Source organism: Rhizobium leguminosarum bv. trifolii WSM2297 (assembly GCF_000271845.1).
Map to the genome: position 1 here is coordinate 4,618,098 of NZ_JH719395.1, position 54,833 is coordinate 4,672,930.

Sequence of the window (54,833 nt, forward strand, 5' to 3'; positions counted from 1 at the left end):
CATTGTCGCGCACATTGCGCAGCACCGGCAGCAGATGGTCGAAGGAATGCCCGTCGATCGGCCCGATATGATAGAAGCCCATTTCCTCGAACATGGTCCCGCCGGTGACGTAGCCGCGTGCATGTTCGACGGCGCGGGTGATCGCCCGGTCGATATTCTTGCCGAGATAGGCCGTCAGTTTCTTGCCGAAGTCACGGAAGCCCATATAGGTGCGACCTGAAGCGAGGCGGGCGAGATAGGCGCTCATTGCGCCTGTCGGCGGGGCGATCGACATGTCGTTGTCGTTGAGGATGACGATGAGGCGCGCATCGAGCGCACCCGCATTGTTCAGCGCCTCATAGGCCATGCCGGCCGACATCGCCCCGTCGCCGATCACGGCGATGACGCGCCGGTCGTTCTTGTCGAGATCGGCGGCAATCGCCATGCCGAGGCCGGCCGAGATCGAGGTCGAGGAATGCGCCGCGCCGAAGGGATCGTATTCGCTTTCGGCCCGGCGGGTGAAGCCGGAAAGCCCGTCTTCCTGGCGCAGCGTCCGGATGCGATCACGCCGGCCGGTGAGGATCTTGTGCGGATAACATTGATGGCCGACATCGAAGATCAGCCGATCATCGGGCGTGTCGAAGACGCTGTGGATGGCGATCGTCAGCTCGACGACGCCGAGACCGGCGCCGAGATGACCGCCGGTGCGCGACACCGCATCGATCATTTCGTCCCGAACCTCGCGGGCCAGCTGCGGCAGGTCGCGATCCTCGAGCTTGCGCAGGTCGGCGGGGTAAATGACCTGGTCGAGCAGGGGGGTCTTCGGCAGTTGTGTCACGGGCGGGCGCTCTTTCTTGCTTTTCCTTGTTTCGCTTTATTCGATTAGATCGGGGCAAAACAAGTGCATTTCAGGAACCGAAGGTTTTCACCTTAGAGCATGGCGGAAAAAAGTGTGAGCGCTTTCGGACGATATCACTTTCTATTTCTGTGAGTTGCACTCGCCCGGTTTGCCCGGGAACTCATACGGGCGAGAGCCAGCGAGCAGCTTGAATATGACACGGAATGGTAGCAATGTTGCCGCGCTGGCTGGGGGATCAGGTCATGGGAACGATTGTTGCTGCGCATGCTTATGTCAACAACGAGGTCGCCTATGTGGCCTGGGACATCGACGACAAGATCGATGGATGCCTTGGCTTCGAAGTCGTCCGCGTCTATCTCGACGACCAGGGAAACGTGTCGAAAAGACCCGATGGCAGCGAGGACCGTGTCACTTGCGCCGCCTGGGTCGCCTTCAAGGGACAACGCAATCCGCATTGGCTGCCGCAAACGACGTCGCTCTGGCCGGTGCAGAAGCTTTCCTGGCGCGATCTGACGCTGCGCAAGCGGCGCAACGAAATGAAACGGCGGCCGGACGAGGTCCGGGTGCGTTACGAGATCCGTCCGCTCGGCGATCTGAAGCCGGGCATGCCGGCCGCCCCCGATCCGACGCCTCAGCTCGTCGAGATCAACAAGCGCGACGAACACGGCAAGCCGATCAAGAAGCTTGACGGCGCCTACGAGAAGATCGCGGTCAAGGCCTATGAGGGTCCGCCGCGGCCGCTCGGATATCTCGGGCCGGCGGTCGCCTCCAATCCGGTGCATGTGACGCGCAAGCGTGGCCAGTTCGAGTCCACCTTCACCAATGGGATTCTCGCCGCGCAGTGGTTGCGAAACGTCCTGCTGGAAGACGGTGTGAAGCAGCCGAACGAGCTGATCGACATGATTTCCAATCCGGAAAACGGCATCCGTAAATATCTTGCCGGCGATGTCATTCCGATGCTGAAGGAATTCATGAATGCGCCCGGCCGCTTCCTCGTCGCGCTTTACGAGCTGGAGGATAAGGAACTGCTCGACCTGCTGCTTGCCAACAAGGACAAGTTGCGCGTCATCCTCGCCAATACGGGAAAGGTCGGAGACGCCTGGGATGTGCGCAATCATGACGCTCGCCAGGCGCTGATCGATGCCGGCGTCGAGATTCATCACCGGATGTTCAACAATTCGAGCCAGATCGGCCACAACAAATTCGTCGTGCATCTACCGTCCGACGGCGCCGACCGCAGCGTGTTCACCGGCAGCACCAACTGGACGGCGACGGGGCTCGCCGGCCAATCCAACAACGCGTTGATCGTTCGCAACGATGAGATTGCCTCGGTCTATGTCGCCTATTGGGAGCGGATGCTGGAAGACAATGCGACGCTGGAAGCGCCCGTCGAATTCGATGACGGCATGCCCGACAACCAGCAGAGCAAGGCGTTCCGCCATTCAAACGAGACGCCGTCCATAGTGCCCACCGACAATGGCGCTTCAATCGAAGCATGGTTCTCACCCAACATGCAGAGCCGCAAAAAGGGCAAGGCGACGCCGCCCGACCTGCGTGAAGTCTACCGGCTGATGCGCCGTGCCGAGCACGCCGTGCTGTTCCTCGCCTTCTATCCCGGCCAGTCGGGTAGGGATTGCATCGTCGGCCAGGCGATCGATATTGGCCTCAAGGATCAGAAGCTGATCGTGACCGGCGCCGTTTCAAGCGCCCAGGCCATGCCCAATTATGTCGCCGGCAAGAAGAACGATCTCGACGACGAGGACGATGACACCGAGGCTGTCTCGCCCCATACTTTCGAGGAGGCCAACGTCTCGATCGTCCGCGCCTCGCGCATCGACGACCGCCAACTGCTGGCGGATTTCGGCGCCGAGGAACTGACGGCCAAGAAGGTCGGCGCCATCATTCACGACAAGGTGCTGGTGATCGATCCCCTGTCGGACGATTGCGTCGTCGTTCTCGGCAGCCACAATCTCGGCTTCAAGGCCTCTTACGGCAATGACGAAAATATGCTGATCGTCAAAGGCGACCGCGCGCTCGCCGAGGCCTATGCCGTCCACATCCTCGATGTCTATGATCACTACCGCTTCCGCGCCGTCGAGGCGGAGCTGAAGCGGCAGGGCAAAAAGGGCTGGTCGGGCTTTCTCAACGTCGACGACAGCTGGCAGGACGGCTATGTGAACCGCACCAAGGGTGCGCTGACGCGGTATTTCGCGGCAGGCTGAATTCCGGGAGAGGCTGCCGGCGGCGCACCGCTGCCGTCAGCCTTCCGGCAAAGGCACGAACTCCTCTTCGTCGCCGGGAACGATATCGAAGCGGCCGGTGCGCCATTCCTCCTTGGCCTGTTCGATCCGCTCCTTCGAGGAGGAAACGAAATTCCACCAGATATAACGTTTCGAATTCAGCGCCGCGCCGCCGAACAGCATCAGGTGACAGCCATCGCTGCCGGCTTCGAGCGTGATCGGATCGCCCGGCCGGAAGACCAGCAGCTGGTCGGCGGCGAAGCGGTCGCCTGAGATGACGACCTCGCCCGAAAGCACATAGACGGCGCGTTCTTCATGTGCCGCGCCGAAGGGAAATTTGGCGCCCGGCTGCAAGCTGAGATCAACATAGAGCGTGTCGGAGAAAACCCCGACGGGCGACGTCATGCCTTCGAACGAGCCGATAACCACACGCCCGCGCACGCCTGGCGTTTCGATCAGCGGCATCTCGGTCTTTTCCGTATGGGTAAAGCAGGGATCGATCTCCTCCTTGTCGTCGGGCAGTGCCAGCCAGGTCTGCAGCCCCGACATCAGCAGCGGATGGCCGCGTAAATTCTCAGGCGTGCGCTCGGAATGCACGATGCCGCGGCCTGCCGTCATCAGATTGATATCGCCGGGACGAATGACCTTTTCGGTGCCGAGGCTGTCGCGATGGCGGATCTCGCCGTCGAAGAGATAGGTGACCGTCGACAGGCCGATATGCGGATGCGGCTTGACGTCCAGCGCCTCGTTGGGCTTCAGGATCGCCGGCCCCATGCGGTCGAAGAAGATGAACGGCCCGACGAGCCGCCGCTGCCTTGTCGGCAGCGCACGCCGCACCTGGAAACCGCCGATATCGCTGGTGCGCGGAATGATCAGGTTTTCGATCGCATCACAGGCGAAGGCATCGCCGGGCAGGGGATCTTTACCGGGAAAGAAGGACATGGGGATCTCCGATCGCTGTAGTGCAGCGCCTCATTCCAGACGCGCATAGGAGGCTGCAGCACTTTGAATTGCGACATCATGCAGCAGGATATTGACCACAAATAGTGCCTGCAGCGCCACGCGTCCAATTGGACAGGCTACGCATCCCCAATCTCAGATGGCCGTGAAGCCGTTATCGACGAAAAGGTGGGCGCCGTTGACGAAGTTCGATTCGTCGCTGGCGAGGTAAAGGGCGGCCCGGGCAACGTCTTCGGGCTCGCCGATCCGCCCCTGCTGGGCAGCGATGGCGGCATCGGAGACGTCGACGCCGAGCGCCTGCAGGTCGGCCACCTCGCGCAGGCCATGCGGCGTGCGAATGAAGCCGGGGCAGACGGCGTTGCAGCGGATATTGCGATCGCGGAATTCGACCGCGATGGCACGGGCAAACATATGCACGGCACCCTTGGTTGTGTCGTAGAGCACTTCCATCGGCGTGGCGGCGACCGCCGAGATCGACGAGGTGCAGACGATCGATCCGCCGCCCGCCGCAATCATCTTCGGCAGCACAGCCTTGGTCATCAGGAACATCGAACGCACATTGACGGCGTGCAGCCAGTCCCATTCCTGAAGCGTCGTTTCCAGGAAGGGTTTGATGACGATGGTGCCGGCATGGTTGAAGAGCACGGTGACGGCGCCGTAACGTTCCTCGACGCCGGCGACGGCGGCATTGACGGCTGTTTCATCGGAGACATCGGCCACCCAGCACTCGGCCTCGCCACCGGCGTCGCGGATCTGCTTGACGGTTTCGGCGGCTGCCTGACCATTGCGGTCGATGATCGCCACCCGCGCGCCTTCCGCCGCAAACAGCTTCGAGGCGGCGCCGCCCATGCCGGTCGCACCGCCCGAGATAATGGCGATCTTGCCCTTCAATCTGTCCGTCATTGCTTGTCCCCTCAAGATTCTGGAAGGGGATCATAGATCGGCCACAAGCGGATCGCCAAGTATCTTCAAGGGGGAGTTTCGTCTGGGCTTCAGGCCCCGTCGAGCGGCTCGACGCCCTGCGGCTTGCCGGCGCGGTCGAGCCGGATCTTCTCGATGCGGTTTTCGGCGGCCGAAAGCAGCGTCTCGCAATGTTTCTTCAGCGTTTCGCCGCGTTCATAGATCTCGATGGATTCATCCAGCGCCACGTCGCCGCGTTCCAGCCGGGCGACGATGCTTTCGAGTTCGGCGACCGCCTTTTCGAAGGAAAGGCCCGACACCTCGGGCTTAGCGCTGTCAGTCATTCTCAACCCTTCATCATTCGCAGAATATGCATGCCCGCCGATTCGGCGAGGCCTTCCAGATCATAACCGCCTTCGAGCAGGCTGACGACCCGGTTCTTGGCGTGCCGGTCGGCCAGTTCGAGCACGCGTCCGGTCGCCCAGTCGAAATCTTCGCCGGTCAGGTTGATCTGCGCCAGCGGGTCGCGGTGATGGGCGTCGAAACCGGCCGAGATGATGATGAGATCCGGCCGGAAATCGGCAACGGCGGGCAGTACCCGCGATTTGAACGCCTCGCGAAAATGGTCGCTGCCGACATTCGGCGAAAGCGGCGCATTGACGATGGTGTTGTGTTTGCCCTTCTCGTCCTTGGCGCCGCTGCCGGGATAGAGCGGCATCTGATGCGTCGAGCAGAACAGCACCGAGGGATCGTCCCAGAAGATATCCTGGGTGCCGTTGCCGTGGTGCACGTCCCAATCGATAATGGCGACGCGCTCGGCGCCATGTCTCTTTTGCGCATGGCGGGCGGCGATCGCCGCATTGTTGAAGAAGCAGAAGCCCATCGCCGTCATCTTTTCGGCATGATGCCCCGGCGGCCGCGCGGCGACAAAGACGTTGTCGGCGGCGCCGGAAAAGACGTCATCCACCGCCGCCATCGCCCCGCCGATGCCGGTCAGTGCCGCCTGCAGGCTTTTGACGCTGGCATAGGTATCGGCTTCCAGCTGGTTGATGCGATCCTCTTCCTCGGGAATCTCCCGCATGACGGCGGTAAGATGTTCCTCCGGATGCGCCAGCAGCACGGCATCCTCGCTCGCTTGCGGCGCCTGCCGGCGGTCCAGCCGCTCGAAATTCGGATGTTCCAGCGCGACGTTGATGGCGCGGATCCTGTCCGATCGCTCCGGGTGGCCGGCGGGCGTCACATGTTCCAGGAAGATCGGATGTTCATAAAGACGGGTGCTCATGGAGACACTCTATCGGTCGCTTATGTCATGTTCCACAGCAGATGGGGCATCGCCGGATGATTTCAACAAGCGCGGTCGCCGCACCGTCCGACCGTCCGCCGCATTGCAATTCCTGTCATTTGCGGCGTTTACTTCGGCGAACGCCGTCGCTACTGTCGATGACGGGGAATTTTGTAGGCAGAGTTGTTGATGAACCAGTCGAAACGCCCTGGGGTGGCGGAAATACACGTGCCGTTTCGCGATGTCGATATGACCGGCCAGATGTTTCTGGGCTCCTATATTTCCTACGCCGAGTCCGTCATTGCGAGCTTCTGGTCATCGCGGCCCGAAGTGGAGGACGAGCCGAAATACAGCGCCACCAAGATTTCCTGCATCCTCCATCGCCCGCTGCATTACGACGAGCCGGCCATCTTTACCGCCGCCGTCGACAAGATCGGCGTCCGCTCGATCGGCTTCATCGTCTCGATCGACACCGGCGAGGAGCGCGCCGCCGAGGTGGAGATCATCTGGCAGGCCCGCGCGGGGGAAGATCAGCAGCCGGTGTCTTTGCCGGAGGAGACGCGGGACTGGCTCTACGGTTTTCTGGATTACAGCCCGTGATCACGATTGGCCGCAGAGCAGCGGTTCGCTGAGTATATTGATCTCGACGTTTGGATAGGCCCGCTCTTCCAGCAGGGTGAGGGATCCAGCCCGCACTCCGATGGGTAAACAACCCACGTCGAAGCTTACCGCTGGCACCGGCTCTTCAGCGAAAAACCTGAACAGTGTCATATGCGCTATGCGGGGCGGGGTTGGACGCCACTGTTCGAAGCAGATGGCCTGTGAAATGGCGAAGCGAAGCCTGCGCAATTCCGCCGGCTCCTCGGCTTTTACGAAGATAGCAGCTTCCGAAGCCGCCACCTCGTGAAAATGGAGGTCAAATGGCGGGGTCTCGTCGATCAGTCTTTCGACGATCTCCTTCCATCTTTCGCCGTTCCGCTTCCAGACCTCTTCTTTCGGAATGCTGAATTGGGCCGCGGCGTTGACCAGGGTGACGACCGTCATATGCAGGCTGGTGGCCGGTACGCGTGAGAGGGATGCGGCGCTGTCTCGCTCGACACTGGCTTGCAAGGCGGAGAGCTTTGACAGCGCCTCGCGATCGGGAAGAAATTGCAGGTGAAAGGCGCAACAGCGCTTGAACCACAGCGTGTCGATCTTCGTGCGGATCACGGCAGCAGGCCCTTCCACCAAACCTGGGCACGCCGCACAGAGAGCGTGCAATTCCGATACTTGCTATCACATCGCCAAACCGTTCGCCAAGGATGGCAGGAACCGGTCGGAGATCGGTCGCCCGGCTCAGTATTCGGAACCGCTTCTGTTGTTCAGATCGTGACGTTCGGTCCCCTTCAGGGGTGGATTGAAGACGCTGACCAGAATGAGGTCCTTGTCCTTGCCGCCCCGCAAATAGTGGCGGTCATGTTTATCGAGCACGTAGATGTCGCCGACGCGGATGGGAAAGACATTGCCGTCCATATCCTCGACCTCGCCTTCTCCTTCGATGCAGTAGCAGGCCTCCAGGTGGTTGCGGTACTGCAGCAGCGCTTGCGTGTTGGCGCGAACGACAGTGTGGCAGACCGTAAATCCCATCCCGTCATCGTTCGTCAGCAGGCGATGGCTCGTGCCATTGCCCCAATCGACGAAGCGCTCGGTCTCTTCCACTTCTTTTAGACTTCTCACAAACATGTGTTTTCTCCGGAATGACGGAGATTTTTTTGATCTCCATGATCCATTAGGCACTGAAATCCACCCCTGCTTCAAATGATCAATATTGAGAAATCTGTTAGGATAAGTTACATATATAAATCGACGCGAGACGAGTTTGGGGAAAGAACAGCGGATAATGAGGCCTGTCGATCATGTGAGGAATTCCAACATATGCAACTGCCGCCACTGAACGCCTTGAGAGCTTTCGAAGCGACTGCCCGGCTGATGAGCCTGTCGAAGGCCGGAGACGAACTGCATGTGACGCACGCGGCGATCAGTCATCAGCTCAAACATCTGGAGGCGTGGCTGGGCCGCAAGCTGCTGCAAAAATCCGGGCGCGGCGTTGCGCTGACCCCGGCGGGCAGCGAATATTACCTGGCCGTCACGGGCTCGTTGGCAGCCATCGCCCACGCAACGGGCAATATGCGCCGAGACCACAATATGCGTTCGATCACCGTCGGATGCATTCCTTCGATCGCCTCGCGCTGGCTGGTTCCCGCGCTCCCGTCTTTCCGCGAGAGCGATCCCGACCTCGACGTCAGGATCGTCTATGCAAAAGCGGAAGAGCGCTTCGATGACGAAAGCCTGGATGTTCTGATTACCATGGGCGAAGACCTGTCTGGGGGACGGGAGAGCCGCCTGCTTTTCTCCCGCCGCAACCAGCCGGTGGCCAGCGTTCATTATCTGGCCAAGCGGAATTGGACTGTCGACAGCGTTGCCTTTGCAGCGGCCGACCTGCTGCACGACGAATCCGCGGACGGCTGGAAAGAATGGTTCCGAAGGACTGATATAAAGGCGCCCGAGCCGGTTCGCGGGCCGATATTTCAGGATTTCAACATGCTTGCCACGGCGGTGATAGCCGGGCATGGCGTCGCATTATGCCCCGTCGAAGTGTTTCGGCGAGAGATCGAGCGCGGCGACCTCGTCGTGCTTTCGGACATCTCGACGGCAGAGACCCAGGGATATTACCTGATTACCAGCTCCTGGGCGAAAAGGCCGGTGCGTCGTTTTACCGAATGGTTCATTAGGGAATGCCGATCCGGTGCCGCCGATCATTGAAGCGCGCTTGTTCAAAACCGCCCTTCATGCTAGAAAATGGCATGGACAACACCCTGATCAGCACTTTCGTGATGATGATGCCGCGCTCATAGCGTGGCGGGTTTCGTGCGTCCACATGCACCAGCGACCGCCCTCGAGGCGGTCTTTTCATGGGCGATCCGTCTCGCGGGCAACAACAGCCTTCGAAAGGAAACGCCGATGAACAAGATCTACCTCACCACCTCGATCCCCTATGTCAATGCCGCGCCGCATGTGGGCTTCGCCCTCGAACTCGTCCAGGCCGATGCTTACGCCCGCCATTTCAGGCTTCTCGGCCATGACCTCAGGTTCCAGTGTGGAACCGACGACAACAGCCTGAAGAATGTCAGGGCTGCCGAAGCCGCGGGATTGCAGGTGAGGGACTTCGTCAATGCCAATGCCGACAGGTTCGAGCGCCTTGGCCGCCGGCTCGATATCTCCAACGAGGAATTCGTCCACACCTCCCGCGATCCAAGGCATGTCGCCTGCGTCCACGCCTTATGGCGGGCCTGCGCTGAAAACGGCGATCTCTATCGCAAGGCCTATGAGGGCCTCTATTGCGTCGGCTGCGAACAGTTCTACGAGCCGTCGGAACTCGATGACGGGCGCTGCCCGGAACATGGGATTGCTCTTGAGATCGTCCGCGAGGAGAACTGGTTCTTCCGTCTCTCCCGATATGGCGGCAGGCTGCTCGAACTGATCGAGACCGGTGAATTTCGCATCGTCCCCGCCCATCGGCGCAATGAAGTCCTTGCCCTGCTGCGGCGCGGGCTGACCGACATCAGCGTCTCGCGCAGTGCCGAACGGGCGCGAGGCTGGGGCGTTGCCGTTCCCGATAGCGATGGCGCCGATGGAGGCGAAGTCGTCTACGTCTGGTTCGATGCCCTGGCGAACTATCTCACAGGCCTTGGCCACGGGGCCGATGAAGCGCTCGTGCAGCCTTATTGGCACGGTGGAGAACGCATCCACGTCGTCGGCAAGGGCATCTCCAAGTTCCACGCCATCTATTGGCCGGCCATCCTGCTGTCCGCCGGCCTGCCGCCGCCATCGTCGCTGCTCGTGCACGGTTACGTCACGGTCGACGGCAGGAAGATCGGCAAGTCGGCCGGCAACGGCATCGACCCGGAAGGCATCATCGACACCTACGGAACGCCGGACGCGCTGCGTTATTACCTGCTCCGGCACATACGGTCGGGCGACGATGGCGACTTCTCGGCCGAGCGTCTCGAAGCCGCATGGTCGGACGAACTCGCAGGCCAGCTCGGAAATCTCGCCAACCGGGTGCTTGCCCTTTTAGATCGGTCGTTCGGCGGCATCGTACCGGCCGTGCCGGACACCGAATTCGTGCAGCAGGCTCTCCGGCTTCCTGGGAAGGTGGCGGAGGCTTTCGACGCCTACGAACTCCATGTCGGCCTTACCGATATTTTCGAGTTTATCGGCGAGGCGAACCGGCGGTTTACAAAACGCGCACCATGGGCGGATGCGAAAGCGCTGCTTGGCGATGCCGCTCCGGAGGATCGCAAAGCGACCGCCGAACGTCTTGGCGCTTGCCTGGCCGAGCAGGTCTTCGGCCTTGCGATCGTTGCCCGCTGCCTCCTGCCGTTCCTGCCGGGCTCGGCTGCAAAGCTGCATTCCAGGCTGGGAATAGCGTCTCCTCGCCTCTATCGGGATCCCATGATCGTGAGTGGGGTTAAAAGCCGCTGCACAAGCCGTGCTCTTTCCGCAAAGAGCGGTTGCCTGTGCGTAAGCGGCCCGAGAGAAAATATTCTGCGCTGTAAGTCAGCAGCGCAGGAGAGTGTCATGAAACTTTCATATTGGGGCCATTGCCGGTCTCGCAATAATAATCTACTATTTTAATCAGGAAACAAGATTTCCTGAAACAAAACGAAAGGATACTGATTGGATACATTTTTCTCGGATGGTGTGCTCTTCGCATGCTTCATCCTGTTTTGTGCCCTGATGATCATGAGCAGCAAGCACAAGTCGGGCAGCTCTGGCGACGGCGGTGGAGTTGGGTTCGACACCTCCCATGGCGGCTGTGACGGCGGGGGTGGAGACGGAGGTGGTGGAGATTAGATAAGCTGAAATCGATAGAATGCCCGACCGCCTTGAGGCGGTTTTTTGTTGCCCGGTTTCCAGGCCATGCTGAGACGACAGAGACGGGAGCTTGGAGGGGAAGGGCTGCAGGTGAGGGGTCGACTTTATCGATATGCCGCCGCCGCCTAGGTCCAATTTCAGAGAATCGGCAGCAGACCTAGGAATTGAGGCTCGCGACCTGCAACGACGGAGGTTGAGAGACGATCGCCATCGACGGCGCCGCCAACGCACAATGGCCGCCCTCGACGAAGGCGGCCATTGATGGGATTTGCGATAGAGTACCGACTCTTATGCGCGCGCCGGCAACAGGGGATAGCCGACCATGACGGCGCGGCCGACGAGGGCGGCGACGAAAGCCTTGATCACGTCCCCCGGAATGAAGGCCATCGAGCCGACAAAGGCCTTCGTGAAGCCGAGACCGGCGACGGTCGCGAGATAGGTGATGCCGAAAGCATAGAGCACGACGATGCCGCCGGCCATGGCGGTGAGGAAGAAGCTCACCGTCTGCACGAGGCCGGATTGCTGCTCGTTGACCAGTCGCTCGCTGAGAAAGCCGGTGACGAAGGCGGCAAAGATCCAGCCGACCAGGAAGCCGGCTGTTGGCGAGGCGAAGATGGCAAGCCCGCCGCGGCCGCCCGAGAGCACCGGCAGGCCGATGGCGACCAGCAACAGCACGATCAGCACGGCGATGGCGCCGCGGCGCGCGCCAAGCACGACGCCGGCCATCATGACGCCGAGCGACTGCGCGGTGATCGGCACCGGAATGAAGCCGAGCGAGATTGGCGGCAGCAGGCCGAGCGCCACGATGATCGCGGCAAAGAGGGCGGTAAGAACGAGGTCGCGGGTGCTCATCATGACTTCCGTGTTTATCAATCGTTAACTTCCATGCCGCCGAATGCCGCGCGCGTCAATTGCCGCGGCGATATTATCCGCATCCTTGAGCGTCAGGATGATCAGCGGCGCAAGCAGTGTCGTCGGCCGAACCTTCAGCCCGCGGGCCCTGTGCGCCTCGCGGATCGCCTGATAACGCGTGACGATTTCCGGGACGAAGCGCAGCACCAGCCCAAGCGCCAGGCCGATGTCGTCGGCCCGCACCCAGCCGGTGCGTTCGAGCGGCCGGGAAAGCGCCGTCACCTCGTCGATGAAGGCGGTGATCGAAGTCGTCGCCGTCACGGCGGCGGCAAAAAGCATCAGCGCCGTCAGCCGCAGCAGCGGTACGAGCGCCTCCTGCCAGGGATGGAAAATCAGGTTGAAGAGCGCCACGACCGCGATCGTCAGGAAGATCGGCCGCAACCGGCTGAGCCCATCGCGAAGCGGCAGGCCGACCATGCGGTAGACGGCCGCCGCCAGCAGCATGGCGATCGAAAGCAGGAGGAGATTGCCGGTGATGAACAGCGCGATGCTGAAGGCTGCAAGCGACAACAGCTTTAGCCGCGGCGAAAGCCGGTGCATCACGCTGTTGCCTTCGACATAGAGCGACTGCATCAGGCAGCGATCTCCCTGTAGTGGGCGATCGCTTCGGCCGCCGGCGCATCCGCGGCAACCCGGCCTTCATGAAACAGCAATACCCGTTCGTAACCGGAGATCAGCTCCAGATCGTGGGTGATGACGATGGCGCTTTCCGGCAGCCCGGCGATAATCCCTTCGACCAGCGCCCGGTTCTTCAGGTCGAGCTGGTTGGTCGGCTCGTCGAGGATGAGAATACCGGGCCCCGTCGCCAGCACCGAGCAGAGGGCGGCCACCTGCAACTCGCCGCCGGAAAGCTCGTGCGCTCGACGATCGGCGAGCGCCTCGGCGCCGAAGCGGGCAAGCACGTCCTCGACCTTCGCCTCGATCTCCGCCTTGGTGAAGCCGCGCCGCTTCAGCCCGAAGGCGATGTCGTCCCGGACGATCGGCAGGATGATCTGGTTTTGCGGCGACTGGAAGATGAAGCCGACATCGGCCACCGCCGTCTTGTCGTCGGCCGTGTCGCGGCCGTTGACGGTGACCCGTCCGATCGTCGGCTTGGACAATCCGTTGATCAGCCGCGCGAAGGTGGTCTTGCCCGAACCGTTCAGCCCGATGACGCCGATGCGCTTGCCACTGATGCCGAGCGTCAGCGGCTGCAGCGCCACCCGCGTTCCGAAACTGACCCCGGCGCCTTCGAATTGTATGTCCAAATCCACCCCTCGCATTTTTACCGGAAGAGATTACCGGCGCCGGCGCCTCATCCGGCTGCCGCCACCTTCGCCCCGCGCGCGGGGAGAAGGGGATATGCCGCAACCTCTCCGTCCCCATCGACGCCTCGCAAGGCACGTCCCCTCTCCCCGCGAGCGGGGAGAGGGTTAGGGTGAGGGGCAGCCATTGGCGCCAACCTGACAGCAGTGCTTCTACAAAGAGCAAATCTCGCTGTCGATATCTGATAGCGATATCGGGTGGCTAGGAAGATTTTCCGCGGTATGATGCATCCATGACGAATCTGCTTTCCAATTCCGACGCCCGCCGGGTCTTCCTCGCCAAGCAAGGCCTCAGCGCCCCGCCGAACCGCGCCTTGACCAAGGAGGGCCTGCTGCAGCTGATCCGCGAGCTGGGCTTCGTCCAGGTGGACAGCATCCAGACGGTGGAGCGGGCGCATCACCAGATCCTGTTTTCCCGCAACCAGACTTACCGGCGCGAGCACCTGACGGCGCTGCTCGAAAAGGACGGCGCGCTGTTCGAGCATTGGACGCACGACGCCTCCATCCTGCCGAGCGCCTTCTTCGTCTACTGGAAGCACAAGTTCCGTCATCAGGAGAAGGTCATTATCGAACGCTGGCGCAAATGGCGCGGCGAGGGTTTCGAGACGGCTTTCGAGGAAACCTATGAGCGCGTCCATCGCGACGGCGCAATCCTCGCCCGCGACATCAAGGCCGACGGCCATGTCTCCGGCGGCTGGTGGAACTGGCATCCGAACAAGACGGCGCTTGAATATTTCTGGCACACCGGCAAGTTCGCCATCGCCGGCCGCTCGAACTTCCAGAAGATCTATGATCTCACCGAGCGCGTCATCCCGGCCGAGTTTCGCGAGCCGGAGGTGAGCCGCGAGGAATTCGTCGACTGGGCCTGCCGCAGTGCGCTGACCCGCCTCGGCTTTGCCACCCATGGCGAGATATCGGCCTTCTGGAGCCTCGTCTCGCCCGATGAGGCCAAGGGCTGGGTATCCGCCCATCGCGACGAGCTGATCGAAGTGCTGATCGAACCGGCGCTCGGGGCCAAGCCGCGCCCATCCTGGGCTTTTGCCGATTTCCTCTCGACGCTCGACAGCTACCCCGGCGCTCCGCCCCGCATCCGCGTGCTCAGTCCCTTCGACCCGATGATCCGCGACCGCAACCGCACCGAACGCCTGTTCGGCTTTTTCTATCGCATCGAGATCTTCGTGCCGGAGCCGAAACGCGAATATGGCTACTACGTCTTCCCACTGCTCGAAGGCGACAAGCTGATCGGCCGCATCGACATGAAGGCGGACCGGAAGAAGTCGACACTCGACGTCAAGCGGCTGTGGCTGGAGCCGGGTGTGAAGGCTTCGGCCGGGCGGCTGGAGCGGCTGGAGGCGGAGCTGGACCGGGTGGCGCGTTTTGCCGGCGTCGAGAAAGTCGTGCTTCTCGATGGGTGGCGAGAATGATTTTCGCCCGCTCCTAGGCGTCTTTCGTCAGCCTCATCCTTCAGTCGCAGTGGCAGGCGGGTAGCGGTCCATCCTCGCCGGGTTTCCGATTGTCGATGCTGTGCCGATTGACGTCTGCCGGCAGGTTCATCGCGATATTCTCCTTGAAGAAGCCATTCGGCTTCAAGGTGAACCCGGCATACTCGACCGGCATGATGGGAAAGTCTTCCGGCTTGCAGACATGGGTATGGCCGAAAGAGTGCCAAAGCACGACATCCGCATTTTCGATCGGCCGATTCTGTTTCACGTATTTCGGCAGCCCGTCGCCGCCGGCATGGACGTTCGGGTAATCGCCGCTGGCATATTTCTCCTTGGCGTCGAAAGCCGTGACCCAGATGTGCTTGGTGGCAAAGCCGCCGCGTTCGCGAACGGTTGACCCTTCCTGAGCGAGCATCACTGGGCTCGGCATGACGGCGACCTTGTAGCCGGGTGCACGGCCGACGCTGTTCTTCTCATTGGTGTTGCTCACCTTCCAGTATTTGCCGGTGACGCCGTCGGCGACAGCGGGCGAGTCCAGTTCGCGCGCCAGCAATTTCGTCGTCGTGTCGAAGACATTGCCGTAAGGATTGTCCTTGCCCCAGGGGCGCGGGACGAACTCGTGTTCGGTCACCGTGTTGCCGCCGCCGTCGACATCCATATGCAGACGGGCATTGAAGAAATGCTGATGGGTCGGGCCGCCGAGATTTTCGTCGACCATACCGCCCCACTGATAGGTCTCGCCGGGAGCGACCGCTGCCGTCTGGATGATGCCGGTCAGCTTGGCCTCCAGCTGGATCGTGCCGTCCTGGTAGAGATACCAGTAAAAGCCGTAATCGTAGTTGCCGACCGTGGCGAAGAAGCTGATGGCCAGTCGGCGCGAGCGGCGCACTTCGAAGATGCCGTTGCGGAATTCGTAGTGCTTCCACAGGATGCCGTAATCCTCTTCATGCATGCACACGGCATTTTTCATGACGAAGGGCTGGCCAAGGTCGTCGGCGGCCGGAATATCGAAATAGTGGATCTGGCCAAGGCAATCGCAGCCGAGTTCCAGCGAATTCGCAAGCCGGCCAAGGCCATACTCGCCGGCGTCGAATGCGCTCTTCCAATAGTGGTTTGCGGTCGGATCTGCATAGGGCACCACCATTTCGGTGACGCTGGCGCGGAAGATGATCGGCCGGAACCTCCCGTCATCCTTGATTGACAGTTCGTGCAGCACCAGACCCTCGCGCGGGGTGAAGCCGACGCGAAAGCTCCAGTTCTGCCATTCGACCTTCCAGCCATCGACGCTGAAGCTCGGACCATTCGGCTGGACGATGTTGAGCGGCTTCACATCCTTGCGCGTGTCCGGAAAGGCCTCGCGGCCATAGTTGCGTTTCTTCTTCGGAACCGGTGGAGCCTTCTCGTCGTCGACGAGATCGACGACTTTGTTGCTGATCAGGTCGACGACCGCAACGACGCCTTCGATCGGATGCGCGTAACCATTGTCGCGGACGTCTTCGCGCCAATAGCTGACGGCGCGCACGATGCGCTTGCCATTCTCGAAATCGCGGCCGAAATAGCCGGAGGAGAAAGGGTCTATCTGGATGAGCGCAATGTCCTCATCGGTGATCCCCCGGCGCTTGACGGCTGCAATCCAGCGAGGATCAGACTTGACCGTCGCTTCGACGGTTTCGAACTCGCACAACATGACCGGCGGCTGGCCGTAGGGTGCCTCGCCGAGCGGCAGGCGATCGAAGCTATGCACCTGCTTGCGGCTGAGATCGACGATAATTTCGGCCACCTCGCCAGATAAGCTGTCGAGCACCAATATGAAGGCAAGGCGCGGCAAGTTCGAGCCAGCCTTCCAACCGGCAATATCGGCCTTGGAAGGCTCTTCCAGCCGCACGATCGGGAAGCGGCATTGCGGCCCGAGCTTGCGGCTCTCCTTGGCGACCAGCATCGCCTCGTCGATCTCGGCGAGGCTTAGCGGGTCGAGCGGATGGGTGGCGGAAACCTGAATATCCATGAGAGTATCCTTCCTGAATGGAAAAATCGTGGCTGATACGGCCGCCTGGTTCGCCGCGCTGCCCTGGAGCAGCATGATTTCGGGCCGGATCGGCCTCGTACTCTAGTCCCGGGCAGCGCTGTGGCAGATGTCTGCCGTCATCAGCGCATCTCTGCCGTGGAAGCAATGGATGCTGCAAAGCAGGTGAAAGTGGATGGAGGCAGCAAACAGTATCGCAACACCGGTGGTGGCGATGACTGCGGAGAAACCGCGATCATCGAAGGAGGGGTGCAGAGCCTGCATCATTCGAAGACCTTTCCGAGTGAAGCATAGAGGACCGGCCGGTTCGACTTCAGCCAGACGGCAAAGGCAGCACCGAGCAGGCCGACGAGGGCGATGAGGTAGGGGAAGGATGAGACGATCAGGCTTTCCGAGCCCGACAGCAGCGACAGGTTGGCGCTGACAAGTCCCAGTGCGCCAAGGAGGCCGACCAACGAAAGCAGAGGCGCAATCAAGGTTTTCCAGCCGCTGAGGCCATTATCGGTCTTGCGGAAGAACACGATGATCGCCGCGCAGACCAGCACTTGGACGGCAAGGATGCCGATCGTCCCCAGCGCCGCCATCCAGGAGAACACCACGGCATAAGGGTCCTGGTTGCCGATCACGAAGCCGGCGAGGATGGCGGCGGCGATGGCGCTTTGAAACAGGCCGGCGACATAGGGCGAGCCGTGCTTGGCGTGCACTGTGCCAAGGACGCTGGCGACAATCCCTTCACGGCCGAGCGCGAAGAAGTAGCGATTGATCGTATTGTGGAAGGAGAGCACGCAGGCAAAGAGGCTGGTGATCAACAGGACGTTCATCACCTGCACCGACCATTGGCCGAGCACTGCTCCGGATGCGTTGAAGAAGAAGGTGTCCAGGCCGGCCTGCGCCGTTTCGGAAACCTTGGAGGGACCGTAATACTGGACGATCGCCCAGGTGGAGAAAGCGTAGAAGACCGTGATCAGCAGAACGGCGACATAGGTCGCGCGCGGGATTGTCTTTTCGGGCGTTTCTGCCTCCTCGGCAAAAATCGCCGTCGCTTCGAAGCCGATGAACGAGCCGATGACAAAGACGAGGGCCGCGCCGAGGCCGGGACCGAAAACCATCGATGGGGCAAAGGAAGTGAGGCTCATGCCTTCCGGGCCGCCGCCGCCAAGCACGATGCCGATATCGAGGAGAAGCAGGATGGCGATCTCGGCGACCATGCAAATTCCGAGAATATGGCCGCTGAAGGCAAGGTTGCGCTGGCCGCAAAGCATGACCACAATGATCGCCGCGAACGAGTAGACCCACCAGGGCAGGGCGATCCCGAGGGGTGTGAACGCTCCGCTCACGAAGACGCCGAACAGCGCATAGATTGCGATCTGCACCGAGCTATAGGTGACGATTGCCATCATTGCGCCGCCGACGCCTGCCGGTTTGCCCAGTCCCTGCGTGATGTAGGTGTAGAAGGCGCCGGCGCCGCCGACATAGCGGCTCATCGCCGTGAAGCCGACACTGAACAGCAGATAGAGAACGCCCGACAGCACGAAGGCGCCCGGCACGCCCGCTCCGTTGCCAAAGGCAAACGCGGCCGGCGACGCACCGACCACCGCCGTTAGCGGAGCAGCGGCAGCAACAACGAAAAAGACAATGTGAAGAAGGCCGATCGAGTTCTTTTGAAGACGACCTGACGTTTGGCTGGGCATACTCGTTTCGACAGACATGATAACCCCTCTTTTTAGCTTTTATCAGGTCAGGCTAGGGATTTCGGTCTGGTCCAAGAATTGCAAGTTACGCCATATATTCGATAAACCGCGCCATCGGGCGGCACGAAGGTGAACGGAATGGCAGCTGCATTTAATTTCAGCAGGCATCCTCCGGCAATTGCCGCTATTCGCGCCTCGGTTCTGGTGCCGCTGGTGCAGGAACTTGACAAAAACCACGGTAAAACCGACGTTTTGCTCGCCTGCCACGGGGTTTTGCGCTCGCAGCTTGAGGATCCCTATGCTTTCGTGCCGATGGCGCGCTACATCGCGATCTTTCAGGAGGCTGCCGAAATCCTGCATCAGCCGGCCCTTGGCGCGCGCTTGGGAATGTCTTTCAAGCCTGCCGATATCGGGCCGCTCGGCATCCTTTTCTCGGCATCTTCCACGATGCGCCTGGCATTTCAGCGACTATCCAGGCACGTCGTTGCGCTGCAGGGTGCGACCAGCGCCGGCTTGCTGGAAGAGGGCGATAATCTGATCTGGAGCTATAAGCTCGAGGATCCGCGCATGTGGCCGCGCCACCAGGACGCGGAGTATTCGATCGCCGCGTCCTGCCAGCTTGTTCGCAGCTCTTTCAGTGCCTCGTGGAGACCGGTCGAGGTTCACTTCGAGCATTCCGCCCCGCGTCACAAGGCAGACTTACAGAAGATATTCAGGGCACCGATCGTCTTTTCTCAGTCCGGCAACCGCATCGTCATGACGAAAGCAGACGCAGACAGGCTTTACCGCAACGAGCACCGAGACCTTACGGCCATTCTCGAACGGCACATCGGCGACCTCGTGACCGACAAGGTCGATCGCGACAGCCTCCGGGAACAGGTCCTGTCGATCATCTCGATCTATCTCGGCCATAAGCCGATCACCGTCGTGGCGATTGCCTCGGAGCTCAACCTATCGGTAAGGACGCTGCAGCGACGCCTGAGCGATGAGGGAACCTCGATCCGCGATCTGATCCGCGACTATAGAAGCGAGATCGCGCTTTTACATCTGCGGGCCGGCGCCACCGGATATGCGCGGCTGGCGGATACGCTCGGTTATGCCGACAGCACCGTGTTCTGGCGGGCTTTCAAACGCTGGACGGGCGCGGCCCCGTCACAGCTTGATTTGGCAGACAACGCCGAGCGGTTGAGCTGAATGACCGGCCGCGGCTTTCCACGACCCAATCAGCAAATCTCCGTCTTGCTGATCTTGATCCCAAAACCTTCCAGGCCGACATAGTGGCGCTCGCGGCTGGTCAGCAGCTTGATCGAGCTGACGCCGAGATCCTTGAGAATTTGGGCGCCGAGGCCGATTTCCAGCCATTCGCTGTCGCGCGTCTGCGCTTCGGCATGGGCTTCGCGGCCCTGGTTGCGGGCCTTGCGGCCATTGTCGGTGTGACCGACCCCGACCGAGCCCTCGCGCAGATAGACGATGACGCCGCGGCCTTCCTCGGCGATCTTCTGCATGTAGAAATCGACCGGGCTGTTCTTGCCGAACAGATCCTCGGCGACATTTTCCGGATGCAGGCGCACCGGGATGTCGACGCCATCGCGAATGTCGCCGAAGACGACGGCGAGATGCTGCATCGGGTCCCAGGGCAGGGAATAGGTGTGGGCTTTCGCCTTGCCGAACGGCGTGTCGACGTCGAAACTCGTGCCGAGTTCGATCAGCGTTTCCTTGCGCTGGCGGTAGGCGATGAGATCGGCGACGGAGACGAGCTTCAGCCCGTGCTGCTCGGCGAAATCGACCACCTGCGGGCCGCGCGTGACGGTGCCGTCGTCATTGACCAGTTCGGAGATGACGCCGATCGGCGGCAGGCCGGCGAGCTTGCAGAGGTCGACGGCGGCTTCCGTATGGCCGGAGCGCATCAGCACCCCGCCCTCGCGGGAAACCAGCGGGAAGATGTGGCCGGGACGGACGAAATCGGCGGCGCCGACATTCGGATTGGCGAGGTTGCGCACCGTCAGCGTCCGGTCGTCGGCGGAGATGCCGGTCGTCGTGCCGTGCTTGAAATCGACCGAGACGGTGAAGGCCGTGGTGTGGGCGGAATCGTTTTCCGCCACCATGGCGTTGAGGTTGAGGCGCTTGGCCTCTTCCTTCGGCATCGGCGCGCAGACGATGCCTGAGGTGTGGCGGACGATGAAGGCCATCTTTTCCGGCGTGGTATGGACGGCGGCGACGATCAGGTCGCCCTCGTTCTCGCGGTCATTGTCGTCCATGACGACGACGATCTCGCCGGCCTCGAAGGCCCGGATGGCGTCGACGACGCGCTTCTGGTCGTAAGACATGGGACGCTCCTATTTCAGACGGCCGGTCTGGCCGCGGTCGCGAAGATAATGATCGGCGATGGCGCAGGCGACCATTGCCTCACCGATCGGCACGGCGCGGATACCGACGCAGGGGTCGTGCCGGCCCTTGGTGCGGATGTCGACATTCTTGCCGTCGGCATCGATCGACTGGCGCTCGGTCAGGATCGAGGAGGTCGGCTTGACGGCGAAACGCGCCACCACCGGTTGGCCGGTGGAAATGCCGCCCAGAATACCGCCGGCATTGTTGGAAAGGAATATCGGCGTGCCGTCATTGCCCATGCGCATCTCGTCGGCATTGTCCTCGCCAGACGTTTCGGCCGCGGCAAAACCATTGCCGATCTCCACACCCTTGACGGCGTTGATCGACATCAGCAGCGAGGCGATATCCTGGTCGAGCTTGGCATAGATCGGCGCACCGAGGCCGGCCGGCACGCCTTCGGCGATCACTTCGACAACAGCTCCGATCGACGAGCCGTTCTTGCGGATGCCGTCGAGATATTCCTCCCAGACCGGCACGATCGCCGCATCGGGCGAGAAGAACGGGTTCTGCCCGACCTGATCCCAATCCCAGTTGCGCCGGTCGATCTTATGCTTGCCGATCTGCACCAGCGCGCCGCGTACGGTGACACCCGGGACGACGAGCCGGGCGATGCCGCCGGCCGCGACTCTGGCGGCGGTCTCGCGCGCCGAGGAACGGCCGCCGCCGCGATAATCGCGAATGCCGTATTTGAGGTCATAGCTATAATCGGCATGGCCGGGGCGGTATTGCCTGGCGATCTCGCCATAATCCTTGGAGCGCTGGTCGGTATTCTCGATCAGCATCGAGATCGGCGTGCCGGTCGTCGTCATCGTCTCGCCGTCGGCATCGAGCATGACGCCGGACAGGACCTTCACCAGATCGTCCTCGCGCCGCTGCGTGACGAAGCGGGATTGGCCGGGCTTGCGCTTGTCGAGCCAGACCTGCAGCTCCTCGAGCTTGAAGCGCAGCCCCGGAGGGCAGCCGTCGACGACGCAGCCGAGCGCCGGACCATGGCTTTCGCCCCAGGTGGTTACGCGGAAGAGGTGACCGAATGTATTGTGCGACATGTGTTCCCACGGTGGCGCGCCAAAGCCGGTCGCGCCATTGCTTGAAAAGGCGCGACACTCATAGGCCAAAAAACCGTCGAGGCAAAAGCCTTTCTTTGCGCCAAACCGGCAGCTGCGGAAATGCTGTTTCCGTGCCTATCAACGGAAGGCGGTCAGGATGCCAGCCGCCATCCCGCTCCGGTGGCTTCGGTGGTGAAATCGTCGAAGGATAGCGGTCGCGCGAAGGCATAGCCCTGCAGGATGTCGCAGCCGAGATCGCGCAGCAGTTCGGCATGGGCCGCCGTTTCCACCCCTTCGGCCACCGTTTCGACGCCGAGCGAGCGGGCGATCTCGATGATCGAGCGGACCAGCGCCCGCTCCTGCGAGGCATTGACGATCGGCTGCACCAGCTGGCGGTCGATCTTCAGCCGCTTGGGCTTCAGCTTCAGCAGGCTGACGATCGAGGTATGGCCGGTGCCGAAATCATCGATCTCGATATCGATGCCGAGCGCCTTGATGCGCTCGAGATTGTGCGAGACCACGTCTTCACTCTCGTCGAGAAAGATCGATTCCACCAGTTCGAAGGAGAGTTCGCCGGGGCGGATATGCAGATCGGCAAGCGATTCCAGCAGGCTGCCGTCATGCAGCCGCCGCGCCGAAACATTGACCGAGACCTTGGGAACGGCAATGCCCAGCGCCGTCCAGCGCATCTTGTCGCGCAGCGCCGTTTCCAGCACGATCCGGTCGAGCATCTGCACCACATTGATCTCGTCGGCGATGCGCAGGAACTTGTCGGGCGCGAGCCACCCCTTGGACGGGTGCTTCCAGCGCACCAGCGCCTCCACCCCGGTCAGCTCCATCGTCCCGGCTGAGAATTGCGGCTGATACCAGGCGGTGAATTCGCCATTGTCGATGCCGGCGAGGATCTCGTCGGCCGTGCGCTTGGTGTTGATGATATCGGCCTGGAGATTGTGGTTGAAGAATTCGAAGCGGTTGCGGCCCAGGCTCTTGGCGCGGTAGAGCGCGATATCGGCATTGATCAGCACCTTGCGCGCATCGACATGAATGCCGTTGGCAAGCGCGATACCGATCGACACGCCGCAGCGGCAGGAGAAACCCTGAAAATCGATCGGCTGGCGCATCTCCTCGATGATCCGCGTCGAAAGCTGCGCCATCTCCGTGTCGCCGACATCGAGGGCGAGGATGACGAATTCGTCGCCGCCGATGCGCGCGACGAGATCGCTGCCGCGGACATTCCTGGCGAGCACTTTCGAGGCATGCACCAGCATCGCATCGCCGGCGGCATGGCCAAGCGTGTCGTTGATGTCCTTGAAGCGGTCGAGGTCGATATGCAGGATCGAGAATTTCTGCCGCTGCCGGCGGCCGTCATGCGTCAGCTCTTCCAGCGCGATATCGAGCTTGCGGCGATTGGCGAGTGCGGTCAGCGGGTCGTGCAGCGAATTGTGCTCGATCCTGTTCTTGGCAAGCTCCAGCTCGATATTCTTGGCGACCGCCTCGTCCTTGGCCGCCTTCAGCCGGATCGTCATCAGCACGTCTTCGGTGGCATCGAAGGCGATGCCCATGATCTTCATCTCGCCGGTCCCCGTCTGGTGGACCTTGCCGACCGAGCGCACATAGCGCACCGCGCCGCCGTCGACGATCACCCGGCACACCAGGGTGTGCGTATCGCCGTTTTTCTTGAAGTGCCGCGCGCTTTCCAGCGCCAGGGCCCGATCCTCGGGGTGGATGCAGCCAAGCCAGACCTCCTCGGTCATGAATCCCTTGCGCGGCGCAAGCCCATAGAGCTCGTGCATGCGCTCGTTCCAGATCGAGCCGCCCCGATCGGGCCGTGCTTCCCATATGCCGCATTGGTAGGAATTGAGCGCCAGGTCGAGCCGGCTCGACAGCTCGGCGAGCTCTGCCTCGCGGCTGGAAAGCTCTTCCAGCGCGAGCTCCAGTTCGGCATTCTTGACCTCGCTCATATCCCTGGCCTTGCGCAGCGTGTCGGTCGTCTCCGCGTCGGCGGTCACGTCCCAGACGATGCCGATCGTCCTGCCGACGCCGCCGGCATCGGTATAAAAGGCGCCGACCGAACGCAGGTGGCGAATCCCGCCATCGGCAAGCAGGATACGGTACTGCGCCGTGCAGGCAGCGCCGGCGATGCTGCAGCTGAAGAAGTGCACTTCGGCGACGTCGCGGTCCTCGGGCAGGATCGCCGCCAGCCATTCGTCGAGCGCCCGGCTTCCTTCCTGCGCCGGCTTGCCGTGCAGGGCCGCGGCGCGCGCATCCCAGAGCAGGCTGCTTGAATCATCCTGCAACTCCCAGATGCCGATATTCGAGGATTCGAGCGCCAGATCGAGCCGCTGCGACAGTTCCTTGAGTTTCGCTTCGCGCGTCTCCAGCTCGCTGATATTGCGATTGCGCTCGCCGAGCAGGAGTGTGGCGAAGAAGATCGGGATGATGATGATACAGCCGGCGGCAACGACGATCAGGCGCAGCTCGGTTCGGTTTTCCGGTATCGCCTCCCAACCGCTGTTCGGGACGACGGAGAGTTCCCACTTGCCGCCGGCAAAGCCGATCCTCTGGCGCATCGGATCCTTGTCGTCGATACCGGACGACCCGAAAAAGGGCGCCGGCAGAGCAGCCTTGGTCGCGGCCAGCGCGCCGATATCCCGGATAGCGATCGAAAGATGGTCGAGATGCGGGTAGCGTTCGCGGTTCTCGCGATCGCGTGCCGGCATCAGCCCGGTCGCCTGATAAAACATCGTCTGGTCGATGGCGACCTCGATCGCCCCCCAGATCCGCCGCTTGCCGTTTTCCCTGATGAACACCGGAAAGAAGATGGCAAAGGCGTCGCGGTTATCGACGCTGATCGGGCCGTAGAAGCGCGCCGACTGGTCGCCGGTCGCGCTGGTCATTGCCTGGCGGAAGAACAGAGCCTCGCGAACATCGCGGCCGACGCGTTCATTGCCGGATTGCGGCGGATGGATGTCGCGGATGATGAAGTCAGGTGCGATGGCGATATGAAGGAAGGACGGGTTCTGGATCAGCAGCCAGCTGATCTGGCGCTCCATCTCATCTCCGTTCGCCGCGCCGATGGAGATCAGGTTGGTAAGATCGCGGACGACGCTGAGATCCATGTTGATCTCGGCCATGACCCGGGCGCGAATGAGATTCGTCTCATTTTCGGTGCGGATATGAAGTTCGCGCACATGCGACGCAGTATTGGCCCGGTCGAGGCCGAAGCCGACCATGATGACGACAAGGGCGACAAGCGACGAAACCAGAAAAGAGACGCGGGTATTCTTCAACGCGCGCCGTAACTGCTTGTTGTCGCTCAGCCTGGATAGCAAAATGAAACTCCCATCTTCCGGGCGACTGTAGGGCGCGGGGGTTAATTTACGATTGCCCGCGGGCGATGCCAAAAATCATGGGAAGGGAAAAACGGCGGTTAACACCGCGTCTTGATTATATTTAAAATCCTATTCATCAATTGGGCGGGAAAAGCCATTCTTCCGGGCAATTTTCGCCATATTCAGGAGGCTATCTGTGACCAGTCATGTTCTCGTGCAGCGTCTTAAAAGGATTGTCGCCATGCGTTTCGTCGTCGCCACGCTTTTGGCAACAGCAAGTTTCCTGTCCCCGATGAGCGGTTTTGCCGAGAGCGCCGATGTCGAGGCGACGATCAAAAAGGTCGACACCGCCAATCTCGTGCTGACGCTCGACGACGGCAAAACCTATCAGGCTCCTGAGGAGTTCAACTTCGACGGCCTCGAAGCCGGCGTGAAGGTGATCGTCTTCTACACCGAGGTCGACGGCAAGCGCGTCATCAACGATCTCGATATCGTCAAGTAGGCAAATTTCTCGAGAGTGATCGGGCGAGGTTCGCGCGGATGCCGCCCCTCACCCTAACCCTCTCCCCGTAAACGGGGCGAAGGGACGTACCCTACGATAGGTTGGTGGGAAACGGAGAGGTTGCGGCTATCCCCTTCGCCCCGCGAGCGGGGGTCCGAAGGACGGGTCGAGACCCGTGGCTCGACCCCGGTCGGTGCCGGCAGGCGGATGAGGGGCAAGGCCAGCCGTGCTTACAGCCAGACGATCGTCCGCTCAGCTGTGTCGATCTTGGCGATCCGGTCCTGCGGGATTGCGCCTTCCGCAGCGCTGCTCTTCGGCAAGTCGGAAACCGTCTGGAAAAGCGTGCGGATGACGCCGCCATGTGTGACGCAGACCGTCGGACGGTCGACGGAGTGCAGCCATGAGCCGGTGCGCCAGGAGAGGATCTCGTAGCTTTCCGCGTCATCGCCGGGCGGGATGAAATCCCATTTCGAGGCGTTGCGTTCGGCCACCCGCTCGCGCTGCGTCGCTTTCAGCTCCTTGAGCGTCGAGCCCTCCCAGTCGCCGAAGGAAATCTCGACCAGCCTCGGATCGGTGCGATAGGCAAGCGGCGGCAAGCCCATGGCGGCGCGGACGATTTCCATGGTCGCGCGCGTGCGCTGGAGCGGGCTTGCGACGAAATCGAATTCATCGACGGTGCCGCCGAGAATTTCGCCAAGCGCCAGCCCGTTCTGCCGGGCCTGTTCCAGGCCCGTGGCGTTCATCGGGATATCCTTCTGGCCCTGCAGGCGACGCTCGGCATTCCAGTCGGTCTGACCGTGTCTGATCACGTAGATAAGCACGGTTCAGGCTCCGGGAATGCTTCAGTCCTTGACGACCGAAATGTCGGGGGCGTCGACCGCCTTCATGCCGATGACATGATAGCCGCTGTCGGCATGATGCACTTCGCCGGTGACGGAGCGCGACAGGTCCGACAGGAGATAGAGGCCGACATCGCCGACTTCTTCGATGGTGACCGTACGGCGCAGCGGCGCGTTGTATTCGTTCCACTTCAGAATATAGCGGAAATCGCCGATGCCGGAGGCGGCAAGCGTCTTGATCGGGCCGGCCGAGACGGCGTTGACGCGAATGTTCTGCGGGCCGAGGTCGACGGCCAGATATTTGACGCTCGCCTCGAGCGCTGCCTTGGCGACGCCCATGACGTTATAGTTCGGCATCACCTTTTCGGCGCCGTAATAGGTCAGCGTCAGCATGGCGCCGCCATCCGTCATCAGCTTCTCGGCGCGGCGTGCGACCGAGGTGAAGGAATAGACGGAGATCTGCATCGTCTTGGCGAAGTTGTCGGCCGAGGTGTCGACGTAACGGCCGGTCAGCTCGTCCTTGTCGGAAAAGCCGATCGCATGCACGAGGAAATCGATCTTGCCCCAGAGCTTTTCGACATTTTCGAAAACGGCGTCGATGGTTTCTTCGTCGGCAACGTCACAATGGCCGACGAGCGTCGCGTCGATTTCGGCGGCGAGCGGCTCGACGCGCTTCTTCAGCGCATCGCCCTGATAGGTGAGCGCGACTTCTCCGCCCTGCGCATGAATGGCCTTGGCAATACCCCACGCAATCGAGCGATTGTTGGCGACACCCATGATGACGCCGCGTTTGCCTGCCATGAGGCCGGATGCTTGAGCCATATTTCGCTCCCTAGGAATTCTGATCGATCCTGCCTATGGCATAGGCCGCTAATCGGTTCAAGCTTGGCCTGGATCATCAACTGTTAGGTATCGTAACAAAGGGTGCGAAAGTCATAAATATTTCACAGGAACAGGCCTTCGCGCATGCTGCGCATGAGATCTGTGACTTTGTCGTCGGGTTTTTCCCACAGGATAATGCGCAATTCGACGACGAGATCACCTCTGCCGCCCTCTTCGCGGGGCAAACCCTGGCCGGGGATTTTGATCGTCTTGTCCGAGCCCGACCAGGCGGGGATGGTAATGTCGAGCGGTCCGCTCGGTCCCTCGATGCGAGCCTCGGTGCCGAGAACGGCATTTTCGATGCTGAGCGGCAGCACCGCATGCAGATCGAAACCGTCGACGGTGAAGCGCGGATCGGGCGCAATGCGAATGTTGATGACGGCATCGCCGCGCTGCATGCCCGGCAGCTTGAAGCCCTGTCCCTTGAGCCGCAGCTCGTAACCATCCCTCGTGCCGGCCGGCAATGCGAAGCCGATTTCGCGGCCCTCCGGCAGTGACGCGGTGATCCAGCCGCTCTTCAGCACGTCGTCGATCGTCACCGTCGCCGTCGTCACCTCATCCGGTGCTTTTTCCAGGCCGGTATCCTTGGCGCCGGTGAAACGGCGCACCAGGGATGTCAGGATGCTGAGCGGCAGCGGAAGGTTGGCGCCGGCATTGGCTGCCGTCTCGCCGGCTTCCTCGTCGCCCTTGGTGTCGGCTTCAGTGCTCTCGCCATCCGCGCGCCTGCCGGGCTCGCCCGCCTGCTGATTTTGTGTCTGCTGATTTTGGGCCTGCTGGTATTGCGGCTGCTGCGCGCGCGCCTGCGCCTGGCCACCGCCGGCGGCACGCGTTTGAGCGCCGAAAATACGTTCGACCATCTCGTCGGCGGGCTCGGCCGATCCTGCCTGTTGTCTTGGCCCGTCGGCTGCCGCCTTCTGGGCGGCGCGCGCAAGCTCTTCCATCACACGCTCGGCATTTGCCTGCGCCGCCTTGGCGCGAACAGCAGCCTCGCGCGCTGCCTGGCGCTGCTGCATGATCGTCTGTTCGTGTTTCTTGGCTTCCGCCATCCGCACGGCATTGTCGAAAAGGCTGCGTTTGCGCGGGTCTTTCAGCGTTTCATAGGCGCGGCCGATCTCGGCGAACCGGGCGGTCGCCGTTGGATCGCTTTGATTGTGGTCGGGATGGGCAGCCTTGGCCATATTGCGCCAGGCCGCCTTGATCTCGTCTGCTGCAGCGTCGCGCTTGACGCCCAGAATTTTATAAGGATCGCGCATGTCAAACCGCCGGTGTTGCGATGCGGGAAGCCACGTCCTTGCCCGGCATCCCCCGTCCAATAAAACTTGAGCGGCGCCACCCGCCACAAAGGCAGGAAGAGCCACTTTCAACGCCGATCCTGCGGCGGAGTTGCTAATCACTTGTTATTTCTGTGGAGAGATGTGGGGTGTTTCGCGGCGAATGGTTAGCTCTTCGCTAAGCATCCGGCAAAAAGCGGTCGTGCGTTAACCTGTTGGGACGGCGTCGCGCGTCTTTTCGGGGCGCGCGCACGCGGAAACGCTGCAACATTTTGGATTGTGCCTGGGAGGGCTTAGCTTGCCCGCCGGATCAGCTTTCCCGCCGGATCAACTTTCCGGCTGAAAGCTTAAAAGCTGCCAGTTGCCGCCGCCGACCAGGCAGGTCTTGCCGTAGAATTTGGCGATGCCGACATAGGAATGGCGGGTCGTGCGGAACTGGCGGCAGACCTGGCCCGACTCATTGTTCTCGACGATCGTATCGATGACGCCGGCGCTGCCCGTCGATGCATTCGCCCAGGGAAGCGGTTGGCCCTCGAGCCTTTGCACGTCGGCCGAAGTCACGGCATTGCGCACGGTCATCTCGTCCGACAGCGTATCGGTGCTCGGCGGCGTCTGCGGCACGGTGCCGGTTGCCACCGACCGGTCGACCTTGGCTTCGCTCAAGAAATCCATACCGCCTGCCAGGCAGCCGGAAAGCGAAAGCATTGCAGCGCCGATGACGAAGAACGTGCCGCTGCGTCGCCGCAGGCCCTTTGTATGGCGATATGACTTTGCTATGACTTCCACCCTGCGTCCTGTCCAGTTACCAAAAGCTGGGCGCGTTTTGAAAAATCCGGGGCATTTGAACCAATATGTCGGCAAACGAGTTAACAAGCGGTGACTTTACCGAAAGTGGCGAACCCTTCAAGCTCTTTGCCGAATGGCTTGGAGAGGCGGAGGCTTCCGAGCCCAACGACCCGAACGCCGTGGCGCTGGCAACGGTCGATGAGGATGGTCTTCCCAATGTTCGCATGGTTCTTCTGAAGGGATTCGATGAAGACGGTTTCGTCTTCTACACCAATTTCGAGAGCCAGAAAGGCCGTGAAATTCTGGGCCAGAAAAAGGCGGCCATGTGCTTCCACTGGAAAAGCCTGCGACGCCAGGTCAGGCTGCGCGGCCCCGTCGAAATTGTCACCGATGCCGAAGCCGACGCCTATTTCAAGACGCGGGCGCGCGGCAGCCGCATCGGCGCCTGGGCCTCGAAACAATCCCGCCCGCTCGAAAGCCGTTTCGCGCTCGAAAAGGCCGTGGCCGAATATACCGCCCGTTATGCCATCGGTGAAATTCCGCGCCCCGCCCATTGGTCGGGCTTCCGCATCCGGCCGACCTCGATCGAATTCTGGAAGGACCAGAACTTCCGCCTGCATGACCGCATCGAATTTCGCCGGCCGTTACCGGAAGGCGCATGGGACAAGGTGCGGATGTACCCGTAAACGGCCCTATTTGCCCATCAGTTTCAGCGGAATGCCGGAGGCCAGCGCCGAGACGTAGCGTCGCTTCTGGTAGAGGCCGTTCAGCGACATGCGCGAGAGATAGGCGGTTCGCGCTGCTACCGGCAGCCCGGGCTGGGTGGTGACCGCAAGCTGAAAGCCGAGATTGCGGGCAATCGCCGCCTCGCGGGCGGTCGCCGCCTCCGGGGTGCCATAGGGATAGGCGATCGTCTTGGGACGGATGCCGGTCACCGCCTCGACGTAATCGGCCGAGACCTGCATTTCGATTCGCGCTTCGGCGTCCGGCAGGCGGGCCAGCGCCCGATGGCTGATCGTATGGGCGCCGAGTGTGGCGAGCGGATGGGTCGCGAGCCATTGCAATTGACCCGGCCCCATCACCAGCTGGCGCGTGATATCGGTCGGCTCGATGCCGTTTTCCCGCGCCAGCATGTCGATTGCGGCCACCGCACGCGCCTCGTCGGATCGGTGGATATACCAGGCGAAACGGTCGAAGGCTTCCCACTGCTGCTGCGGATCGTCGAGCGCCAGCCGTTCGCTGCCGCGGCCGAAATCGAAGTGGATTTCGCCTGACCGGCGCAACAGGACGGCGAGCGTCTCCCACCAGATGCTGTGGGAGCCTTCGGCAAAACCTTTAGCGACGAAGACCGTGAACGGTGCCCGATGCTGTTCGAACACCGGCAGCGCATGCTCCAGATTGTTGATGTAGCCGTCGTCGAGCGTGAAGGCGGCAAACGGCTTTCCGCCCTCAGGCTCGGCCAGCAGCGCCGGCACCTGATCGAGCGGTACGAAGCGATAACCCTCCCGCCGCAGCCGCCGCAGCGCCGTATCGAGAAAGCCGGGGGTGATTTCGAGATGCGCATTCGGCTCGAAAGCCTGGGCCACGTGCGGGCGGACATGATGCAGCGTGAAGACGAGGCCGCGTCCGCGCGCCTCGCGCATCAGCCCGGCGGCGGCCAGCAGCCAGGAAAGCTCGAGCCCGGCGCCGATCGCCGCGCGTTTTGTCAGTCGCTTGAATTGTCCCGCCATGCGCCGTCCGTTGCTTTTTGCGGGAAATTAGCAAGGGCGGCTTAAGCCTTGCTGAATCCCGATTTCGCACGGGTCTTTTCATTTCCTGTTAACCAAGGCGATGAAAAGACTAGAAAAATGATAGTAGTTGCCTCAAAGTCGCGCCAAACTTGCCGCTTCTGTCACATTACGGCACAAGCGCCGATTCGATCGAGAGCCGACGCATCAAGGGGAACTGCATGAGAACGCTTCTGGCGGCTGTTTTGACCGTAACGCTGGCCGTTTCGGCGCCTCTTGCGGCCTTGGCCGGCAGCGCTTCGTTGATCCTCGATGCCCGGACCGGCAAGGTTCTCGCCGCCGAAAACGCCGATACGCTGAACCATCCGGCCTCGCTGACGAAGATGATGACGCTCTATCTCACCTTCGAAGCGTTGAAACGCGGCAAGATTTCCTGGGACACCCCGATCAAGATGTCGAAATACGCCGCCGCCCGGCCGCCGACCAAGCTCGGCGTCAAGGCCGGCGGCACGATCACCGTGCGTGAGGCGGTCTATGGCATGATCATCAAATCCGCCAATGATGCCGCCTCCGCCATGGGCGAGACGCTCGGCGGCTCGGAAAGCGGTTTTGCCCGGATGATGACCGCCAAGGCCCGCCAGCTCGGCATGAGCCGCACCGTCTTCGTCAACGCCTCCGGCCTGCCGGACGGCCGGCAGGTGACCACGGCGCGAGATATGTCGACGCTCGGCGTCGCGCTGATAAAGAATTATCCGAACGAATACCGGCTGTTTTCGGCGACAAGTTTCAATTTCCGCGGCCGCACCGTGCGCGGCCACAACAATCTCATGTACCGCTACCAGGGCATGGACGGCATCAAGACCGGTTACACCAACGCCTCCGGCTTCAATCTCGTCAGCGCCGTCCGGGACGGCAACCGCCGCGTCGTCGGCGTCGTGCTCGGCGGCCGCACCGCCCGCAGCCGCGACGACAAGATGGCCGGTCTGCTCGATCGTTATCTCGGCCGTGCCTCCTCTTCCGGCGGCGCAAAGCTGGTGGCGAGCGTCGGCGCCAGGGAGCCTGTCGAAGTCGCCTCCGCTGATGACGCTTCCGATGTTCCGGTGCCGCTCAGTGCACCGCGCCCGGCCGATGATCTCGCAGCAAAGAGCCTGGCTTATGCCGACGACGCCGTCGTGCCGCTGGAGCGCCCGGTGGCGATGGACGAAATCCTGAACGCCGGCAAGGCGCCGAAAATGTCTGCAGAAAAGACCGATGGTGACTGGCAGATCCAGATCTCCGCCGCTCCGAGTGCCGATGCCGCCCGCGCACTTCTCGCCCAGGCGAAGTCTGAAGGCGGCGCGCCGCTGGTGTCCGCCTCGCCCTATACCGAGGCGGTCGGCAAGGGCGCCAACAGGATCTACCGCGCCCGCTTCGTCGGCTTCGCCAGCAGGGATGCTGCGGTCTCCGCCTGCGATGCGCTGAAGCAGCGCTCCTACGACTGCATGCTGCTGCCGGATCACGGCTGATCGCGCCACACCACTCCGGCAATTCACTCAGGCAATTCACACTGGACAAGCATCGGGAATCAGCGCTCCATAAACAAAAGGAGAACGTTCATGTTGCGTCGTCTTGCCGACCAGTTCGAAACTTCATCCGCTGTGCATGTCGCCGCCAATAACATCGAGCGCGATGCCGACTGGTTCCTCTTGAAGCTGCAGGAGGAAATGGGTGAACTGACCCAGGCATGGAACCGGCTGACCGGCCGCGGCCGTGCGAAGGGCCGCTCTCCTGAAGACATGCAGCGCGAGCTCGCCGACGAGACCGCCGATGTTCTCGGCCATCTTCTGCTGTTTGCCCGCCACAACGATCTCGATCTCGCCGCCGCGATCGAACGGAAGTGGCTGTTTCGGCCGGCGGAGGCGGCGAAGAGCTGATGCATGTCGGCCGCTGAAGTCAGCCGACCTTATAGCGATAGAATTTGCTGTCCACGGCCATCAGCGGAAACGAACGGGGCAGGGCGCTCTTGGCAATCTCGGTAAAGCCGTTCTTCTCGTAGAAGCGATGGGCGGCGACGAATTTGTCTGTTGTGCCGAGGAAGATATCGGTGAGGCCGGCATCCCTGGCATGGGCGATCAGGCGATCGAGGAGCAGCGCTGCAACGCCGTGTTCGCGGCCGCGAACCTCGGCGGCGACGAACATCTTGCGTAGCGCCGCCTGGTTGTTGCCGATATCCTTGAGCCCGAGCGTGCCGACGATGACGCCATCTTTGACGGCAACCCAGAACTCACCTTTGCCGGATTGATAGAAATCCGGGATCACTCGCAGATCCGGCTGCGCATCGGCTGTGATATCGATGCCGAACTCCTCGCGCTGGATCGGCAGGATCACCGAAAGCACGGCATCGGCGTCATCGGCGGCAAACGGTCTGATTTCGATCTCCGCCATCAGTCACCCCTCAGGTCTGCGTGCCGCCGACGGTGATCTGATCCATGCGCAGATGCGGCTGGCCGACGCCGACCGGAACCCATTGGCCGCCCTTGCCGCAATTGCCGATGCCGGTGTCGAGCTTCATGTCATTGCCGATCATCGACACCCGCTTCATCGCATCCGGACCGTTGCCGATCAGCATGGCGCCCTTGATCGGCGCGCCGACCTTGCCGTTTTCGATCAGATAGGCCTCGGTGCAGCCGAAGACGAATTTGCCGGAGGTGATATCCACCTGGCCACCGCCGAAGGAGACGGCATAGATGCCCTTCTTCACCGAGGCGATGATCTCGTCGGGTGTCTTGTCGCCGCCGAGCATATAGGTGTTGGTCATGCGCGGCATCGGCACATGCGCATAACCCTGGCGGCGGCCGTTGCCGGTGGGCGCCATGCCCATCAGCCGGGCGTTCTGCCGATCCTGCATATAGCCGACAAGCTTGCCGTTCTCGATCAGCACGTTGTAGCCCGACGGGGTGCCCTCGTCGTCGATGGTGATCGAGCCGCGGCGGTTGTCGATCGTGCCGTCGTCGACAACGGTGACGCCGGGCGCGGCGACCATCTGGCCGAGAAGGCCGGCAAAAGCCGAGGTCTTCTTGCGGTTGAAATCGCCTTCCAGCCCGTGACCGACGGCCTCGTGCAGCATCACGCCCGGCCAGCCGGAGCCGAGAACGACATCCATCGTGCCCGCCGGCGCATCGATCGCTTCGAGGTTGACGAGCGCCTGGCGCAGCGCCTCGTCGGCGCCGTACTGCCAGCTGCCCTCGGCGATGAAATCGCCGAAGCCGATGCGCCCGCCGCTGCCGTAGGAGCCGCTTTCCTGCCGATCGCCTTCGCCGACCATCACCGAGATATTGATGCGCGTCATTGGCCTGATGTCACGGACGCGGTGTCCGTCGGCGCGCAGGATATCGACGACCTGCCAGCTCGCCGCGACCGAGGCCGTCACCTGCCGCACCTTGTCGTCCTTGCCCCTGAGATAGGCGTCGATGTCCTGCAGCACCTTGACCTTTTCCTCGAAGCTCGGCTGGCCGATCGGGTTCTGGTCGCCGTAGAATTTCTTGTTGGTGCCTTGCGGGGCCGCGGCATAGGAGCCGGAATAGCCGCGCGTCACCGCGCCGACCGCATCGGCTGCCCGCTTCAGTGCCGCCACCGAGAGATCACCGGCATGGGCGTAACCCACCGCTTCGCCGGCAACGGCGCGAAGCCCGAAACCCTGCTCGGTATTGAAGCTGCCGCCCTTCAGCCGGCCATTGTCGAAAGTCAGCGCCTCGGCCTGCGCATGCTCGACATAGAGCTCGCCGTCATCGGCGCCGGACAGCGCCTCGGCGACAAGACCCCGCATCGTGGCTTCGTCGGCATCGAATAGCGTCAGGAGATCGGTGGTCATGATATCGCTCCAATGGGCATGCGTTCAGGAATACGCTCACTCTTTAGATAGGGCTCTTACTGATAAGGAGTGAAGCCCTGCGGTCGAATTATTATTGCCGGGGCAGGATGATCTCGCGTGATGGAACGTCCTTCCAAAGCAATGTAAGCGTTTTATCGCTTTGCGCCGGTTGGGTGGCGAGATTTTTGTTGATGATCAGTCTGGGGGCCGATTTGTTCGAAATGATGAGACGTAGTGCAAGCGGAGTCGTTCTCGCTCTTCTTTTTCCGATGACAGGCCTAGCGGCCGACAACTGGCTTGAGAAGGTCTTTCCCGATCCGGAGGAATGCCTTGAGGTGGATGGAATGATCTACTTCGATTTTGACGAAAAAGAGTTGGTGGTGAGGGGATATCAAAAAGCTGAAGTTCACAAGCATATAGCCACCAGGGACGTGATCGTTCGCGAGGAATGCAAGGCCGGTGCAGGGATTGCTTCGCCATTGATAAACAAGCCGGGCAAGTTCTTTGGAAATCAGTTTTCCACATTCGAAATCCCGGCTTCAGGCCAGTCGAGCGACGGATGCTTCACAGCATCATCCTACAATATCCTATTCTCGAAGCCTGCCGCCGTACTTAGAGAGGAGATCGAAAGACGCACCGGAAAGAGGTTGGAAATATATTCCCCCAGCCGTCGCCGTGACGGCAGTGCAGGTGAGATGCCTGGTTATATCGTCGACGCAGGCGACCACTCTGAATATGTTTGCAGCTTCTCCGAATATGATTGAACTCAGAACTCACTGATCGATGGGAGATCGCGGTTAAGAACTTATGGGCGCAGCAGTTTGGTGGAAACGTACCCCCAACCTCCGTCATCCCAGGCCGCGAGCCTGGGATCTATGACACCGCCACCGTTGCATAACTGGTGGATGCTCGGTCAAGCCCGAGCATGACGGAGTATGAGGAGCCTCTAGAGCAAGTGCAGCGAAGAAGACGGAATGCGAGCGGAGTTGCGTTGCGCTTGCATGCCTCACGGCAGCGCGTCAAAACCCTCGGCGAAGCCCTTGAGGTCGACGGGGATGCCGATGCCTTCTTCAGGCGTCTGGAAGACGATGAAGGTTGCCTGGGCGCCGCTGCGGAAGGTTTTCAGCAATTCGTCCTCGAGCACGACCTCGGCATAGCAGCCGTCGGCAAAGCAGCGCACGAAATAGGCGCGGCCGATATCCTTGCCGTCGACATTGAGCCCGAGGCCGTTCGGCAGGAGCACGCCGAGCGGCGCCAGCACGCGGAGAATCTTCGACTTACGGTCGGCCGTCTTCAGGACGACGACGGAAAGCCCGACTTCCGGCCGATCCTCGGCGATGACGTTCTGCATCAGCGCGCATTGTTCGGTCGAGGCCCCGGCCGGCTTGTCGCAGACGACGGACCAGGCGCCGTGATTGGACTTCACCGTGCCCGGCGCCTGCGGCTGGGTCTGGCCAGGCGACACCTGGATGTTCGGGTTGGCCGCCGACGGCGGTTGCTGTGCCGGGGCAGGGGCCGGCGCGGCAGCCGGGGGCTTGGCTGGCGCGGGCGTCGGTTGCTGCTGGGCGAAAACGGGCGTCGCCGCTGCGGCCGCGATGCTGGCAGTCACGAGAAGCGACTGAGCGAGGGAACGGAAACCCATGGAAACCTCTGGATATCGAATCATTGCGGCTATTGTTGAAGCTGCCCACCAAAAATGAAAAGCCCCACCCCGTGAAAACCGGGGGACTGCGGCGGAAATTGGACCTTTCGGCAAGAATGTGCGGCGCGCTGATTGGCCGGAAAGCCGATTTTTCATATGCTGATGAAAAACTTGGGATGTTTTGACCTTCCGGCCTGCCTATGCTTTCAGCAAAAATGCCGCATAGACAATTGCTCTGGCCTGTTGCGGCAAATGCCAAACTGTGGTTTGAAGCGCTGAAGATGGCAAGGATTCTGCGTTCTATTTTGCAGGTCAAGCGCTCGAGGGAGATAATAAGGTGATGAAGAAGGCTTATGCAGCCCTGACCACGCTGGTCTGTCTGCTTTTTGCTTCCGGCACATATGCCGACCAGCCAATGCCGTGGCAGGCAACGCTGCAGCCGGCGGCAACGCCGATCATGCGGGAAATCCACTGGTTCGAACAATATACTCTGTGGTTTATCGTTCCGATTACGCTTTTCGTTCTGGTCCTGCTCATCGTCGTCTGCGTCAAGTTCCGCGCCAGCGCGAACCCGGTTCCCTCGAGGACAAGCCACAACACGATGATCGAGATTGCCTGGACCGTGGGGCCGGTCCTGGTGCTTCTCCTTCTCGCCATTCCTTCGTTCAACCTGCTGACGGCGCAGCTGACGCTGCCTGAAAACCCCGATGTGACGATCAAGGCGACCGCCACCCAGTGGCAGTGGAACTACGAATATGAGGGTTCGGGCGACAGCCCGCTCGCTTTCGATAGTTACCTGCTGAAGGATCAGGATCGCGCGGCCGCCGGCAAGGAAGACAAGTCGATTTATCCCAGGCTTCTCGCTGTCGACAACGAGCTGGTCCTGCCGGTGGGCAAGACGGTGCGCGTTCTCGTGACCTCAGCGCCGACCGACGTCATCCACGCCTTCGCCATGCCGTCCTTCGGCGTCAAGATCGATGCCGTGCCGGGCCGCCTGAACGAGACCTGGTTCAAGGCCGAGCGCGAAGGCCTGTTTTATGGCCAGTGTTCCGAGCTCTGCGGCAAGGACCATGCGTTCATGCCGATCGCCATCCGCGTCGTCTCCGAGGACAAGTACAAGCAGTGGCTGACGGCAGCCGCCAGCGACCTGCCCGGCGCCTACAAGACACTCATGGCCGCAACCGATGGTCCCGCAAAGACCCTCGACGTCGCCGAAGCACAGTAATTAAGGGGATCGGGACAATGGCTGGACCTTCCGCTCACGACGATCATTCTCACGGTCATGCTCATGATGACCACGCCCATGATCATGACCACGACCACGGGCACAAGCCGAGCTTTGCCAATCGCTGGCTGTTCTCGACCAATCACAAGGATATCGGCACGCTCTACCTGATCTTCGCGATCATCGCCGGCATCATCGGCGGCGCGCTGTCGGTAGCCATGCGCATGGAGCTGCAGGAGCCGGGCATCCAGATCTTCCACGGCCTGGCCTCGATGGTCTACGGTTATGAGGGCGATGCGGCGATCGACGGCGCCAAGCAGATGTTCAACATGTTCACCACGGCGCACGCGCTGATCATGATCTTCTTCATGGTCATGCCGGCGATGATCGGCGGTTTTGCCAACTGGATGGTGCCGATCATGATCGGCGCGCCCGACATGGCCTTCCCGCGCCTGAACAACATCTCCTTCTGGCTGATCGTTCCGGCCTTCGCGCTGCTCTTGCTGTCGATGTTCGTCGAAGGCCCGGCAGGCGCTTATGGCACCGGCGGCGGCTGGACGATGTATCCGCCGCTGGCCACCAGCGGCACGCCCGGACCGGCCGTCGACTTGGCGATCTTCGCGCTCCATATTGCCGGCGCCTCGTCGATCCTCGGTGCGATCAACTTCATCACCACGATCCTCAACATGCGCGCTCCCGGCATGACGCTGCACAAGATGCCGCTGTTTGCCTGGTCGGTGCTGATCACCGCCTTCCTGCTGCTGCTGTCGCTGCCGGTCCTGGCAGGCGGCATCACCATGCTGCTGACCGACCGTAACTTCGGCACCTCCTTCTTCTCTCCGGAAGGCGGCGGGGACCCGATCCTCTACCAGCACCTGTTCTGGTTCTTCGGTCATCCGGAAGTCTACATCCTCATCCTGCCGGGCTTCGGCATGGTCAGCCACATCATCTCGACCTTCTCGAAGAAGCCGATCTTCGGCTACCTCGGCATGGCCTACGCCATGGTCGCGATCGGCGCCGTCGGCTTCGTCGTCTGGGCTCACCACATGTACACGGTCGGCCTGTCGCTCGACGCGCAGCGCTACTTCGTCTTCGCGACGATGGTCATCGCCGTTCCGACGGGTGTGAAGATCTTCTCCTGGATCGCAACGATGTGGGGCGGCTCGATCTCGTTCCGCACGCCGATGCTCTGGGCGATCGGCTTCATCTTCCTGTTCACGGTCGGCGGCGTCACCGGCGTCCAGCTCGCCAATGCCGGTCTCGACCGCTCGCTGCATGACACCTATTACGTCGTGGCCCACTTCCACTACGTTCTGTCGCTCGGCGCCGTGTTCGCGATCTTCGCCGGCTGGTACTACTGGTTCCCGAAGATGACCGGCTACATGTACAACGAGATCGTCGGCAAGCTGCATTTCTGGGTCATGTTCATCGGCGTCAACCTGGTGTTCTTCCCGCAGCACTTCCTCGGTCTCGCCGGCATGCCGCGCCGCTACATCGATTATCCGGATGCCTTTGCCGGCTGGAACTATGTGTCGTCGATCGGCTCTTACATCTCGGCCTTCGGTGTGCTGATCTTCCTCTTCGGCGTCTTCGAAGCCTTCGCCAAGAAGCGCCTCGCCGGCGACAATCCATGGGGTGAGGGCGCAACGACGCTCGAATGGCAGCTGCCTTCGCCGCCGCCCTATCACCAGTGGGAACAGCTTCCGCGCATCAAGTAATTTGCGCGGATATCGGGACGCCGCATTCGATACGGCGTCCTGATATTGATATTCAGGACTTAATGATGACGGTCATCGACAATCACGAGGTACTTGCAAAGGACGGCGAATTGTCGGAAGCGAGTGCACGCGATTATTTCGAATTGCTGAAGCCGCGGGTGATGTCGCTCGTGGTCTTCACCGCCTTTGCCGGCCTGGTGCTGGCGCCGGGCCACATCCATCCCGTTCTCGGCCTGATCGCCATTCTCTGTATCGCCGTCGGCGCCGGCGCCTCCGGCGCTTTGAACATGTGGTACGACGCCGATATTGACGCCATCATGAGCCGCACCGCCAAGCGTCCGATCCCGGCCGGCCGCATCGCGCCGTCTGAGGCTCTGGCCTTCGGCCTGGTGCTGTCAGGCTTCTCGGTCGTCATCCTCGGCCTTGCCGTCAACTGGCTCTCGGCCGGCATCCTCGCCTTCACCATCTTCTTCTATGCCGTCGTCTACACTATGTGGCTGAAGCGCTCGACGCCGCAGAACATCGTCATCGGCGGCGCCGCCGGCGCCTTCCCGCCGATGATCGGCTGGGCCTGCGTGACCAACAGCGTGACGATCGAGAGCACCGTTCTCTTCCTGATCATCTTCCTGTGGACGCCGGCGCATTTCTGGGCGCTCGCCCTCTTCAAGATGCGCGACTACGAGGCCGTCGGGGTGCCGATGCTGCCGAACGTCGCCGGCGAGCGGGTGACCAAACACCAGATCGTCGCCTATGCGGTGCTGACCGCCGTCTGCGCGGTCCTACCGTCCTTCCTCGGTTTCGCCAGCTTCGGCTATGGCCTGGTGGCGGCCGCGCTCGGCGCGATCTTCATCTACTGTTCCATCGCCGTCTGGCGCATGCCCGACGGCGATCTGAAGATGATCCCGGCAAAGAAGCTGTTCGCCTTCTCGATCTTTTATCTCTTCGCCGTGTTCTCCGCTCTGATGATCGACCGGCTGGCGTCGATGCTGGTCTCGCATGCGGGAGGTTGGTTCTGATGGATCTCGTCAAGCTTACCGAAAAGCAGATGAAGTCGCGCCGCAACCGCAACATCGCCCTCGGGCTGGTGCTTGCCGGCCTCGTCATTCTCTTCTACGCGATCACCATCGTGAAGATCGGCGGGGGAATGGCCGGATGAGCGACAACGCCGCCGCAGGCAGGAAGCAGGGCCGCAACAACGGCGCCGTCGTGATGATGTGCCTGAGCTTCGTCTTCGGCATGGGCGCGATGAGCTACGCCGCCGTGCCGCTCTACCGGATCTTCTGCCAGGTCACCGGCTATAACGGCACGACGCAGCGCGTCGACCAGGTGTCGAGCGTCGTGCTTGACCGCACCATGCGCGTCACCTTCGACGCCAATGTCGCGCCCGGTCTGCAATGGGACTTCAAGCCGGTGGAGCGCGAGGTCAATCCGAAGATCGGCGAAACGATCCAGGTCAATTTCACCGCCGAGAATCGTTCGAACGAGACGCAACGCGGCCAGGCGGTTTTCAACGTCACGCCGGGCGAGGCGGGCGTCTATTTCAACAAGGTGCAATGTTTCTGCTTTACGGAAACGGACCTGAAGCCGGGCGAGAAGCTCGACATGCCGGTGGTGTTCTACATCGACCCTGAGATCGTCAAGGCGGTGGAATCCAAGAACATCCATACGGTGACGCTGTCATATACGTTCTACCCGAAAGAGGGTCCGAAGCCTTTGGCTTCGAATGAGGGTGGAACGGTAAAGAGTGAAAAGAAACTTTGATCAAGGCTCGTTTCCGGCTATGCCGGGAGCGGAGTGAAGGAAGACATCCGGGGATAGCTACATGGCCGATGCTCATCAGAAGAATCACGACTATCACATCATCGATCCGAGCCCGTGGCCGATTCTCGCCTCGCTCGGCGCCTTCATCATGGCCATCGGCGGCGTCTGCTACATGCGCTATCTGAACGGCGGCTCGTTCAAGGTCGCCGGCGCTGAACTCGCCAATCCCTGGCTTTTCTATATCGGCTTTGCGCTCGTTCTCTACGTCATGTACGGCTGGTGGGCCGATACGGTGAAGGAAGCCCATGAGGGCGCCCACACCCGCGTCGTCTCGCTGCACCTGCGCTACGGCATGATCATGTTCATCGCTTCGGAAGTGATGTTCTTCGTCGCGTGGTTCTGGGCCTATTTCGACGCCAGCCTCTATCCGAATGAAGCCATCCAGGCCTCGCGCCTGCTCTATACCGGCGGCACCTGGCCGCCGAAGGGCATCGAGGTCCTCGATCCCTGGCACCTGCCGATCTACAACACCGTCATCCTGCTGCTCTCCGGCACGACGGTCACCTGGGCGCACCATGCGCTGCTGCACAACGACCGCAAGGGCCTGATCCAGGGCCTGACGCTGACGGTGCTGCTTGGCATTTTCTTCTCCAGCGTCCAGGCCTATGAATATGCCCACGCGCCCTTCGCCTTCAAGAACTCGATCTACGGCGCGACTTTCTTCATGGCGACCGGCTTCCACGGTTTCCACGTCCTCATCGGCACCATCTTCCTGGCTGTCTGCCTGATCCGGTCGCTGCGCGGCGACTTCACCCCGAAACAGCATTTCGGCTTCGAGGCCGCCGCCTGGTACTGGCACTTCGTCGACGTCGTCTGGCTGTTCCTGTTCTTCTGCATCTACGTCTGGGGCGGCTGGGGCGCCCCCGTCGCCGCCGGCTGATCGGAGCGATATTCAAGCAGAAGGCGGGCCTGGTGCCCGCCTTTTTTGTTTGTGGTTTCCGCGCTCCGTCATCGTTGGGATTTATAAAGCCCGAGGGCACTGAAACGTGGAGAGCGGTCAGCAAGAGGCAGGACGCAGGACGGCCCCCCACCCACGCTCCGTGACGGATGGAAGCATCATCTGAAGTGCACATTCGCAGAGCCCCAAACCTGGAGGAGTAACAGTTTGCAGATCCCCGATCGCTTTCTTGTCGCTGAGACGGATGGATGGCTGGTAAACCACCGGATGAATTCCGCGCTTCCCGGCTATCTCATGGTCAGCTCCAAGACGGACACGAATGATCTGTCCGAAATCCCAGACGCTGCGTTAAGGGAACTCGGTCCATTGTTGGCGACGGTTCAGGGCGTGCTGAAACGGGAACTGGAAGCGCAACGCGTTTATATCGGCCGATACGGACACTCTCCCGGCTATCCCATCCATTTTCACGTGATCCCGATCTACGATTGGGTGGAGGAATTGTTCTGGAAAGACAGCCGGTATCGCGTACTTCAGAATTTTGCCGATGGCCCGGGAGAAACCCCGACGGATGGCGCTGAACTGGCGCTGTTTATCTGGCGCGAGTTTTGCGAGCGCGCAGAGCCGCCACCAATTCAAGGGCGATCCGTCCTCCAGACCATTGATTTGTTGCGAGAGGTGATGGGTTCGCGATAGCCAAATCCCGAAAGGGGGAAACGGTTAATCGTCGCCCGATCCGCTGCCATCATCGGAGGACTGGATTTCCTTCGCCATCAGCGGGCTGCTCTTGTCGGCGTCGACCATCACCCATCCCAGCTTTTCATAAAAGGGAACGGCATCCGGTGCGGCATGGACCTCCAGGCGGCTGAGGCCATGCCTTGCCGATAATCCCTCGACCTTTGACATCAAAATCCGCCCCAGCCCCTGTCTCTGATATTCCGGCATGATGGCGACAAGTCGCACGATGCCGGTCGTGGCATCCGACAGATCGAGGCGGACCGTGCCGAGGGCGACGCCGTCTTTCCTGAGCAGAAGCGGCATATGGCCAGGTGCATGTTCATCCGGATGCGTGTCATCGTAGCCGTCGAGGCCGCGCAGATCGAACAAAACGAGCCGCCGGATGGCATGATAGGCCCGCCACTCCTCGACCTCCTTCACCTGCAGAAGTTCAATTCCCATCGCAATCGATCCCGCGTTCTCGGCCTTCCTTTGAACACCAAATCCTCACCGGCCGCCGGCGATCCGTTCGAAGGCTGAAGGCGTAGGAATGCCGAGGTCGAGCTGATGGCGGATCGCTTCGGCGCATTCGAGCGCGGTCAGGACTGAGGTATCGACCTCCATGTCGTAGATGCCCGGCCGGTGCACTTCGTCCTGCCAGCGCTTCACCGGCTCCGGCACAGGCGTCTCATCGGTAGCTTTTACATACATTGTCTCGCGCCCTTCCTGTTTGAATTCACGCCGCTGCATGATCGTCTCGATCGGACAGCGCACGCCGACGAACAGCACGGAAAAGCCTTCCAGGCGCCGGGCGCAGTCGCCGAGAATGCCGAGCGGCTCGGAATAGCTGTCGTGATGGCCGAGATCGGCCACCACATTGAGCCCCAATCCGGCATGGATGGCGATCGATTCGTAAAGCGCGGCATAGAGGAAGGGCACCAGTTCTTCGAGTTCCGGCCGCTCGCCGCCCGGCCTCAGGCCGATACCGGGCAGGTAGCGCTTCGGCGTCATGGCATTGTAGCCGTCGACGCCGAGGTTGATCCACGGCCCCTCGAATTCCTCCTGGATTGCGCGCGCAATGCTGGATTTGCCGCTGCGCGGCGCGCCGTTCAAGATAATGATCTGTCCGGCATGGTTGTCATTGGTCATCAGTCTTCTTCTTCTGTTTGGCGCGAATCACTGAGGCGAAACCGCGCAGGCATTTCCATTCGGGATGCGAATACTTTATGGGAGAGTTAAGGCAGCATGGAATTGTCAGAAGGAATGGCATGAGCGAGGACAGCGCCCATTATCCCCCGGTCGATCCGGTCAAAACCGGCATCAAGGGCTGCTGCCCGCGCTGCGGCCAGGGAAAACTGTTCGATGGCCTGCTCGGGGTCAAGCCGCGCTGCGCCTCCTGCGGCCTGGATTATTCCTTCGCCGATGCCGGTGACGGGCCGGCCGTCTTCGTCATCCTCATTGTCGGCTTCATCGTCATCGGGATGGTGCTGTGGCTGCAGGTGAATTACGCCCCGCCGATCTGGGTGCATATCCTGCTCTTCGCGCCGCTGACGATCATCCTGTCGCTCGCGACGCTACGCTGGTTCAAGGGCATCCTGATCGCAATGCAATACCGCCACAATGCCCGCGAAGGACGCCTGAGTGACTGAGATCCAACATGCCGCGCCGCGCCGCCGGCTGCCTGTGGCAACCGGCATCCTGGTGCTGATCGCGCTTTCCATCCTGATTTCGCTCGGCACCTGGCAGGTAGAGCGCCTCCACTGGAAAGAAGGCCTGCTTGCCGATATCGCCGCCCGCCAAGCTGCTGCCCCCGTGCCGCTTTCCGAGATCGAGGCGATGGCGGCTTCAGGCGGCGACATCGAATACCGCAAGGTTACCGCCACCGGCCGCTACATCAACAACAAGGAGCGCCACTTCTTCGCCACCTGGCAGGGCCAGACCGGCTTTTACGTCTATACGCCGCTCGAGCTTGCCGACGGGCGCACGCTCCTGGTCAATCGCGGCTTCGTTCCCTATGAGAACAAGGAGCCGGAAATGCGCATGCAGGGCCAGCTGACGGATCAGCAGACCGTCACCGGCCTGGCGCGCAGCAAACTTCCCGGCAAACCCTCCTGGGTGGTGCCCGACAACGACGTCGCCAAGAACATCTTCTACTGGAAGGATCTCGACGTGATGGCGGAAAGCGTCGGGCTGGAAAAGGCCCGCGTCATCCCGTTTTTCGTCGATGCCGATTCGACGCCCAATCCGGCCGGCCTGCCGATCGGCGGCGTGACCCAGGTCGACCTGCCGAATGACCATCTGCAATATGCCTTCACGTGGTACGGGCTTGCCGCCGTGCTTGTCGTCGTGGTGGCGATCTCCTGGTTCCGCAAACCCGGCAAGCACCCCGCGCAATAGTATCGCTTCAATTCCCCGCCATATTGGGCTAGAGGTCGCTTGTCCCACGCGCGGGACGGAATTTGACGGAAAAGACATGAATATTGCGGCGAAACCTCCCTTGACGATCAGGCTCTGCGGGCCGCGCGGCTTCTGTGCCGGCGTCGACCGCGCCATCCAGATCGTCGTGCTGGCGCTGAAATCCTATGGCGCGCCGGTCTATGTGCGCCATGAGATCGTCCACAATCGTTATGTCGTCGAGGGGCTGGAGGCCAAGGGCGCCGTCTTCGTCGAGGAGCTGGACGAGATCCCCGCCGAGCACCGCGCCCAGCCGGTGGTTTTCTCCGCCCATGGCGTGCCGAAATCCGTGCCGGAGGATGCGGCAAGCCGCAACCTCTTTTATCTCGACGCCACCTGCCCGCTGGTCTCCAAGGTTCACAAGCAGGCGATGCGCCACAATCGCCTCGGCCGCCACGTCGTCCTCATCGGCCATGCCGGCCATCCCGAGGTGATCGGCACGATGGGGCAGTTGCCGGAAGGCTCGGTGTCGCTGATCGAGACGATCGAGGACGCCGATGCCTATATCCCCGCCGATGCCGACAATCTCGGTTACGTCACCCAGACGACGCTGTCGGTCGACGATACGGCCGGCGTCATCGCCCGTCTGCACGAACGCTTCCCGAACCTGACGGCGCCGGCGGCGGATTCGATCTGTTACGCGACGACCAACCGCCAGGAAGTGGTGAAGCAGGCAGCCCCCGGCTGCGATCTCTTCATCATCGTCGGCGCCCCGAATTCCTCCAATTCCAAGCGCCTCGTCGAAGTGGCGCTGCGGGCAGGGGCGAAGAAATCGATCCTGGTGCAGCGCGCCGCCGAGCTCGACTGGGACGACATCGGGGCGATTTCGACGCTCGGCCTTTCCGCCGGCGCCTCGGCACCCGAGGTGATCGTCAACGAGATCATCGAGGCGTTCCGCGCCCGATTCGACGCCCGCGTCGAACTGGCCGAAACGGTGCAGGAAACCGAGAATTTCCTCGTCAACCGCGAATTGCGCAGCATCGAGCTGACGGCCGCCGACATGGCCTTCGTCAACGGCTGATCTTCATCCTGAAAACCTTGTCGCGACGCCGGATGGTCGAAGCGGCGGAGCCAATATCAACAGTGCAAAGACGAGACCTCCCTTGGCAGTCTATACCGATATCGCCGAAGACGATCTGAAATGGTTCCTGACGGAATATGACGCGGGCACTCTGCTCTCCTATAAGGGGATCGCCGAAGGCGTCGAAAACTCCAATTTTCTGCTGCATACCTCGAAGGAACCGCTGATCCTGACGCTGTATGAGAAGCGCGTGGAAAAGAACGACCTGCCGTTTTTCCTCGGCCTGATGCAGCATCTTTCCGCCCGCGGCCTGTCGTGCCCGCTGCCGCTGCCGCGGCGCGACGGCGCGCTGCTCGGTTCGCTCTCCGGCCGCCCGGCCGCGCTGATCTCCTTCCTCGAAGGCATGTGGCTGAGAAAGCCGGAGGCCAAACACTGCCGCGAGGTCGGCAGGGCGCTGGCCGAGATGCATGTGGCCGGCGACGATTTCCAGCTGAAGCGCCCGAACGCGCTGTCGATCGACGGCTGGCGCGGGCTCTGGGAGAAATCGGAAGATCGCGCCGGCGAGGTCGAGCCCGGCCTGCAGAATGAGATCCGTAGCGAATTCGATTTCCTCGCCGCCGCCTGGCCGAAGAGCCTGCCGGCCGGCGTCATCCATGCCGATCTGTTCCCCGACAATGTCTTCTTTTTGGGCGATCAGCTTTCCGGCCTGATCGATTTCTATTTCGCCTGCAACGATCTGCTCGCCTATGACGTCTCGATCTGCCTGAATGCCTGGTGCTTCGAGAAGGACGGCGCCTACAACATCACCAAGGGCACGGCGATGCTCGAGGGTTACCAGAGTGTCCGGCCGTTGAGCGACGAAGAGATCGCCGCCTTGCCGGTGCTGTCGCGCGGCTCGGCGCTGCGCTTCTTCCTGACCCGGCTCTACGACTGGCTGACGACGCCTGAGGGCGCCATGGTCACCAAGAAGGACCCGCTGGAATATCTCCGCAAGCTGCGCTTCCACCGCCAGATCGGCTCAGCCGCCGAATACGGATTGAGCCTATGAAACATGTCGATATCTTCACCGACGGCGCGTGCTCCGGCAATCCCGGCCCTGGCGGCTGGGGCGCTGTGCTGCGTTATGGCGACGTCGAAAAGGAGCTTTGCGGCGGCGAGGCCGACACGACCAACAACCGCATGGAACTGCTGGCGGCGATCTCCGCGTTGCAGGCATTGAAGAGCCCTTGCGAGGTCGATCTTTATACCGATAGCGCCTACGTCAAGGACGGCATCTCCAAGTGGATTTTCGGCTGGAAGAAAAACGGCTGGAAGACCGCAGACAAGAAGCCGGTGAAGAATGCCGAACTCTGGCAGGCACTGGAAGAAGCCCGCAACCGCCACAAGGTGACGCTGCACTGGGTCAAGGGCCACGCCGGCCACCCGGAAAACGAACGCGCCGATGAACTTGCGCGCCGGGGTATGGAGCCGTTTAAGAAGGGTAAGGCGGTTTCGTTTTAGGGGCGTGCGCCTAGCAAGAGCCGGTTACGTGGGGTTGGCCGTGGGTCGTTTATCAAAGACTATCAGGCGCAGCCGCCCCGATAGCTGCCCCTCACCCTAATCTCTCCCCGTTCTGACGGGGAGAGGGGACCTGCCACGCGAGAGGTTGGCGGGGGAACGGAGAGGTCGCAGCATATCCCCTTCGCCCCGCGCGCGGGGAGAAGGTGCCGGCAGGCGGATGAGGGGCGGACGGACGTAAAACGGAAGTCGTCACGGAGGAGGCGCGAATGGAACTTCCCATCCCATCAGATACGTTTGAGCGGGTTCTCATCATGGGAAACGGCGGGACTGGCAAGACGTGGCTCGCCCGTCGCATCGGTGATCAGCTCCGCCAGCCCATCATCCATCTCGACGATATCCATTGGGAACCGGGCGGCTACGGCACCGCTCGCGACAAGACGCTCAGAGACGCGATGGTCAAGACCGCGGCCGAAGGGGAAAGCTGGGTCATGGAAGGGGTCTATGGCCAGTTGGTGAACATGGTCCTCAGCCGCGTGACCGCGTTGATCTGGATCGATCTGCCCGAAGAGGCGTGCATCGCCAATGTCAAAGAGAGAGGTATTCAGGGCGGTGAATCAGAGACGCAGTTTGTCGATCTGCTCAAGTGGGTGGCGGAATATAGGATACGAAAGAACAACTGGAATTCGTTTGACGCGCATGCCCAGCTGTATTCGGCCTTTTCAGGTTCAAAGTGGTTGCTGGCGGATCGTGAAGCCGTAACGCGTTTCACCGATCGGTTGCCCGGGGTTGGCCCCGGCTTCATCGGCACGGCTACTGAACTTGGAGGTACTTAGGTGATGTCGACGCTGACGGGAGCAAATGTGACGCTCCGTCCGCCCAAAGAGGGGGATATCGACTCAAGATTTCGTTTGGGAAACGACATTGAGATAATCGAGATGTTTGGCATCAGCCGCAATGACGTGCCTACGATCTCGCAGGCGTCAGCCGCTGCTTGGGTACAGGGCATCGTCGAACATCCTCATGCATGGATTATCGAGGCGCGAGAATCACTGGTCGGCGAGATAAGGCTGGATCGGTTGGATATGCATGATCGGCGTGCGTCGATGGCCATAGGCATTTACGACCGAAACGCCCTTGGCAAAGGACTGGGAAGCGAAGCAATTGCAGTTCTGCTTGGCCACGCATTCGGTCCCTTGCGACTTCATCGCATCGGCGTTCGTGTGTTGAGCTACAACCAAAGGGCAGTTCGCGCCTACCTTAAATGCGGCTTTGTCGAGGAAGGCAGAGAACGCGAGGCGGCCTTTGTAAACGGAGCCTGGCACGACGATGTGATGATGAGCCTGCTGGAACACGAATTCGCGCGATAATGTCAACCCCGCGCCACATCGCGGCGCACCAGATGCTGGACGCCATCGGGCATCGTCTCAATCAGGTCGCGCACCGGCATCGGCTGCAGATCGAAGCGATCGAGGGCGGCCCGGCTTGCCAAAGCCCAGCGGAATTCCAGATCGGCGGCGCCGTCGCGGACACGGTGGACAATATCGCTCTCGTGGAAGGGCAGCGCGGTCATCAGCTCCGCCTCATAATAGAAACCGACTTCATGAACCCTTCGTCCCCCCAACTCGAAGAAATTCTCGATGACGAAGCGCAGCGGTCCGACCGTTGCCTTGCTGCCGATTTCCTCTTCTATTTCGCGTGCGAGCGTTTCGGCGCCGGCCTCGTGAAACTCCACCCGTCCACCGGGCAGCACCCAGAAAATGTCGCCGACAACGCGATGAATGAGGATGTGGCCACGGGAGCGGATCAAAGCGCCGGCCCGCAATTGGAAGCGAGATTCGCTGGCATCCAGCACGATCATGGTTCGCTTGGCATCGTCCATATTTTGCGTCCTCCAGGGTCATTGAGCAAAGGGCTTGCGCCGTTCGCGCAGTCCGAAATTCGTCTATTGGCGGCGCAGCTCTTGCGAAATTATGGAGTCGGCGGGCAGATTGTCGAGTGCCATCTTTGAAACCGAGGGACGAGATAATTTCCGTCTCATGCTGTCCGCCGCTCGGGTTTGAAAGGCCGACTATGGCAGCGCAGCATCGCCCCTTGCTCCCTCATTCCTGTACCTGTCACAGGAATCCAGTGCGCCCAAGTCCTTGGGCGCGGGAGACCCTTAGCAAACTGGCATTGAGTCATTCACCGCGCCGACGCGCGGTGGCTGGATTCCTGTGACGGGCACAGGAATTGTCTCTCAAATCTATGCTTTACTGCGGGGGAAGCTGGGATCGAGCCCCGGGATGGCCATCCCGGGGCTCGCGCGACAAAGCGCCCGTACAGGAATAGGTGTCAACGACCGACCTCATGAAGGGACTTTGCCGCACCAGCTTCGCATCGCTTGCTGACTTGAATGGGCTATCCGAAGGACACGCCCGCAGACAATTCGAAGCATGGAGCCCAATTATGATGGCAGAATCCGATGAAATCCAGTCCATCCTCGGCCTGGACGTTTCCTGCGATACCGTGACCCTGTTCGACAGCTGCACCCGCCGCTGCCTGACCATTGCCAACGAGGCCGACGCGCTGCGTGCCGCCTTAGAACCGTATCAAGGCAGCGCTACGCTCGCCGTGTGCGAGGCCACCGGCGGCCATGAAGATACCGTGCTCGGCGTGCTCCTGGAATTGGCCATCCAGGCCCATCGCGCCGATCCCGCCAAGGTCAAGGCCTATATCAAATCCTTCGGCAAGCGCGCCAAGAACGACGCGATCGACGCCCGCTGGCTGTCCCGCTATGGCCGCGACCGGGCCGCGATGCTGCTGCGCTGGCAGCCGACCGCTCCGACCCAGCAGAAGCTCGAGCTGCTCGTCGCCCGCCGTCTCGACCTCGTCGCCATGCGGGTGCAGGAGCAAAACCGCCTGAAAGCCCCGCGCAGCAGTCTGATCGCCGATAATATCCGCGCCCATCTTTGCGAACTGGAGCGCCATATCGAAGCGCTCAACGCAGAGATCGACACCCTGATTAGCGAAAGCCGCGATCTGGAACTGCGGGCTAAATCATTGCGGTCGGTGCCGGGCATCGGACCGGTTCTGGTGCCGCTGCTCTTGGCCGTCATGCCCGAACTCGGCACCCTCAACCGCCGCCAGGTCGCAAGCCTCGCCGGTGTGGCTCCGCATCCGAAAGACAGTGGCAAGGCCAGCTGGCACCGCAGCACCACCGGCGGGCGACGCCAGATCCGTCCGGCGCTCTTCATCGCTGTCTCGCCGCCTGCCGTGGCAATAGTCCGCTCGCCACAGCCTATCAGGCGCTGCTCAAGGCCGCAAAACCAAAGCGCGTCGCGCTCACCGCCATCATGCGCAAGATCATCACCATCGCAAACGCCCGGGTCAGAGACGCCTTGCAGCAGCAAAATGAATTAATGCTCGCGCCCGCATAAACTGACTTGGAGAGCGGTGGCATCTCAAGGCTGCCGCGCCGTCGCCGCTCCCTGGATCAACCGATGCAGATATTCGAGTTTTGCCACGACGGGCGAGGACAACACGAAGGGATAGGAGTCCGGCTGGCCCATGCTGCGCTGGATGGCGTTGATCGCGATGCTGAGCGGCACCCAGGCGCTAACCAGCTGTTCGGCGCTCTTTGCCCGGTAGGGGATGAAATCCACTTCGCCGGCGATTTCCTCATGGCCGCGCGGGTCGATGGCGATGCCGAAGGCACGCGCCGTTTCGAGCGTGTCGACGATATGGAGGTAATGGGCGAAACATTCGGCGAAATCCTCCCAGGGGTGGGAGGCTGCATAGGCGCTGATGAAATTGTCCTGCCATCCCAGGGGCGCGCCGCCGGCATAGTGGTTTTGCAGGGCCGCCGCATAATCCTGCCGTTCGTCGCCGAAGACGGCGCGGAAATCCGCCAGGCCATCGCGGTCGCGCACCAGCTTGTTCCAGATGAAATGGCCGGTCTCGTGGCGGAAATGGCCAAGCAGGGTGCGATAGGGTTCGTTCATCGAGCTGCGCGCCTGTTCGCGCGTTGCATCGTCGGCCTCGGCGGCGCGGATGGTGATCAGGCCTTCCTCGTGGCCGGTCATGGCCGGCACGACATAGCCGTTGCTCTCGATCGAATCCTCGAGGAAATCGAAGACCAGGCCGCCTTCCGGATCCTGCACGCGATCGGGATGCGGCAGCCGCCAGCGCAACAGTGAATAAAACAGATGACGCTGCGCCTGGCTGATGCGCCGCCAGCGATCGATGCCGTTCTGGCTATCGGTGTTCGGAACCAGCCGGTTGTGGCGGCAGGCAACGCAGAATTCACTTTCGCCATCGCCGTCCACCAGCCAGTTGCAGATGTCGAGGCCGGCATTGGCGCAGAAGCGCACCTCGCGCTCCGGGTTAGAGACGAGCTGCCACACCGTCTCCTCGCGCGGCTCCAGCGCATGCATGGCCAGATCGCCGGGGAGGAAGCCGAGGCGATGGTTGCAACGCACGCATTGACGGTTGTCGAAATGGACGACCTGATCGCAATTGTCGCAGGCGAAAAGCTTCATCGTGTCTATCTCTGCAGAGCATGAGGGTACGGATTAAAAATGCCTGCCGCGCGAGGGGCGCAGCAGGCATGGTTGATGACGGATAAGCTTGTGGCTCAGAGCCGGTCGACGGCGCCCTTGAGCTTGTCCTTGACCTTGCCGGTTGCGACCTGTCCCTTGCCTTTGGCTTCCTGAACGGCGCCCTTGGCCTGCATTTCGCGGTCATCCGCAGCCTTGCCGACAGCCTGCTTGGTCTTGCCGGCAATTTCGTTGGCCTTGCCTGAAATCTTGTCGCTGGTGCTACCCATAGGTGATGTCTCCTTCGTCGGCATGGGCCTCGTGTCCATGCTTGCCGAAATGAAACGTCAGTCCTGCCAATTCGTTCCCGCCACTTTCAGGCCCGCCACCTCAGGCCCACCGCGTCAGGCATGTCCGGCTTCGGCCGAAAGCATGGCAGCGGTAACGCCCATGCCGGCGAGCGCCCGCTCGTATTTATCGTCGAGGCTGCGGTCGAAGATCAGCTCCTCATTGGCCGGGCAGGTGAGCCAGCCATTGTTGACGACCTCGTTTTCGAGCTGGCCGGCCGACCAGGAGGAATAGCCGAGCAGCATGGTCGCGCGCGTCGGCCCGTCGCCCTTGGAGATGGCGCGCACGATGTCGAGCGTCGCCGTCAGGCAGATGTCGTCGCTGACGGGGATCGAGGAGTCACTGGAATAATCGTCCGAATGCAGTACGAAGCCGCGGCCGCTTTCCACCGGGCCGCCGGTCTGGATCGGGAAGTCGCGAGCGCGCTGCGGCAGGACGATCGAATCTTCCTGCTTGATCATGTCGAGATGCAGCAGCACATCGGTGAAGGTGAGGCTCTGCGGGCGGTTGATGACGAAGCCCATGGCGCCGGCATCCGAATGCGCGCAGATATAGATCACCGTGCGCGCAAAATTGCGGTCTTCAATACCCGGCATGGCAATGAGGAACTGGCCATCGAAGAAGCCACGTTCCCGTCTGTTCTTCAGCGTCGATAAGGACATCGTTCCTCCTGCTGCCAACCGCATTGAGGCCTTGACAACAGAAGCATGGGCTAATGTCACACATCAATCAACAGAAAATGAAGATTTAAATCGCCGCGACTTCTGGCGGCCAAACGGCAGTTTCGGTAAACCGTTGTTCCATGATGATTATTTCCTCGGCCCCGCGCCGGCTTTTAATTGCGGTCATCTCAGTGGGCGCGGCCTTCGCCGCCCATCGTTCGGCCCACGCGGAAATGAGCGCCTGGGCGGACAACGAGGGTGGCCGCATGCGCCTCGTCGCCTTGGCGCCCGATGCCGCCGGCAAGATCCGCGCCGCCCTGCAGATCGAGCCGAAACCCGGCTGGATCACCTATTGGAAAGAGCCCGGCAACAGCGGCATTCCGCCCCAGTTCACCATCGCGGCCGGCAGCGCTGTCACGCTCGACGCCATCGCCTATCCCGTCCCAAAACATTTCTTCAACGGCGCGGTCGAGGATATCGCCTATGACGCGCCGGTGACGCTGCCGCTGTCGCTGACGGCGGCAGGTAAAGCTCCGGTCGAGATCGACGCCCTGGCTTTCATCGGCATATGCAAAGACATCTGCATTCCCTTCCAGGCGAATTTTCAGCTGAAGCTCGGCCCGGCCATCCAGTCGCATCCGGAGGAGGAGGCGATCCTTGCGGCGGCCGATGCGAGCCTGCCGAAGCCGCCCTCGGCCGATTTCGGCGTGACCGCGCATGCGATGTCGCCGGATAAGAAGACGCTGACGCTGACGCTGGCTCTACCCGGCGGGGAGCGGAAGGGCGCGCCCGATATCATCGTCACCGGGCCGAGCGGTTATGCCTTCACCAAGCAGGTCGGCAGCAAACGCGACGGCGCCGCGCTGAAGGTCGACATCGCAATCGGCAAGCTGCCGAAGGATTACGACATAGCGGGCAAGCGCTGGGGCGTGCTGGTCATTGACGGCGACAAGGCGATCGAGACCACGCTTGTTTTTGAATGACCGGCCTTCCTTTGCTTGACGGCTCGCCCCGAGCGACTGGACCTCTGAACGACCGGGCCCTGATGACCTGGCCTTGCCTTTGATCTGCCGGATCTTATAGTCGTCGACGATCCCTGCGGCGCCCGAGGCCGCCAAGTCAAACTTAGCAAGTCACAACCCAGCAAACCGGAACCCCAAAGCCGGAATTCAAGGAGAAAACCC

At 61.5% G+C, this 54,833-nt stretch carries 55 protein-coding genes and 2 pseudogenes (1 of these 57 only partly in view); 27 read left to right on the top strand and 30 right to left on the bottom strand.

Annotated elements, in window-relative coordinates:
- Positions 1–817 carry the start of a 1-deoxy-D-xylulose-5-phosphate synthase gene (gene dxs, locus RLEG4DRAFT_RS37510; protein WP_003584650.1) on the bottom strand. The gene continues 1,100 nt to the left of window position 1, outside the view, so 817 of the gene's 1,917 nt are visible here — the first part of the coding sequence; it begins with the start codon at positions 815–817; the stop codon falls past the left edge of the window.
- 263 nt (positions 818–1,080) lie between these two features.
- Here dxs and RLEG4DRAFT_RS37515 point away from each other — a divergent pair, with 263 nt between their 5' ends.
- Positions 1,081–3,060 carry a phospholipase D-like domain-containing protein gene (locus tag RLEG4DRAFT_RS37515; protein WP_037095075.1) on the top strand — a complete coding sequence of 660 codons (1,980 nt, stop codon included), beginning with the start codon at positions 1,081–1,083 and terminating at the stop codon, positions 3,058–3,060.
- 36 nt (positions 3,061–3,096) lie between these two features.
- Here the strand turns inward: RLEG4DRAFT_RS37515 and RLEG4DRAFT_RS37520 are convergent, their stop codons facing one another.
- The 4 genes from RLEG4DRAFT_RS37520 to RLEG4DRAFT_RS37535 form a co-directional block, all read right to left on the bottom strand.
- Positions 3,097–4,020, bottom strand: a complete 924-nt coding sequence (locus RLEG4DRAFT_RS37520; RefSeq protein ID WP_003584652.1) for a pirin family protein — start codon at positions 4,018–4,020, stop codon at positions 3,097–3,099.
- Between the two features lie 153 nt (positions 4,021–4,173).
- The gene (locus RLEG4DRAFT_RS37525; RefSeq protein WP_003584654.1) at positions 4,174–4,941 is read right to left on the bottom strand and encodes an SDR family NAD(P)-dependent oxidoreductase; all 768 of its coding nucleotides are present in this window, start codon (positions 4,939–4,941) and stop codon (positions 4,174–4,176) included.
- An 89-nt stretch (positions 4,942–5,030) separates the two neighbouring features.
- Entirely contained in the window at positions 5,031–5,282 is a 252-nt protein-coding gene (locus tag RLEG4DRAFT_RS37530) for an exodeoxyribonuclease VII small subunit (RefSeq protein WP_003584656.1), read from the bottom strand.
- Positions 5,283–5,284: 2 nt separating this feature from the next.
- A complete protein-coding gene (locus RLEG4DRAFT_RS37535) occupies positions 5,285–6,220 on the bottom strand; it encodes a histone deacetylase family protein (RefSeq protein ID WP_003584657.1) in 936 nt (311 codons plus the stop codon).
- 189 nt (positions 6,221–6,409) lie between these two features.
- Between RLEG4DRAFT_RS37535 and RLEG4DRAFT_RS37540 the strand changes: the two genes are divergently transcribed.
- Positions 6,410–6,820: an acyl-CoA thioesterase gene (locus tag RLEG4DRAFT_RS37540; protein ID WP_003584659.1), complete on the top strand. Its 411-nt coding sequence runs from the start codon at positions 6,410–6,412 to the stop codon at positions 6,818–6,820.
- Here the strand turns inward: RLEG4DRAFT_RS37540 and RLEG4DRAFT_RS37545 are convergent, their stop codons facing one another.
- Both RLEG4DRAFT_RS37545 and RLEG4DRAFT_RS37550 read right to left on the bottom strand, forming a co-directional pair.
- Positions 6,821–7,429 carry a 2'-5' RNA ligase family protein gene (locus tag RLEG4DRAFT_RS37545; RefSeq protein WP_003584661.1) on the bottom strand — a complete coding sequence of 203 codons (609 nt, stop codon included), beginning with the start codon at positions 7,427–7,429 and terminating at the stop codon, positions 6,821–6,823. It lies immediately after the preceding gene.
- A gap of 126 nt (positions 7,430–7,555) precedes the next feature.
- Positions 7,556–7,942 (bottom strand): ectoine synthase, encoded by a 387-nt coding sequence (locus RLEG4DRAFT_RS37550; protein WP_003584663.1) that lies wholly within the window; start codon positions 7,940–7,942, stop codon positions 7,556–7,558.
- Between the two features lie 192 nt (positions 7,943–8,134).
- Between RLEG4DRAFT_RS37550 and RLEG4DRAFT_RS37555 the strand changes: the two genes are divergently transcribed.
- Both RLEG4DRAFT_RS37555 and RLEG4DRAFT_RS37560 read left to right on the top strand, forming a co-directional pair.
- Positions 8,135–9,022, top strand: coding sequence for a LysR substrate-binding domain-containing protein (locus tag RLEG4DRAFT_RS37555; protein ID WP_003584665.1), 888 nt, complete (start codon positions 8,135–8,137; stop codon positions 9,020–9,022).
- 198 nt (positions 9,023–9,220) lie between these two features.
- Positions 9,221–10,787, top strand: a pseudogene (locus RLEG4DRAFT_RS37560) (methionine--tRNA ligase).
- 638 nt (positions 10,788–11,425) lie between these two features.
- Here the strand turns inward: RLEG4DRAFT_RS37560 and RLEG4DRAFT_RS37565 are convergent.
- The 3 genes from RLEG4DRAFT_RS37565 to RLEG4DRAFT_RS37575 are packed head-to-tail and all read right to left on the bottom strand — an operon-like array spanning position 11,426 to position 13,296.
- A complete protein-coding gene (locus RLEG4DRAFT_RS37565) occupies positions 11,426–11,989 on the bottom strand; it encodes a biotin transporter BioY (protein ID WP_003584669.1) in 564 nt (187 codons plus the stop codon).
- Between the two features lie 24 nt (positions 11,990–12,013).
- Positions 12,014–12,622, bottom strand: a complete 609-nt coding sequence (locus RLEG4DRAFT_RS37570) for an energy-coupling factor transporter transmembrane component T family protein (RefSeq protein ID WP_003584670.1) — start codon at positions 12,620–12,622, stop codon at positions 12,014–12,016.
- Positions 12,622–13,296 (bottom strand): energy-coupling factor ABC transporter ATP-binding protein, encoded by a 675-nt coding sequence (locus tag RLEG4DRAFT_RS37575; RefSeq protein ID WP_003584672.1) that lies wholly within the window; start codon positions 13,294–13,296, stop codon positions 12,622–12,624. The genes RLEG4DRAFT_RS37570 and RLEG4DRAFT_RS37575 overlap by 1 nt, the downstream gene beginning before the upstream one ends.
- Before the next feature lie 290 nt (positions 13,297–13,586).
- On the opposite strand from RLEG4DRAFT_RS37575, the gene RLEG4DRAFT_RS37580 reads away from it, so the two are divergent.
- Positions 13,587–14,777 (top strand): winged helix-turn-helix domain-containing protein, encoded by a 1,191-nt coding sequence (locus RLEG4DRAFT_RS37580; protein WP_003584675.1) that lies wholly within the window; start codon positions 13,587–13,589, stop codon positions 14,775–14,777.
- Positions 14,778–14,817: 40 nt separating this feature from the next.
- Here the strand turns inward: RLEG4DRAFT_RS37580 and RLEG4DRAFT_RS37585 are convergent, their stop codons facing one another.
- The 3 genes from RLEG4DRAFT_RS37585 to RLEG4DRAFT_RS37595 form a co-directional block, all read right to left on the bottom strand.
- Positions 14,818–16,800: a primary-amine oxidase gene (locus RLEG4DRAFT_RS37585; RefSeq protein ID WP_003584676.1), complete on the bottom strand. Its 1,983-nt coding sequence runs from the start codon at positions 16,798–16,800 to the stop codon at positions 14,818–14,820.
- Positions 16,801–16,902: 102 nt separating this feature from the next.
- Positions 16,903–17,085 carry a hypothetical protein gene (locus tag RLEG4DRAFT_RS37590; RefSeq protein WP_003584677.1) on the bottom strand — a complete coding sequence of 61 codons (183 nt, stop codon included), beginning with the start codon at positions 17,083–17,085 and terminating at the stop codon, positions 16,903–16,905.
- Entirely contained in the window at positions 17,082–18,527 is a 1,446-nt protein-coding gene (locus tag RLEG4DRAFT_RS37595) for an APC family permease (protein ID WP_003584679.1), read from the bottom strand. The genes RLEG4DRAFT_RS37590 and RLEG4DRAFT_RS37595 overlap by 4 nt, the downstream gene beginning before the upstream one ends.
- A 120-nt stretch (positions 18,528–18,647) precedes the next feature.
- Between RLEG4DRAFT_RS37595 and RLEG4DRAFT_RS37600 the strand changes: the two genes are divergently transcribed.
- Positions 18,648–19,703 (top strand): AraC family transcriptional regulator, encoded by a 1,056-nt coding sequence (locus RLEG4DRAFT_RS37600; RefSeq protein ID WP_003584681.1) that lies wholly within the window; start codon positions 18,648–18,650, stop codon positions 19,701–19,703.
- A gap of 29 nt (positions 19,704–19,732) precedes the next feature.
- Here the strand turns inward: RLEG4DRAFT_RS37600 and ribB are convergent, their stop codons facing one another.
- From ribB to RLEG4DRAFT_RS37615, 3 genes are all read right to left on the bottom strand, one after another.
- Positions 19,733–20,836 carry a 3,4-dihydroxy-2-butanone-4-phosphate synthase gene (gene ribB / locus RLEG4DRAFT_RS37605; RefSeq protein WP_003584683.1) on the bottom strand — a complete coding sequence of 368 codons (1,104 nt, stop codon included), beginning with the start codon at positions 20,834–20,836 and terminating at the stop codon, positions 19,733–19,735.
- Between the two features lie 9 nt (positions 20,837–20,845).
- A complete protein-coding gene (gene aroC, locus RLEG4DRAFT_RS37610; protein ID WP_003584685.1) occupies positions 20,846–21,943 on the bottom strand; it encodes a chorismate synthase in 1,098 nt (365 codons plus the stop codon).
- Positions 21,944–22,095: 152 nt separating this feature from the next.
- A complete protein-coding gene (locus tag RLEG4DRAFT_RS37615) occupies positions 22,096–25,275 on the bottom strand; it encodes a bifunctional diguanylate cyclase/phosphodiesterase (protein ID WP_003584686.1) in 3,180 nt (1,059 codons plus the stop codon).
- A gap of 241 nt (positions 25,276–25,516) precedes the next feature.
- Here RLEG4DRAFT_RS37615 and RLEG4DRAFT_RS37620 point away from each other — a divergent pair, with 241 nt between their 5' ends.
- Positions 25,517–25,777, top strand: coding sequence for a DUF1344 domain-containing protein (locus RLEG4DRAFT_RS37620; RefSeq protein WP_003569889.1), 261 nt, complete (start codon positions 25,517–25,519; stop codon positions 25,775–25,777).
- 230 nt (positions 25,778–26,007) lie between these two features.
- On the opposite strand, the gene RLEG4DRAFT_RS37625 is transcribed toward RLEG4DRAFT_RS37620, so the two are convergent.
- The 4 genes from RLEG4DRAFT_RS37625 to RLEG4DRAFT_RS37640 all read right to left on the bottom strand — a co-directional run bounded on the left by RLEG4DRAFT_RS37625 (position 26,008) and on the right by RLEG4DRAFT_RS37640 (position 29,555).
- Positions 26,008–26,598 carry a histidine phosphatase family protein gene (locus RLEG4DRAFT_RS37625; protein WP_003584687.1) on the bottom strand — a complete coding sequence of 197 codons (591 nt, stop codon included), beginning with the start codon at positions 26,596–26,598 and terminating at the stop codon, positions 26,008–26,010.
- A 21-nt stretch (positions 26,599–26,619) separates the two neighbouring features.
- Entirely contained in the window at positions 26,620–27,438 is an 819-nt protein-coding gene (gene fabI / locus RLEG4DRAFT_RS37630) for an enoyl-ACP reductase FabI (protein WP_003569881.1), read from the bottom strand.
- Positions 27,439–27,560: 122 nt separating this feature from the next.
- Positions 27,561–28,751, bottom strand: coding sequence for a DnaJ C-terminal domain-containing protein (locus RLEG4DRAFT_RS37635; protein WP_003584689.1), 1,191 nt, complete (start codon positions 28,749–28,751; stop codon positions 27,561–27,563).
- Between the two features lie 345 nt (positions 28,752–29,096).
- Positions 29,097–29,555 carry an RT0821/Lpp0805 family surface protein gene (locus tag RLEG4DRAFT_RS37640; RefSeq protein WP_003584691.1) on the bottom strand — a complete coding sequence of 153 codons (459 nt, stop codon included), beginning with the start codon at positions 29,553–29,555 and terminating at the stop codon, positions 29,097–29,099.
- Positions 29,556–29,620: 65 nt separating this feature from the next.
- On the opposite strand from RLEG4DRAFT_RS37640, the gene pdxH reads away from it, so the two are divergent.
- The gene (pdxH, locus tag RLEG4DRAFT_RS37645) at positions 29,621–30,241 is read left to right on the top strand and encodes a pyridoxamine 5'-phosphate oxidase (protein WP_003584693.1); all 621 of its coding nucleotides are present in this window, start codon (positions 29,621–29,623) and stop codon (positions 30,239–30,241) included.
- Positions 30,242–30,247: 6 nt separating this feature from the next.
- Here pdxH and RLEG4DRAFT_RS37650 read toward each other — a convergent pair whose 3' ends face one another.
- The gene (locus tag RLEG4DRAFT_RS37650) at positions 30,248–31,285 is read right to left on the bottom strand and encodes a polysaccharide deacetylase family protein (protein WP_003584695.1); all 1,038 of its coding nucleotides are present in this window, start codon (positions 31,283–31,285) and stop codon (positions 30,248–30,250) included.
- A gap of 218 nt (positions 31,286–31,503) precedes the next feature.
- Between RLEG4DRAFT_RS37650 and RLEG4DRAFT_RS37655 the strand changes: the two genes are divergently transcribed.
- Both RLEG4DRAFT_RS37655 and RLEG4DRAFT_RS37660 read left to right on the top strand, forming a co-directional pair.
- Positions 31,504–32,787 (top strand): D-alanyl-D-alanine carboxypeptidase family protein, encoded by a 1,284-nt coding sequence (locus RLEG4DRAFT_RS37655; RefSeq protein ID WP_003584696.1) that lies wholly within the window; start codon positions 31,504–31,506, stop codon positions 32,785–32,787.
- A 90-nt stretch (positions 32,788–32,877) separates the two neighbouring features.
- Positions 32,878–33,195 (top strand): hypothetical protein, encoded by a 318-nt coding sequence (locus tag RLEG4DRAFT_RS37660; protein WP_003584699.1) that lies wholly within the window; start codon positions 32,878–32,880, stop codon positions 33,193–33,195.
- A 19-nt stretch (positions 33,196–33,214) separates the two neighbouring features.
- Here the strand turns inward: RLEG4DRAFT_RS37660 and RLEG4DRAFT_RS37665 are convergent, their stop codons facing one another.
- Both RLEG4DRAFT_RS37665 and tldD read right to left on the bottom strand, forming a co-directional pair.
- Entirely contained in the window at positions 33,215–33,706 is a 492-nt protein-coding gene (locus RLEG4DRAFT_RS37665; protein WP_003584700.1) for a GNAT family N-acetyltransferase, read from the bottom strand.
- 10 nt (positions 33,707–33,716) lie between these two features.
- Positions 33,717–35,132, bottom strand: a complete 1,416-nt coding sequence (gene tldD, locus RLEG4DRAFT_RS37670) for a metalloprotease TldD (protein ID WP_003584702.1) — start codon at positions 35,130–35,132, stop codon at positions 33,717–33,719.
- Positions 35,133–35,323: 191 nt separating this feature from the next.
- Between tldD and RLEG4DRAFT_RS37675 the strand changes: the two genes are divergently transcribed.
- Complete coding sequence (locus RLEG4DRAFT_RS37675) at positions 35,324–35,896, top strand: hypothetical protein (protein ID WP_003584704.1); 573 nt, start codon at positions 35,324–35,326, stop codon at positions 35,894–35,896.
- A gap of 242 nt (positions 35,897–36,138) precedes the next feature.
- Here RLEG4DRAFT_RS37675 and RLEG4DRAFT_RS37680 read toward each other — a convergent pair whose 3' ends face one another.
- Positions 36,139–36,798: an invasion associated locus B family protein gene (locus RLEG4DRAFT_RS37680; RefSeq protein WP_171898268.1), complete on the bottom strand. Its 660-nt coding sequence runs from the start codon at positions 36,796–36,798 to the stop codon at positions 36,139–36,141.
- 316 nt (positions 36,799–37,114) lie between these two features.
- Between RLEG4DRAFT_RS37680 and coxB the strand changes: the two genes are divergently transcribed.
- From coxB to RLEG4DRAFT_RS37715, 7 genes are all read left to right on the top strand, one after another.
- A complete protein-coding gene (gene coxB, locus RLEG4DRAFT_RS37685; RefSeq protein WP_003584708.1) occupies positions 37,115–37,999 on the top strand; it encodes a cytochrome c oxidase subunit II in 885 nt (294 codons plus the stop codon).
- A 17-nt stretch (positions 38,000–38,016) separates the two neighbouring features.
- On the top strand, positions 38,017–39,717 hold the full coding sequence (ctaD, locus tag RLEG4DRAFT_RS37690; protein ID WP_003584709.1) for a cytochrome c oxidase subunit I: 1,701 nt from the start codon (positions 38,017–38,019) through the stop codon (positions 39,715–39,717).
- A 65-nt stretch (positions 39,718–39,782) separates the two neighbouring features.
- A complete protein-coding gene (locus RLEG4DRAFT_RS37695) occupies positions 39,783–40,733 on the top strand; it encodes a heme o synthase (protein WP_003584711.1) in 951 nt (316 codons plus the stop codon).
- Positions 40,733–40,873 carry a hypothetical protein gene (locus RLEG4DRAFT_RS41105; protein ID WP_003569857.1) on the top strand — a complete coding sequence of 47 codons (141 nt, stop codon included), beginning with the start codon at positions 40,733–40,735 and terminating at the stop codon, positions 40,871–40,873. The genes RLEG4DRAFT_RS37695 and RLEG4DRAFT_RS41105 overlap by 1 nt, the downstream gene beginning before the upstream one ends.
- Positions 40,870–41,478 (top strand): cytochrome c oxidase assembly protein, encoded by a 609-nt coding sequence (locus tag RLEG4DRAFT_RS37705; protein WP_003584713.1) that lies wholly within the window; start codon positions 40,870–40,872, stop codon positions 41,476–41,478. Before RLEG4DRAFT_RS41105 ends, RLEG4DRAFT_RS37705 begins: the two co-directional genes overlap by 4 nt.
- A gap of 61 nt (positions 41,479–41,539) precedes the next feature.
- Positions 41,540–42,418: a cytochrome c oxidase subunit 3 gene (locus tag RLEG4DRAFT_RS37710; RefSeq protein WP_003584715.1), complete on the top strand. Its 879-nt coding sequence runs from the start codon at positions 41,540–41,542 to the stop codon at positions 42,416–42,418.
- A 225-nt stretch (positions 42,419–42,643) separates the two neighbouring features.
- A complete protein-coding gene (locus tag RLEG4DRAFT_RS37715) occupies positions 42,644–43,129 on the top strand; it encodes an HIT family protein (protein ID WP_003584716.1) in 486 nt (161 codons plus the stop codon).
- A gap of 24 nt (positions 43,130–43,153) precedes the next feature.
- Here RLEG4DRAFT_RS37715 and RLEG4DRAFT_RS37720 read toward each other — a convergent pair whose 3' ends face one another.
- Together RLEG4DRAFT_RS37720 and RLEG4DRAFT_RS37725 are read right to left on the bottom strand one after the other, a co-directional pair.
- On the bottom strand, positions 43,154–43,612 hold the full coding sequence (locus RLEG4DRAFT_RS37720) for a GNAT family N-acetyltransferase (RefSeq protein ID WP_003584717.1): 459 nt from the start codon (positions 43,610–43,612) through the stop codon (positions 43,154–43,156).
- A gap of 45 nt (positions 43,613–43,657) precedes the next feature.
- Positions 43,658–44,299, bottom strand: a complete 642-nt coding sequence (locus RLEG4DRAFT_RS37725) for a chloramphenicol phosphotransferase CPT family protein (protein ID WP_003584719.1) — start codon at positions 44,297–44,299, stop codon at positions 43,658–43,660.
- Positions 44,300–44,418: 119 nt separating this feature from the next.
- Between RLEG4DRAFT_RS37725 and RLEG4DRAFT_RS37730 the strand changes: the two genes are divergently transcribed.
- From RLEG4DRAFT_RS37730 to RLEG4DRAFT_RS37760, 7 genes are all read left to right on the top strand, one after another.
- Positions 44,419–44,799 (top strand): DUF983 domain-containing protein, encoded by a 381-nt coding sequence (locus RLEG4DRAFT_RS37730; RefSeq protein WP_003584721.1) that lies wholly within the window; start codon positions 44,419–44,421, stop codon positions 44,797–44,799.
- On the top strand, positions 44,792–45,547 hold the full coding sequence (locus tag RLEG4DRAFT_RS37735; protein WP_003584723.1) for an SURF1 family protein: 756 nt from the start codon (positions 44,792–44,794) through the stop codon (positions 45,545–45,547). Before RLEG4DRAFT_RS37730 ends, RLEG4DRAFT_RS37735 begins: the two co-directional genes overlap by 8 nt.
- A 76-nt stretch (positions 45,548–45,623) precedes the next feature.
- Positions 45,624–46,625: a 4-hydroxy-3-methylbut-2-enyl diphosphate reductase gene (gene ispH / locus RLEG4DRAFT_RS37740; protein ID WP_003584724.1), complete on the top strand. Its 1,002-nt coding sequence runs from the start codon at positions 45,624–45,626 to the stop codon at positions 46,623–46,625.
- 82 nt (positions 46,626–46,707) lie between these two features.
- Positions 46,708–47,673: a homoserine kinase gene (locus RLEG4DRAFT_RS37745; RefSeq protein WP_003584726.1), complete on the top strand. Its 966-nt coding sequence runs from the start codon at positions 46,708–46,710 to the stop codon at positions 47,671–47,673.
- The gene (rnhA, locus tag RLEG4DRAFT_RS37750) at positions 47,670–48,125 is read left to right on the top strand and encodes a ribonuclease HI (protein WP_003584727.1); all 456 of its coding nucleotides are present in this window, start codon (positions 47,670–47,672) and stop codon (positions 48,123–48,125) included. The genes RLEG4DRAFT_RS37745 and rnhA overlap by 4 nt, the downstream gene beginning before the upstream one ends.
- A gap of 266 nt (positions 48,126–48,391) precedes the next feature.
- A complete protein-coding gene (locus tag RLEG4DRAFT_RS37755; RefSeq protein ID WP_003584729.1) occupies positions 48,392–48,958 on the top strand; it encodes a hypothetical protein in 567 nt (188 codons plus the stop codon).
- 3 nt (positions 48,959–48,961) lie between these two features.
- The gene (locus RLEG4DRAFT_RS37760; protein ID WP_003584731.1) at positions 48,962–49,492 is read left to right on the top strand and encodes a GNAT family N-acetyltransferase; all 531 of its coding nucleotides are present in this window, start codon (positions 48,962–48,964) and stop codon (positions 49,490–49,492) included.
- 2 nt (positions 49,493–49,494) lie between these two features.
- Here the strand turns inward: RLEG4DRAFT_RS37760 and RLEG4DRAFT_RS37765 are convergent, their stop codons facing one another.
- Positions 49,495–50,004 (bottom strand): NUDIX hydrolase, encoded by a 510-nt coding sequence (locus RLEG4DRAFT_RS37765; protein ID WP_003584734.1) that lies wholly within the window; start codon positions 50,002–50,004, stop codon positions 49,495–49,497.
- A gap of 566 nt (positions 50,005–50,570) precedes the next feature.
- On the opposite strand from RLEG4DRAFT_RS37765, the pseudogene RLEG4DRAFT_RS37770 reads away from it, so the two are divergent.
- A pseudogene (locus RLEG4DRAFT_RS37770) lies at positions 50,571–51,541 on the top strand (IS110 family transposase).
- 24 nt (positions 51,542–51,565) lie between these two features.
- Here the strand turns inward: RLEG4DRAFT_RS37770 and RLEG4DRAFT_RS37775 are convergent.
- From RLEG4DRAFT_RS37775 to RLEG4DRAFT_RS37785, 3 genes are all read right to left on the bottom strand, one after another.
- The gene (locus RLEG4DRAFT_RS37775; protein ID WP_003584737.1) at positions 51,566–52,642 is read right to left on the bottom strand and encodes a zinc-binding metallopeptidase family protein; all 1,077 of its coding nucleotides are present in this window, start codon (positions 52,640–52,642) and stop codon (positions 51,566–51,568) included.
- A 95-nt stretch (positions 52,643–52,737) separates the two neighbouring features.
- Positions 52,738–52,929 (bottom strand): CsbD family protein, encoded by a 192-nt coding sequence (locus RLEG4DRAFT_RS37780; protein WP_003584739.1) that lies wholly within the window; start codon positions 52,927–52,929, stop codon positions 52,738–52,740.
- A 114-nt stretch (positions 52,930–53,043) separates the two neighbouring features.
- Positions 53,044–53,649: a YqgE/AlgH family protein gene (locus RLEG4DRAFT_RS37785; protein ID WP_003584741.1), complete on the bottom strand. Its 606-nt coding sequence runs from the start codon at positions 53,647–53,649 to the stop codon at positions 53,044–53,046.
- A 140-nt stretch (positions 53,650–53,789) separates the two neighbouring features.
- On the opposite strand from RLEG4DRAFT_RS37785, the gene RLEG4DRAFT_RS37790 reads away from it, so the two are divergent.
- Positions 53,790–54,632 (top strand): protein-disulfide reductase DsbD domain-containing protein, encoded by an 843-nt coding sequence (locus tag RLEG4DRAFT_RS37790; RefSeq protein ID WP_003584743.1) that lies wholly within the window; start codon positions 53,790–53,792, stop codon positions 54,630–54,632.
- Positions 54,633–54,833 lie beyond the last annotated feature (201 nt).

Coding starts and splice junctions, on each gene's coding strand:
- ispH (WP_003584724.1), top strand. CDS start 45,624: ATGAATATTGCGGCGAAACCTCCCTTGACGATCAGGCTCTGCGGGCCG.
- pdxH (WP_003584693.1), top strand. CDS start 29,621: ATGTCGGCAAACGAGTTAACAAGCGGTGACTTTACCGAAAGTGGCGAA.
- RLEG4DRAFT_RS37765 (WP_003584734.1), bottom strand. CDS start 50,004: ATGGACGATGCCAAGCGAACCATGATCGTGCTGGATGCCAGCGAATCT.
- RLEG4DRAFT_RS37585 (WP_003584676.1), bottom strand. CDS start 16,800: ATGGATATTCAGGTTTCCGCCACCCATCCGCTCGACCCGCTAAGCCTC.
- RLEG4DRAFT_RS37550 (WP_003584663.1), bottom strand. CDS start 7,942: ATGTTTGTGAGAAGTCTAAAAGAAGTGGAAGAGACCGAGCGCTTCGTC.
- RLEG4DRAFT_RS37785 (WP_003584741.1), bottom strand. CDS start 53,649: ATGTCCTTATCGACGCTGAAGAACAGACGGGAACGTGGCTTCTTCGAT.
- RLEG4DRAFT_RS37730 (WP_003584721.1), top strand. CDS start 44,419: ATGAGCGAGGACAGCGCCCATTATCCCCCGGTCGATCCGGTCAAAACC.
- rnhA (WP_003584727.1), top strand. CDS start 47,670: ATGAAACATGTCGATATCTTCACCGACGGCGCGTGCTCCGGCAATCCC.
- coxB (WP_003584708.1), top strand. CDS start 37,115: ATGAAGAAGGCTTATGCAGCCCTGACCACGCTGGTCTGTCTGCTTTTT.
- RLEG4DRAFT_RS37620 (WP_003569889.1), top strand. CDS start 25,517: ATGCGTTTCGTCGTCGCCACGCTTTTGGCAACAGCAAGTTTCCTGTCC.
- RLEG4DRAFT_RS37680 (WP_171898268.1), bottom strand. CDS start 36,798: ATGATTCGATATCCAGAGGTTTCCATGGGTTTCCGTTCCCTCGCTCAG.
- RLEG4DRAFT_RS37660 (WP_003584699.1), top strand. CDS start 32,878: ATGTTGCGTCGTCTTGCCGACCAGTTCGAAACTTCATCCGCTGTGCAT.
- RLEG4DRAFT_RS41105 (WP_003569857.1), top strand. CDS start 40,733: ATGGATCTCGTCAAGCTTACCGAAAAGCAGATGAAGTCGCGCCGCAAC.
- RLEG4DRAFT_RS37725 (WP_003584719.1), bottom strand. CDS start 44,299: ATGACCAATGACAACCATGCCGGACAGATCATTATCTTGAACGGCGCG.
- RLEG4DRAFT_RS37780 (WP_003584739.1), bottom strand. CDS start 52,929: ATGGGTAGCACCAGCGACAAGATTTCAGGCAAGGCCAACGAAATTGCC.
- RLEG4DRAFT_RS37535 (WP_003584657.1), bottom strand. CDS start 6,220: ATGAGCACCCGTCTTTATGAACATCCGATCTTCCTGGAACATGTGACG.
- RLEG4DRAFT_RS37755 (WP_003584729.1), top strand. CDS start 48,392: ATGGAACTTCCCATCCCATCAGATACGTTTGAGCGGGTTCTCATCATG.
- RLEG4DRAFT_RS37595 (WP_003584679.1), bottom strand. CDS start 18,527: ATGTCTGTCGAAACGAGTATGCCCAGCCAAACGTCAGGTCGTCTTCAA.
- ctaD (WP_003584709.1), top strand. CDS start 38,017: ATGGCTGGACCTTCCGCTCACGACGATCATTCTCACGGTCATGCTCAT.
- RLEG4DRAFT_RS37520 (WP_003584652.1), bottom strand. CDS start 4,020: ATGTCCTTCTTTCCCGGTAAAGATCCCCTGCCCGGCGATGCCTTCGCC.
- RLEG4DRAFT_RS37590 (WP_003584677.1), bottom strand. CDS start 17,085: ATGATGCAGGCTCTGCACCCCTCCTTCGATGATCGCGGTTTCTCCGCA.
- RLEG4DRAFT_RS37760 (WP_003584731.1), top strand. CDS start 48,962: ATGTCGACGCTGACGGGAGCAAATGTGACGCTCCGTCCGCCCAAAGAG.
- RLEG4DRAFT_RS37515 (WP_037095075.1), top strand. CDS start 1,081: ATGGGAACGATTGTTGCTGCGCATGCTTATGTCAACAACGAGGTCGCC.
- RLEG4DRAFT_RS37705 (WP_003584713.1), top strand. CDS start 40,870: ATGAGCGACAACGCCGCCGCAGGCAGGAAGCAGGGCCGCAACAACGGC.
- RLEG4DRAFT_RS37580 (WP_003584675.1), top strand. CDS start 13,587: ATGACGAATCTGCTTTCCAATTCCGACGCCCGCCGGGTCTTCCTCGCC.
- tldD (WP_003584702.1), bottom strand. CDS start 35,132: ATGACCACCGATCTCCTGACGCTATTCGATGCCGACGAAGCCACGATG.
- RLEG4DRAFT_RS37540 (WP_003584659.1), top strand. CDS start 6,410: ATGAACCAGTCGAAACGCCCTGGGGTGGCGGAAATACACGTGCCGTTT.
- RLEG4DRAFT_RS37555 (WP_003584665.1), top strand. CDS start 8,135: ATGCAACTGCCGCCACTGAACGCCTTGAGAGCTTTCGAAGCGACTGCC.
- RLEG4DRAFT_RS37635 (WP_003584689.1), bottom strand. CDS start 28,751: ATGCGCGATCCTTATAAAATTCTGGGCGTCAAGCGCGACGCTGCAGCA.
- aroC (WP_003584685.1), bottom strand. CDS start 21,943: ATGTCGCACAATACATTCGGTCACCTCTTCCGCGTAACCACCTGGGGC.
- RLEG4DRAFT_RS37650 (WP_003584695.1), bottom strand. CDS start 31,285: ATGGCGGGACAATTCAAGCGACTGACAAAACGCGCGGCGATCGGCGCC.
- ribB (WP_003584683.1), bottom strand. CDS start 20,836: ATGTCTTACGACCAGAAGCGCGTCGTCGACGCCATCCGGGCCTTCGAG.
- RLEG4DRAFT_RS37665 (WP_003584700.1), bottom strand. CDS start 33,706: ATGGCGGAGATCGAAATCAGACCGTTTGCCGCCGATGACGCCGATGCC.
- RLEG4DRAFT_RS37675 (WP_003584704.1), top strand. CDS start 35,324: ATGATCAGTCTGGGGGCCGATTTGTTCGAAATGATGAGACGTAGTGCA.
- RLEG4DRAFT_RS37790 (WP_003584743.1), top strand. CDS start 53,790: ATGATGATTATTTCCTCGGCCCCGCGCCGGCTTTTAATTGCGGTCATC.
- RLEG4DRAFT_RS37775 (WP_003584737.1), bottom strand. CDS start 52,642: ATGAAGCTTTTCGCCTGCGACAATTGCGATCAGGTCGTCCATTTCGAC.
- fabI (WP_003569881.1), bottom strand. CDS start 27,438: ATGGCTCAAGCATCCGGCCTCATGGCAGGCAAACGCGGCGTCATCATG.
- RLEG4DRAFT_RS37720 (WP_003584717.1), bottom strand. CDS start 43,612: ATGGGAATTGAACTTCTGCAGGTGAAGGAGGTCGAGGAGTGGCGGGCC.
- RLEG4DRAFT_RS37525 (WP_003584654.1), bottom strand. CDS start 4,941: ATGACGGACAGATTGAAGGGCAAGATCGCCATTATCTCGGGCGGTGCG.
- RLEG4DRAFT_RS37695 (WP_003584711.1), top strand. CDS start 39,783: ATGACGGTCATCGACAATCACGAGGTACTTGCAAAGGACGGCGAATTG.
- RLEG4DRAFT_RS37565 (WP_003584669.1), bottom strand. CDS start 11,989: ATGAGCACCCGCGACCTCGTTCTTACCGCCCTCTTTGCCGCGATCATC.
- RLEG4DRAFT_RS37655 (WP_003584696.1), top strand. CDS start 31,504: ATGAGAACGCTTCTGGCGGCTGTTTTGACCGTAACGCTGGCCGTTTCG.
- RLEG4DRAFT_RS37570 (WP_003584670.1), bottom strand. CDS start 12,622: ATGCAGTCGCTCTATGTCGAAGGCAACAGCGTGATGCACCGGCTTTCG.
- RLEG4DRAFT_RS37530 (WP_003584656.1), bottom strand. CDS start 5,282: ATGACTGACAGCGCTAAGCCCGAGGTGTCGGGCCTTTCCTTCGAAAAG.
- RLEG4DRAFT_RS37600 (WP_003584681.1), top strand. CDS start 18,648: ATGGCAGCTGCATTTAATTTCAGCAGGCATCCTCCGGCAATTGCCGCT.
- RLEG4DRAFT_RS37710 (WP_003584715.1), top strand. CDS start 41,540: ATGGCCGATGCTCATCAGAAGAATCACGACTATCACATCATCGATCCG.